Source organism: Shewanella sp. NFH-SH190041, assembly GCF_024363255.1.
GTDB lineage: Bacteria > Pseudomonadota > Gammaproteobacteria > Enterobacterales > Shewanellaceae > Shewanella.
On sequence record NZ_AP026070.1, the window covers coordinates 2,995,691 to 3,053,361 of the forward strand.

A 57,671-nucleotide genomic window follows, 5' to 3' on the forward strand; every position below is an offset into this window, starting at 1 on the left:
CGCGATGTGCCCAAAGCTGAAGTCCATCTGCTTGATGCCGGCCATTTTTCCGTAGAGGAAAAACCTGTGGCGATCGCCAAACTGATTATTGATTTTGTCAATCAGCTTCCCAATCATTCCCGTTAACTGACCTCGCTCTCCAGAGTGCGATGAGTCAAGCGTACAAACAATAATTCCATCAGCCATTGATGGGATTATTGTTTTGGTTACAAGGAAGGACTACCGGGGTTATCGCCACTATATTCATCACACGATTAGCGTATCTGGATGCAAAGGGACTTAATGTTATAAGGGGCTTAACGTTATAAGCTATTTAGTCCTATAAGCTATTAATCGTAAAGTTATGGCTTCTAGCGTAAGTTTATAACCTAGGTTTATAACTCGAGTTCATTGTGTGAGTTCAGCATATGAAGGAATAAAATAAGTTCACCGCAAAGACGGCAATTAATCACCTAGAAACAGGGTGGCTGGATAAATTTAAAGCAACTGAATATATAAAATTATTTTCCCCGCTTGTTGCTATCACCTTTTAACTAACAATTCTTTTTTTATTTATAGTGTTTATCTTGACTCATGTGACTGCTATCAATTTATAAATAACCCTTAAATAGCTTTATCATTATTGCCTGAATGGCGCGTGAGAAGGCGTTTTTAACGCCATAATGTCAAATACAAATTCCCACCAGCAATATAAGCAAATAATTAAATACAATTAACATTTAAGATAAACAACGAGAAAAATTAACAATTCAATGGCATTTTATTTTTGTCACATGAATTTTTTGTTAGCAACATGAATATTATCGCGGCTTGAAATACAGTTTATCTATGTCATTATGCTAAAGATTGTTTTAGCAAGTTGCAGAATACTTCTTGGATATTCATATCCTACGCAATGTCATCCTGTCATAAACTATTTTAGCCATTCAAAGATGAATTCATATGATAAAGAAGCTCTCACTCAAACAAAAAATAATATCTGCAGTTACTATCGCCCTTATCACAGTTATTACCTTGCTTTCTTGGCTCAGTTATAACAGCCAAAAAAATCAATTATTGCACAGTAGTTTTACCCAACTTCAGCGTCTTGGTACGCAACATGTTGACCAAATCAGTAATTGGTTAGCCGCTAAACGGGATATCATGAATTCCGTGGCGAAAAAAATTAATACCGCTCCCCTCAACAGCCTGCAACAAGCGAAAGCATCCGGCAAATTCCAACTTACTTATTTCGGCACAAATACGGGCCAAATGACAGATTCCAATCCAGGCATTGACCGCAGTGGTTATGATCCAAGAGCGCGTATCTGGTACAAGCAGGCAGAATCTGCGGCTAACCAAATCATGACTAAGCCCTATATTGATGCAGCCTACGGCACCATGGTCGCCACTATCGCGCAACCGGTTAAAAATGGGGTTATCGGGGCTGACCTATCCATTGCGAAAATCATTGATAACATCGTCAATATGAAACTGCCGGCAAAAGGCTACGCCATCCTAATCCATAAGGACGGTACCGTATTGGCATATAAAGATCCGGCGCGAACCCAGCACCCAGTCAGTGATATTGATGATAACCTCTCCACCGGACTGCCACAGTTAATCCGGCAGCGACAAGATTTACTCCACATCCATCTTGAGGAAGATAACAGTGAAAAATTAGTGTGGGCCGAGCAGGTGCCAGATAATGACTGGGAGCTGATTCTGATCCTCGATCAAAACGCTTTGGAAGCACCACTGCACCAAATGCTACTGAGCCAAATGCTGATTGCACTCATCACTATGCTTATCAGTATTCCTGCTATTTATCTGTTAATCAGCCGATTACTCAAGCCGTTAGATCATATCAGTAGCGCTTTGGCGAATATTGCTGATGGCAGTGGCGATCTCACCGCCAGGCTCACAGTCAATACAGATGATGAGGTGGGCAAACTGGCCGCAAGTTTTAACCGCTTTGTTGGCAGCCAACATCAACTTATCAGCCATATCCGCGTTCTATCGCAAGAACTGCAGCAAGATGCAGAGCTAAGCGTCAGCCGCAACCATGGCTCAGTGACGGATCTGCAGCGCCAGCAGCAGGAAGTCAATATGGTGGCCACGGCAGTCACAGAAATGGCATCCGCCACAGATGAAATCGCCCGTAATGCAGAGCAAGCGGCGGCGGCAGCGGTTCAATCGGCCAGTAGCAGTCAGCATGGCAAATCTTTGGTCGTACAAAGCAGTACCTCTACCAAAGGGCTTGCCAAACAGGTCGAGCAGGCAACCCAAGTAATAGGTGAGCTCAGTTGTCATGCCCAAGCCATCAGTGGTGTATTGTCCACCATTCAGGGCATTGCCGAACAAACCAACCTGCTGGCACTGAATGCTGCCATTGAAGCGGCTCGAGCTGGCGAGCAAGGACGAGGATTTGCCGTGGTCGCCGATGAAGTGCGGGTGTTGTCCTATCGCACCCAAGAATCCACCAAAGAAATTCAAACTACCATAGAAACCCTGCAGACAACGTCCAATCAAGCAGTCACCCTGATGCAGTCAAGCCAACACCTAGCTGATAACAGTGTCCGGGATGCCGATGCCGCCACCGCCGCGCTGGAGGAGATCACTGCCGCGATTGGGGTTATTTCCGATATGGCAGCCCACATCGCTACCGCAGCAGAGCAGCAAAGTCAGGTAACCGCTGAAATTACGAAAAACACAGTCGCAATTAAGGATGTCACCAATGAAATAACCGACACGGCCACCGCCGGGTTGGCACAGGGAGATGCCTTAAAACAGCGCGCCAACCAACTGACTGATAATGTTGCCGCGTTTATCCTGTAACCACCGCCAACATTCATGAGATGAAAGGCCCGGATTCGTATTCCGGGCCTTTCCGCTATATACTGCCGCCATTATTCGACATTATCACGCAAGCATACCAATATGACTCAGGCCAATAACCCGCTACATGGTATAAAACTGGAAACACTGCTCACCGAGCTGGTTGATGCCATGGGCTGGGAAGCGTTAGGCAGTCGCATCAATATTCTCTGCTTTACCCATGATCCCAGCATCAAATCCAGTCTGAAGTTTCTGCGTAAACAACAATGGGCCAGAGATAAAGTGGAACAACTTTATCTACGCCACAAAGGCGTTAAACAGCCTCGCCCGCCCAGACGCGACAATGACCATCATGCCACGTCTTCCCAAACGCCACGTCGCCCTCAAGCGAGCAAGACTCCGCAGCGCACGGCATCGGATCCAACTAAGCAGATCAATGCGCAAGTGTGGGGAACACGCTAACCCCACGGCAGAGACAAAAAAGCACTCAAATGAGTGCTTTTTTATGCTTATCAAGCCGTTTTAGGCAAGATTACTCGTTATCAGTAAAGTGATACTCAGACATCAAATGCCCCAATTGGGTAGATTTTGTCTTCAAATAGCCTTCGTTATAACGGTTTTTACCCACCTGCAACGGTACCCGCTCAACCACTTCAATGCCCAGTTCTTTCATGGCATTGACCTTACGAGGGTTATTGGTCATCAGACGCACCCGGTTGATACCAAGGAATGACAGCATAGGCTGGATCATGTCATAACGGCGCATATCTGGGGCAAACCCCAGTCGCTCGTTTGCTTCTACGGTATTTGCGCCATCGTCTTGCAACGCATAGGCCCGGATCTTATTTAATAGACCAATTCCTCGGCCTTCCTGACGCAGATACAAAATAAAACCCTGACCGGCTTCGGCGACATTCTGCATGGCTGTCTGTAGCTGGAAGCCACAGTCACAGCGTAGGCTGAACAGGGCGTCACCAGTCAGACATTCAGAATGGATCCGGCCCAGCATAGGCTCATCAGCATTGAGCTCACCAAATGTCAGCGCGACATGCTCTTTACCGGTTTCGGTATCTTCAAAGCCGTGCATAGCAAAGATACCCCATGGGGTAGGCAGCTTTGAAGTAGCGATATGTTTTATCGACATGAATAAACCTTTTCGACTGCTCTCAGTTCCCTGAGACTGACAATCATCCATGAATTATTAATACGTTAATACCTGTGCCTCAACCAGTGGGAGCCAGTCGGGACACTTTTGCAGCGACCAAGCCCGGTATTCTATGTGTTTTTTAATCCGACCGGAATAGTCTGAATTAAATGCCTTGGGATCAAGGTGTGTCTATCACAAAACCACAGGACGGATAAACCCAATTGTATCGATTGCTAACGAGATCAAAAAAGGGGCCGAAGCCCCTTTGAACTGACGCTGCAAATTGCAGGCAGAAATACAAACTAATGATTACTATTCAATCAATTAAAATGCTTTTGGTGCAAAACCGGTGACTTTTTCTAGCCCCATTTGACGGCCCTGTTTGGTCATTGGGTGTACCACAACTAAACCCTTAACAGTTTTTTTCAGCTGGCCCATATCCGCTTGTTCAGCTTTGGTCAGTTCACGTTTGAACATGCTGGACAATTGGTAGCCTTCTTTATCGAGCAAACGGGTTTGCTGCCCTTTAATACTGTCAATCCGCTTGGTAATCGCGGCAATTTCGCGTTTGAACTGCATCATAATAGCAGCATCACCACGCTGCTCCGCACCCGCTAATTTGCGGCGATACTTATCCAGCTTGTCATGCAGCTGCTGCAGTTCCTGTTTTAAATTCATTAATAAACCTCTTTATGCCTGACGGCGAATCGCGCCATTATATCAGCATATGCCGATTACTGCCCGCTATCCTCAGTCAGGGTTTTCAGCTCAATAATGCGCTGATTACTGCTGCCTCGGAAATACAGGGAAGGGTCGTGCAATGATTGCTCAAATTTGCCATCCACTAGCACATCCACTAATGCAATCACTTGCTGCTGAGCAGGCGTCAAATTTTCTAATGTGTAGCCAGTCCACATCCAGACATCTTTGCCAGGACATTCGGCCCGCACTCGCGTAAGCAGTGCCAAGATCGCATCTAGATTACCGTGAAACAGAGGATCACCGCCGGACAAAGACAGTCCCCGGCGCTTAACCCGGGTATCGTTGAGATCACGGATAATAATATCCGCCATCGCCTCATCAAACAGATGACCTGAGCGGGGATCCCAAGTGCTCTGGTTATAACAGCCACGGCACTGGTGTTCACAGCCGGACACAAATAGAGTTGCCCGGGTACCCGGCCCATTGACCACGTCAATGGGATAATACTGATGGTAATTCATGTTATTTTCCTCTCCGGCAAAAAAGGCGCCCTAGGCGCCTTTTTGTCTCCACAGCCAGTGATTACAGGTGCTTAACCCGGCGCTTCACTTCTTCCTGCTTGCCGTGGTTGAACGGACGAGCATCAGGGCTGCCCAGATAACCACACACACGGCGGGTCACAGAGACTCGGCTTGGCTCATGGTTACCACACTTAGGGCAAGTAAAGCCTTTGCTGGTACAGCTGAATTCACCGGTGAAACCACAGTCATAACACTCATCAATTGGGGTGTTAGTCCCGTAGTAAGGTACGCGGCTATAGCTGTAATCCCACACATCTTCCAATGCTTCAACATTGTGCTGCATGTTAGGGTATTCGCCGTAACAGATAAAACCGCCATTGGCCAGCTCAGGATAAGGCTGTTCAAAGTCCAGCTTATCATAAGGGTTCACCTGCTTTTCCACATCCAGGTGGAAACTGTTGGTGTAGTAACCTTTATCTGTCACGCCATCAACCAGACCAAATTCTTTGGCATCCAGCTTAGCAAAACGGCTACACAGACTCTCACTTGGGGTGCTGTACAAGCTAAAGCCATAGCCGGTCTCTTCTTTCCATGCGTCAGTCGCTGCTTTCAGGCGGGCAACAATGGCAACCGCTTTTTCACGCAGTACATCACTGTCAAATACATGGGTCTCAGTGCCATACAAGGCATTGATGGTTTCATGCAGACCGATATAACCCAGGCTGATAGAGGCACGGCCATTTTTGAAGATCTCAGACACTTCATCATCTGGCTGTAGACGTACACCACAGGCGCCTTCCATATACAAAATTGGCGCGACGCGAGCTTTAACGCCTTTCAGACGCTCAATACGGGTATCCAACGCTTTGCGAGCCATGGCCAGACGCTCATCCAGAATACGGAAGAACTCTGCTTCATCATGTTTGGCTTCCAGCGCAATACGTGGCAGGTTCAAGCTCACCACACCAAGGTTGTTACGGCCTTCATGGATCAGCTCACCATTTTCCTCGTAAGTACCCAAGAAACTGCGGCAACCCATTGGGGTTTTGAATGACCCGGTTACGCGCTCAACCTGCTCATAGTTCAGGATATCCGGGTACATACGCATGGTGGCACATTCAAGCGCCAACTGCTTGATATCATAGTTGCAGTCACCTTGCTTATGGTTGATGCCATCTCGAATGGCAAATACCAGTTTCGGGAATACTGCGGTTTTACGATTCTTACCCAGACCGCCAATACGCACTTTCATCATAGATTGCTGGATCAGACGAGATTCCCAGCTGGTCCCCAGGCCAAAGCCGAAGGTCACAAAAGGCGTCTGGCCATTGGCGGTATGCAGCGTATTGACTTCATATTCCAGTGACTGGAACGCGTCATAACACTCTTTTTCTGTCTGTGCTTTAGCAAAAGCCTGCGCATCTGCAATCTGCCATTCCTGACCAATTTTCAGATGCTTGTCGTAGCTTTTCTTCACAAAAGGTGCCAGCACTTCATCAATACGGTTGATGGTCGTGCCGCCATAAATATGGCTGGCAACCTGAGCAATAATTTGCGCGGTTACTGCGGTGGCAGTCGAGATGGATTTTGGCGTTTCAATCTCTGCGTTGCCCATCTTAAAACCCTGAGTCAACATGCCGCCAAGATCAATCAGCATACAGTTGAACATCGGGAAGAAAGGTGAGTAATCCAGATCATGATAATGGATTTCACCCCGTTCATGGGCATGTACCACATCTTTTGGCAGAATGTGGCACTTGGCATAATGCTTGGCAACAATACCGGCTAACAGATCACGCTGAGTCGGGATCACTTTGGAATCTTTGTTGGCGTTTTCATTGAGGATAGAGGCATCGCTCTGCTCAACCAAACCACGGATTTCCAAGTTCAGACGGCTACTTGCTTCACGACGGACATCCCGATCGTGACGATATTCGATATAGTGTCGAGCCACCTGCTTATAGGGGCCTTCCATCAGCTGGTTTTCCACCAGATCCTGCAGATTGTGGATCTCAACTTCATCACGCTGTGTTACAGCCTGACTTACGTTGTCAGCCACCATTTGTGCATACTCAACGTCTTCGATCCCTGCTGATTTTGCGGCAGCAATTACCGCGTCCCGAATCCTGGTACCGTCAAATGGGGTACGGAAACCGTCCCGCTTAATCACAACTGGCATGGTGTAAATTTTCTCCAACCTATGGTCAGAACATCACACTATATATAGTGCTTAAATTCCAACCTGACACAAGATGTTGCGTATTAGGCGACAACCGTCACAGAAATACTTTGATCTGGATCAAGTTTTTTTCGGGACAGAACAAAGCATGAGTGATTAGTGTCTACCGTTCCATAAATTGAAAACAAGCCCCTTGACCAAGGCCATTTTCGGCGCTAGTCCAGCAGGAAATGCTAAGGTAATTCAAAAGTAAAACCGGCAAATTTCTGCCAATTTATGCGGTAAAAAACTTGACACTGAATGGGACTGAGATCACAAGTGAGTCAGCACTTAGTTGCACCCAGTTACTGGCATAAAATACGTCGTTTTGCGTAACCGGGTGTTGTGGTCAGGAGAAGATTGTTAGCACACTGACGCGATGTTAACGATTGAGTACAGCTTCAATTTGGTGTCTTGCCTGCAATACGGCTTGAGCGCCAGCATCAATTGCTTCGGCGGCGCGATGAAATTCCATCATACCGATATCCCCGACTTGAGGCACAATACACACATCCGGTGGATCCCCCATCAACCGAGCCCGTTTATGGCGTTGCTCTAAAATATCCATGGATTGGGACATCACGGCTAACATGCCGGGATCATGGCGCGAACGACTGCCAAAAATATCGCTTAGCCCAGTAATATATTCCCGCCCCCGGGCAAGCAAATCCATAAATCCCGTTGCTTTATGGGCATCGGCCTCCACCTGCTCAGACATGGACGGTGACTCACTGACTAATTGCACTGGAACGGCTTGAATGCGTCGGCGCCGATCGCCACTTAAATCCACCGCAATTACCACATCAACCCCCATGGCTTTAGCCACCGATACCGGAACAGGATTAACCACCGCCCCATCCACTAACCAGCGGTCACCTTGCTGTACTGGTGACAGTATTCCCGGAATAGAGCACGATGCCCGCACCGCGTGGCGTAATTCCCCTTTAGTCAGCCAGATTTCCTGGCCGGAGTAGAGATCCGTTGCCACGGCGGTAAATGGCCGGTTCATTTGCTCGATTTTTAAATCCCCGATATAGCTTTCCAATGCATTAAATACTCGCTCACCACCAATCAAACCACTGCGGCGCCAGCTCAAATCCATTAACCCCAGCACATCCCAATGGGAAAAACCTGTCACCCACTGTTCTAACTCCGCTAGATGACCATTGGCATAAGCCGCCCCCACCAAGGCGCCAATTGAGCACCCCGCCACTTTATCTGGGTAAATATCCAATTGGGCCAAACCGTTAAGCACACCAATATGAGCCCAGCCTTTAGCAGCACCACTGCCTAATGCCACACCTATGGTTAACTTCTGCTCTGTGCCCACTGTTTGTCTCCCGTTTTGCTATCAGACGTCCATGTATACCACAGCCTTGGCAGAAGGACTATGCCGCTTGCCGAAGCGGTAAATTTAGCCCAGTCCAGCCATAGCCCAGCGGGGAAAACGCGCTATAATAGCGGGTCAATTTTTTCAGGAGTACACCTTTGCAATTTACCGATTTCTCCCTGGACAAGCGTCTGCAGGCCAGCCTTAACCATATGGGTATTAGCACCCCAACCCCAATCCAGGAGCAGGCGATTCCGGTAGCCCTGAGCGGCCGAGACTTGATGGCATCGTCCAAAACCGGGTCCGGCAAAACCTTGGCATTTCTGCTGCCAGCTATGCAAAGAGTGATTTCCACCAAAGCCTTATCGAAAAAAGATCCCCGGGTATTGATCCTGCTGCCAACCCGAGAACTGGCACATCAGGTCTACAGCCAGCTGCGATTACTGATCGCGAACACCCAGTACCGCGCGGTGTCCATTCTTGGCGGAGAAAACTTCAATGATCAGGCCAAAGCCTTAGCCAAAGACCCACACTTTATTGTCGGTACGCCAGGGCGTATTACCGATCATCTGTTTCAACATCACCTGTATCTGAACGGACTGGAACTGCTGATCCTTGATGAAGCTGACCGCATGTTAGATTTGGGCTTTGCCCCTCAGCTTAAAGCCATCCATGAAGCGGCTGATCATCGTCGCCGCCAGACATTGATGTTCTCAGCCACCTTGGATCATGATGAAGTCAATGATATTGCGGCACAATTGCTGAAGCAGCCGGAACACATTGCTATCGGAGCCAGTCATACTGAGCACGCTGATATTACCCAACGTATTTTCCTGTGCGATAACCTGACTCATAAAGAGGCGATACTGCAGCAATTGCTGCAAACCGAGCAACATAAACAGGTCATTATTTTCACCGCAACCCGTGGTGATACCGACCGGCTGGCGACATTATTGGCCGAACAAGGGTTCAGCACCGCAGCGTTAAGCGGCGAGCTGAAACAAAGCGCCCGTAACCAAATCATGGATAGCTTCAGCCGTGGTCAGCAGCAAATTCTGGTCACCACAGATGTGGCAAGTCGAGGACTGGATCTGGTTAACGTCTCTTTGGTCGTCAACTTTGATATGCCCAAGTATGCTGAAGAATATGTTCACCGTATCGGCCGTACCGGCCGCGCAGGCGCGAAAGGTGATGCCATATCCTTGGTAGGACCAAAAGACTGGGTGAACTTTAAAAAAGTGCAGGTGTTTTTACGTAAAACATTTGAATTCAGTGCATTAGAAGGATTAGCGCCCAAATTTAGCGGCCTGAAAGATGCGCCGAAGAAAAAGAGCCCGGTTAAGCACAGCAATAAAGCCGCTCCACAACAACGCCAAGGCAAACGCCCTACCGCCAAGCCTGCGGCAAAACGAGACAAACGCTTTATTACCGGTGTCGATGTCGGTGATGCGCCAATGCGTAAAAAGCCTAAGCCAGCTGTCGATTTTATGGATGATGATGAGTAACCATCCAGCCTAAATACAAAATCCCCACTTGTTGGGGATTTCGTTATCTCTAAAGTCTTATTGTTATGCTGACATTACTGCTCACTGTACTGGCGCTTGCCACCTTTATGCTGGGGCTGCTTTATCCCCTGACACCTTCATATGGCCAACCCGCCATTATCGATATAATACAGTTCAGTCTCCTGCCAATATTCATTTTACTCTGGCAGGCTATCAAAGTCTCTGGCTGGCCGCGTATCAGCCTGATGCTGCTGGCCTGTAGTATTGGTGCCATCAGTTGGGAAGTGGTGATATAAAGATACAATAGTGTCTCACCAGATAAATAACTCCTGCGCCAAATACAGAACGCCTTTCCTGTGATTATTTTTTACCGTTAACTGGGTTGACGTGACTTGTGATAAACAAGCAATTGACGCGAAAATTCGCCTTATTATCAGCATGACCCAAAACTGTGGTCAAATAATGTTACGCCACATGAAAATACCTGTCAGACACAGAGATTAATCACATTGTAATAGGATATTAATTCTACATCGATTAACTCACGGTGCGCTGTAAGTAAGTGTGACCCAGAAATTTGAGCTCCATCGACCTTCACATGTTGGAAGGGAAATTAGCTTCTACTGTGGATGCTAAATTATGTCTAAATTTACGAACGTCTTCATATGCTAGCAATGAATATTCATGTCTAAAATCCAATATCAGATTTGCAAGCTTCTTAATTTCATCCAAATTAGAGTTCCTCATTTCTTCAATGACCTCACAGTATTCATATATTTTTTCCGCCTGTGATAATGCTTGATTTTTGAAGTCTTTTGCAGAAATTAAACCGCCTCTACGACTAAAATGCCATGGTAATGAACCATGACTGTAATAAATCCAGCACAACTTCTCTACCAATAATTTTGCAAAATAGCTCCTTTTGGTTGATTGTCTATTCGACGCAAATATCAACAGTTGTCTGATATCACAAATTTGCCACATCTTCTGTTCAAACCCATCAGGATCATCATCTTCAATTTCCTCGAACTCATTATCCAATAGATCTGACTCAGCCCATATTTTTACTTTATCTAAGTCAATGATCATAAATTTTTTCCTTTCATCGTTTATTACTAAGATTCCTCATTCAATTTCAAGTAAATACAGCGTGCTATGGTATCGAAATTTAATTTATTTGATACAGGATATAGGGCTTGATACAAATGTTGAGAGGGGTCATCACAGAAATGCTACTGATATAAAAAAGGGTTGCCGAAGCAACCCTTTTATTAAATCAAATTGATTAGCCACGCTGGCGACTTGGCTTCTGACGAGGCTTACCAGAAGTGCTCTTGTGTTTACGTACGGCGCGCTTAATCTTAGCACTACGCACTTTAGCACGGGCAACACTGTGTTTATCCGCCGCCAATACGGTACGGGTTTCTTCATCCAGCCCGCCCAACTGACGCAGGTAATTAACCTGATCCAGCGACAGCTCCATCCAACCACCGCGGGGCAGATTGGTTGGTAATTCGATCATGCCATAACGCACACGGATCAGACGGCTAACCTGCACTTCCTGTGATTCCCACAGACGACGCACTTCACGGTTACGACCTTCACGCAGACCAACATGCCACCATTGGTTCATGCCTTCACCACCGGCTGGTTTGATGTAATCAAACTGGGCGGGGCCATCTTCCAGCATGACGCCATTGCGCAGGCGCTGCACTGTGGCGTCATTGACTTCGCCAAAAGTCCGCACGGCGTATTCACGCTCGACTTCATTAGATGGGTGCATCAGGCGATTAGCCAGTTCACCGTCAGAGGTAAACAGCAACAGACCTGAGGTATTGATGTCCAGACGACCTACGGCCACCCAGCGGGCATCACGCACCCGTGGCAGACGGTCAAATACGGTTGGTCGGCCATCAGGATCTTTACGGGAACAGATCTCACCTTCCGGCTTGTGGTAAGCCAGCACACGACAGATGATGTCATCGGCAGATTTCAGCGATACCACGCGGCCATCAATCCGCACTTTGGCATCGGCTTCAATACGGTCGCCCAGACTGGCGATCTCTCCGTCAACACTAACTCGTCCTGCAGCAATCCATGCCTCCATCTCACGACGGGAGCCATGGCCTGCTCGGGCCAAGACTTTCTGCAATTTTTCACTCATTAGTAGACTCTTCTAACTGCTGTGGCGCCTGTTCCCGATTGGAAAACAGTGCAGCCAATGACTCAGGATCTGTCAATGGCGGTAAGTCCGCCAGTGTATCCAGGCCAAAATAGGATAAAAATTCCACCGTGGTAGCATACAGGGCTGGCCTGCCAGGCACCTCTTTGTGCCCCACCACACGGATCCAATTACGTTCACTCAGGACTTTAATGGTATGGCTACCAACCGCTACCCCCCTGACTTGCTCAATATCCCCTCGGGTCACCGGCTGCCGATAGGCAATTACCGCCAGTGTTTCCAACGTGGCCCGGGAATATTTGGGCGCTTTTTCCTGCCACAGGGTCTGCAGATACGGGCTTAATTCTTCCCGACTCTGAAAACGGTATCCACCGGCAACCTGAACCAGCTGGATGCCCCGCGGCAAATAGTCCTGCTGCAACGCTTCGACTGTGGCGCGGATCTGATCCCGCGACACATTGAACGGCGACAGTACTGTGTCTTTCAGCTCCTTGACTGATACGGGCTTGGCCTGAACAAACAGGCTAGCTTCAATCAGCTGTTTTAGCTGCTCAACATTGATTTGCATGCTTTAATCCGAAAAAGTACGCCGATATCAACGCGCTTTGACATAAATCATGGCCAGAGGCTCTCGCTGATACAGTTCCACCAGCAGCTCCTTGACCAGCTCCATCAGTGCCAAAAATGTTACCACTGCACCAGGTCGCCCCTCTTCTACCGTAAACAAAGCGGTAAAAGGAATAAAGTTTTCCCGGTCCAACATGGCCAGAATCTGACTCATCCGCTCCCGGGTGGACAACACTTCCCGCTTCACCTCATGGTTGGCGGTGGCATCAATGCGTTTGAGTACCCCGGCAAAAGCCCGGGCCAAATCAGCCAGCGACACATCCGGTGGCAATACCTTAGGCTTTACCCCAGGTGCCACCATGGCGCTGGCCTGAAAATAATCCCGCTCCAGCCGTGGCAACTCATCCAGCGACTCAGAGGCGTATTTAATCACCTCGTAGGCCTTCAACTGCTGGATCAGCATGGCTCTAGGATCAAGCTCTTCCTCATCGTCTGTAACCAGCTTAGGTAACAGCAGACGGGATTTAATTTCAGCCAAGGTAGCCGCCATCACCAGATAGTCTGCTGCCAGTTCTACCCGGGCGTCGGTTAACATCGCAATATATTCGAGGTACTGGGCCGCAATCTGCTGCAAGGGTAAGTCCACCACATCCAGCTTTTGTTTGCGGATAAGATACAGCAGTAAATCTAGTGGCCCTTCAAAGGCCTCCAGAAACACTTCCAGCGCCTCAGGGGGAATAAAAAGATCTGAAGGAAGCTCAGATATCGGCTCGCCGCGTACCACAGCCAAAGGTAAAAGCTGCTGTCCACCCTGCATCTGCGCCCCCATTAACACTCTGGCAGTAACCGGCACCAAGGCAGATCACCGCAAAACGCGCGATTATACCTGTAATCAGGGCCAGAAACCAAGCAGATTAGTTACTGAAAAGGGGTAATATCCCCAGCGCCTTCGCGCACAATCACAACATCACCGTCGGACATATCCACCACAGTTGTCGGTTTTTCACCCAGATAACCGCCGTGCAAAATCGCATCGACCTGATGCTCCAACATATCGCGGATCGCCTCAGGATCTGATTCAGTAAAATCATGGCCAGGCATAATCAGACTGGTAGACAGCAGCGGCTCACCCAGCGCATCGAGCAGATCCCGGGCGATCACATTATCCGTCACCCGAATACCAATGGTTTTACGCTTGTCATTCAACAAACGACGTGGGACTTCTTTGGTGCCTTTAAACACAAAAGTGTAAGGACCTGGGGTGCAGTATTTCAGCAAGCGGAAAGCCTGGTTATCAACCCGAGCATAATTGGCTAGCTCAGACAGATCCCGGCACATCAAGGTAAAATTATGGTCATGGCCGATATGACGAATACGCGCAATGCGCTCCATGGCTTCTTTGTTACCTATCATGCAGCCCAAGGCATAACCAGAGTCGGTTGGATAGACGATAACACCGCCTTCTTTAAGAATATTTACCGCCTGACTTATCAGACGGACCTGAGGATTAACCTCATGTACATAGAAAAATTGACTCATGTTCTCTTCACCCATTGTTCTGATTCCCAGACCCAGGTCAATCCCTGGGGCCGGTGTAAATTGCGTCCCAGCTCAACCCAGCGGCCGGGGAAATGAAAATCGCTGCCAACAGATGCCATTAATCCTTTTTGTAGGCTCAAAGCGCCAAGATTTGCCCTGTCATCGGGAGACTGCTGCCCCATCACCACTTCCATGGCATCCCCTCCGGCTTCTTTAAATTGCCGCAGTAATCGTTTCAGCCATTTAGCCGACAGCTTATAAGCACTGGGGTGCGCCATCACCGCCAAACCACCAGCTTGATGGATTATATCGATGGCGTTAGGAATATCGCCCCAGTTATTAGGCACATAACCGGTTTTTCCGCGGGCTAAAAAACGCTTAAATACTGCGGCATTATCAGCAGCATGCCCCTGTTCAACCAAAAAGCGGGCAAAATGCCCCCGGCTAATTGCTGCGCCATTGGCCAGCGCGCTAGCGCCTTCATAGGCGCCCTCAATGCCGGCTTTAGCGAGCCGAACACCAATTTCCACCGCGCGCAGCTCACGCAGTTCACGCTGATGAGCTAAAAATGTCAGCAGGCCGGGATGGGTAATATCCAGATTTAGCCCCACCACATGGATATCAAAACTGTTCCAACGGGTAGAAATTTCCACCCCATTGATCAGTGTCAAAGGCTTAGGTTGAGTAAGGTTGAAAGCATGAGCATCGGTCAGCCCAGCCACCGTATCGTGATCGGTAATCGCCAGCATATCAACGCCGGCAGAGATAGCCCGGGCAACCAGTTCAGCGGGGCTGAGCTGGCCATCTGAGGCCGTTGTGTGGCTATGTAAATCAGCCTGTAAGGTATCTGTTATCATGGCGCTCATTGTAAAGGATCTGCGCTTAAAAAGCGTCAATTTAGCAGCCTATTAGCGCAAATCAATACCTGAGGCACAGGTGGATAAAGCCCAAGCTGCAGTTGGCCATGGCAGTCATACTGCCTATTGAAAAGTTATGCATCTATGATGCTTAGCTGTTATAGCCGTCACCATAGTTTACTTATCTATCTTTAGCCTTTAGCCTCTAGCCTCCATTCTGGTAGCTAATCTGGCACCGTCACTCTTCAACCCTATCCCTTAGTTGGCTTTACGATTAATCAAGCAAAAAGCTCTTCAACGAAGTATCAAATGCTGATAATCGCCTAGAAATTCCTAACTACCGTAAGCTACCCCTATCATTCTCCCAACCGTGATTTATGCATATTTATGCCAACATCGGTTCTAAGTTGCCACGAGTGGCCAATATTTCAGGTAACCCATAAGCAGAAAAAAACAACAAACAGTGTTGACTTTTTCAACGTAATTGGTTTCTCTATAATCCGAATGAGCAAAATTTAATGTCATTAAATTGAACGCTCAAAAAGCATTTAACGCCCAAGTGGCCAGTAATTTAACGGTCATTTGGATGTAACAGAGACAATAGGCAAAGTAAGCATGTTCAACGCAGCATACACAATGATGAACAATTGGTGGTGGCACTATCCGACTGGCGGGTAGTGTGCAATGCTGCGTTGATGTAACTCACGGCAAAGTCACCAAAAAGGCCCGCAATCTGCGGGCCTTTTTGCTATCTATCGCGGTCAAAAATAAGAGAGCAAACAAGGTTTCACGCAGGAGCAGGTTAACCATAACAGTGTCCGGCATATGCTGGGCCCAAAATAGCAAGGATACTGACTGATGAACCAATACACCGGGGAGCTGACTGTATGACGGCCTCCTTTCCCCCGCTGCAAAGCAAGTGTTACGCCATGGCCTACCACAGCGATCCATTGGCCTTGTATCACACCCTGTGTGCTGATGCGCCCCATACGGTATTGCTGGAATCGGCAGAGATCAGCACCAAAGATCATCTCCAAAGCCTGATCATGACAGATGCCGCATTGATGATCCGCGCAGATGATTATCAGCTCAGTTTTACGGCCCTAAGCCATCATGGTGCCGCCCTACTGCCGGCCATCACACATTATTTCAGCGCTGCGCCCTTTTTAGCTCAATGCCACACAGCGTGCCCAACGCCAATCAATCACGCCAACCAAACACATCCGCAAACCAATAATTCAGCGCTGGCCAGATTGACCGTCACATTAAGCCGCCCCCAAGGCATTATGGATGAAGACGCCAGATTACAGGGTATCTCGCCTTTAGATGGTCTGCGGATGCTAATGCAGGCATTGCCCTGCACCGCCTTGGACGATAATGCCGCCGCACCGGCTTTTCTGGCAGGCGTACTTGCCTATGATCTGATCGCTAGCGCCGAGCAATTACCTCAGGTCAAACATGGCGTCAATCACTGCCCGGATTACCTGTTTTATCTGGCTCAAAATGTGATCAAAATTGATCATCAGCGCCGCAGTGCGACCCTCATCAGCCAACTCTGTGACTCAACACCTGAGGCGCAGCAAAAACAACAGCAGCGCTGTCAGGCATTACTGCAACAGGCCGCCAGCCAATTACGCCCTCTGGCCACCACTCAGGTCCATGCCGATGTCAGCGTCGATATTAGTGATATCGAATACTGTCACCAAGTTAGCGCGTTAAAGCAGCATATTGTGGCAGGTGATATTTTTCAGGTGGTACCATCGCGCTGTTTCAATCTGCCCTGTCCTAATCCATTGGGAGCCTATCAGGCACTCAAACGCAGCAACCCCAGCCCCTATATGTTTTATTTTCGCGGCCCGGACTTCACCCTGTTTGGCGCCTCACCGGAAAGTGCCCTGAAATATGACGCGACCACAAATCAAGTGGAAGTTTATCCCATCGCGGGCACCCGCCCCCGGGGTAAAAATAGTGCCGGTGATATCGATGCAGATTTGGATGCGCGATTTGAACTGGCCCTACGAATGGATACCAAAGAGCTGTCAGAGCATTTGATGCTGGTTGATTTGGCCCGTAATGATATTGCCCGCATCGCCACCACTGGCAGTCGCAATGTGGCAGAACTGCTCAAAGTAGACAGATATTCCCATGTGATGCACCTGGTCAGCCGGGTAACGGGTCAACTGCGGCCTGAACTTGATGCGCTGCACGCCTACCAAGCTTGTATGAATATGGGCACCTTAGTCGGGGCGCCCAAGGTGCGGGCCGCAACCTTGGTACGGGAATATGAACAGCAGCGCCGTGGCAGTTATGGTGGCGCCGTGGGGTATCTGAATAGTCATGGCGATATGGATACCTGCATTGTCATCCGCAGTGCTTTTGTCAGCCAAGGAACCGCCCATATTCAGGCTGGTGCCGGCGTGGTGGCTGACTCCGTACCCCAGCTAGAAGCCGATGAGACACGGCAAAAAGCCCAAGCGGTGATCAGTGCCATCCAACAAGGAGGTGGCCAATGAAGCTATATCTGTTAGATAACTTTGACTCTTTCACTTACAACCTGGTGGATCAATTTCGCAGTCTGGACTGTGAAGTGGTGATTTACCGCAATGATATTGCCGCGCCTTATCTGGCTGAAAAAATGCTGGCAGAAACCCAACCTACCGCGCTGGTGCTATCCCCAGGTCCCGGCGCGCCGACACAAGCTGGCAGTATGATGGCACTGCTGGCGCTACTGGGCGGCCAATTACCTATCTTGGGGATCTGCCTTGGTCACCAAGCATTAGTTGAACACTATGGCGGCACAGTTAGCCGCGCCCCGGCAGTGGTCCACGGTAAAGCCAGTATGCTTAAGCACCAGGGGCACACCCTGTTTTCCGGCTTACCCTCTCCGCTACCCGTGGCCCGGTATCACAGCCTGATCGCCACGAGCATGCCGGACTGTCTCGAGGTCATAGCCAGAGTGGATAACCTCCCCATGGCCATTTGCCACCGCCGGGAACCGGCTATTGGCTTTCAGTTTCATCCCGAGTCCATCTTAACAACCAGCGGCAGCCAACTGTTGCAACAGACCCTGACATACTTACAACAATACCCGACACCAACAGGAGGCCTGTGATGGCACGAACCCAGCAAGCATTACTCGAGCAGCTCTATCAAGGCCATAGCCTGTCACGCCAGGACTCCCAAGCATTGTTCAGTGCGCTGATCCGCGGAGAAGTGAGCCAAAGCAATATTGCCGCCATGCTGATCGCGCTGAAAATGCGTGGCGAAACCATCGATGAGATCGCCGGTGCCGCCAGTGCCCTGCGCGAAGCGGCTAAACCCTTTCCCCATACACCTCATCCCAGCGGCGTGACGGACATTGTTGGCACTGGGGGGGATGGCCACCATACCATTAATATTTCGACCACAGCGGCTATCGTTGCTGCCGCGGCAGGCGCAAAGGTCGCCAAACATGGTAATCGTAGTGTATCGAGTAAATCAGGCTCGTCTGATGTGCTGGCGCAATTTGGTATTGACCTGACCATGAGCCCGGAAACCGCGGCCGAGTGTCTTGATACCCTGGGATTGTGTTTTTTGTTTGCCCCCCATTACCATGCGGGCGTGAAACATGCCGTCCCTGTACGACAAGAGCTGAAAACCCGCACCCTGTTTAATATTCTTGGGCCACTAATTAACCCTGCTAGGCCGGAAAATATGCTACTGGGGGTTTACAGTCCTGACTTGCTGCAACCTATCGCCCGTACGCTACAAGCCCTCGGCGTGACTCGAGCCATGGTGGTCCATGGCAGTGGACTGGATGAGGTCGCGCTACACGGCCCCACCGATGTGATTGAACTCAGTGGGGGCGAATTAACTCGTTACCAATTAGGGCCGGAGGACTTTGGTGTCCCAGCGGCGGCCATCAAGGCACTGACAGGCGGTACCCCAGCTGAAAATGCCGCCATTACCAAAGCGGTATTGTCCGGCAAAGGGGAAGCGGCCCACACAGATGCCGTTGCCATTAATGCCGGTGCCGCCTTGTATTTAAGCCAAGTTACAGGCGATATCAAAACCGGCACTGCACTGGCACGAGAAACTATCGCAAGCGGTCAAGGCTGGCAGTTACTCAACCGTTTAGCCAGTGTCTCAGCAGCGCAATCAACGTCAGAGCTAACAACACCAGAGTTAACCCAGCGACGAGGGGGGCAGGCATGATGACAGCATCACAGAGTTCCCCAGCGCAAAACGCAACGCCACAAGCCAATGTTCTTAAGCGCATTGTCGCCAGTAAAGCGGCCCATATTGCGGCGCTCAAGCAGCGCTTTGGCGAGCAGCCGACTCCGCAAGTGTCACAGCGCAGCCTGTATGATGCCCTGAATAAAGCAGATTGCAGTTTTATTCTGGAATGTAAAAAAGCCAGCCCATCCAAAGGACTGTTACGGCCTGATTTTGATATCGCTGCCATTGCTGCTGTCTATCGCCGCCATGCCGATGCCATTTCAGTGCTGACCGATGAGCAGTATTTTCAAGGCGATATGGCTTATATCAGCCAGATCCGCGAACAGGTCAGTCAGCCAATCCTGTGTAAAGATTTTTTTATCTCACCCTATCAGGTGCAACTGGCCGCCAGCCAAGGCGCTGATGCGATTTTACTCATGCTGTCAGTATTAACCGATGTGCAATACCGGGAACTCGCCACTGAAGCACAGCGTTATCAGTTAGATATTTTGACTGAAGTCAGTAATCCCGCCGAGCTGCAACGCGCTTTGGCATTACAGGCGCGGATCATCGGCATCAATAACCGTAATCTGCGGGATCTCAGTACTGATCTGGCCACTACAGAGCAACTGGCACCCACCATTCCCCCGGGCACTGTGATTGTCAGTGAGTCCGGCATTTACCGACATGAAGATGTGCGCCGCCTCAGCCCTTATGTCAGTGGTTTTTTAGTTGGCAGCTCTCTGATGGGCTGTCGCGATTTAGATTTGGCCTGTCGTCGCCTGATTTATGGTAACCACAAAGTCTGTGGCCTAACCCGAGCGGATGATTTACTGACCGCGGCGCAGGCGGGCGCTGTCTATGGCGGGCTGATTTTTGCGCCGGCTTCTCCTCGGGCTGTCACCCAAGCGCAGGCGGCTATGTTGGCTCAAGCTAACACTCAGGCACAGCAGCAACTGCAATTAGTCGGGGTATTTGTCAAACAGGCGCCAACACTTATTGCCGCAATTGCGAAGGAATTAAAACTCAGCGCGGTGCAGCTTCATGGCAAAGAGTCAGAGGCGGATATCGCCACCCTTCGCCAATTACTGAGCGCTGACACTGAAATTTGGCAGGCCGTGGCGATTAAAGCACAAACGGATACCAAGCCGTTAATGGATAAAGCAGATGACGCGATGGCTGAACCTGCCCAAGATGGCAATCAACTCTTATCTCAGCCAGGCACAGTGACCCGACGGGTCTATGACAGCCAACATGCAGGGCATTTTGGTGGCACGGGCAAACCCTTTAACTGGCAGCAACCCTTAGCACAGAAACATCTGGCCATGCTGGCCGGAGGGCTAACACCGGAGACAGTGGCACAAGCCGCTCAGGCCGGATTTGCCGGATTAGATATGAACTCCGGCTTGGAAACCGCCCCGGGACAAAAAGATCCCCGGCTGATTTATGCCGCATTTGCCAATCTGCGCCACTACTGACAATGCAAGTTAATAAGCGGCACGCCGAAGACAGTACTAGGGGTAGTTGACCCCAGAACAGATAAAACAAACACATGATCGATGACCCGACAGGAAACACTATGAGCCCATTTAAATTACCCGCTTATTTTGGCGATTTCGGCGGGGCCTTTGTCCCGCAAATCTTAATGCCAGCCCTAGTTCAGCTGGAGCAGGCCTTTATCGACGCCCGGGAAGACAGCAGCTTTCAAGCTGAGTTACTGGATTTACTGAAAAACTATGCTGGCCGTCCGACAGCTCTGACTCTGACCCGTAATCTCAGCCCCAATCCGCTGGCCAAGATTTATCTTAAACGGGAAGATCTCTTGCACGGTGGAGCCCATAAAACTAATCAGGTACTCGGCCAGGCTCTGCTAGCCAAACGCATGGGTAAAAACGAAATTATTGCCGAAACCGGCGCAGGACAACACGGCGTGGCCACCGCACTGGCCTGCGCCCTGTTAGGGCTTAAATGTCGGGTGTATATGGGAGCAAAAGATGCCGAGCGACAATCACCCAATGTGTTTCGTATGAAGCTGATGGGAGCGGAGGTGATCCCGGTTCACTCTGGCTCTGCCACCTTAAAAGATGCCTGTAATGAGGCGCTGCGAGACTGGTCCGCCAATTACGAAACCGCCCATTATCTGCTGGGGACGGCAGCGGGCCCTCATCCCTTCCCCACCATAGTGCGGGAGTTTCAAAAGATGATTGGCGAAGAAACCAAACAACAATTATGGGAAAAAGAAGGACGGTTACCCGATGCCGTTATTGCCTGTGTTGGCGGAGGCTCTAATGCCATTGGTATGTTTGCTGATTTTATTGATGAGCCCCAAGTCGCGCTTATCGGGGTTGAACCAGCGGGAAAAGGGTTGGATACTCAACAGCACGGCGCGCCACTGCACCATGGCCGCACTGGTATTTTCTTTGGTATGAAAGCTCCCCTGATGCAAACCGCCGAAGGCCAAATCGAAGAGTCCTATTCTGTTTCTGCCGGGTTAGATTTTCCATCCGTTGGGCCACAGCATGCCTATTTACAAGCCAGTGGGCGAGCGCAATATGAATCGGCTACCGATGATGAAGCCCTTACCGCCTTTGAACAACTGGCCCGTGCTGAAGGCATTATTCCGGCATTAGAGTCAGCCCACGCTTTAGCCTATGCGCTGAAACTGGCAGCGGCGGCAACCCAAGAAACCCTATTAGTGGTCAATCTCTCCGGCCGCGGAGATAAGGATATTTTTACCGTGTCAGATTTGCTGGCAGAAAAACACCGCCAAATAGCGTCACAGGGACAGGAGTAAATTATGAGCCGCTATCAAACCATGTTCACCCGTCTGCAACAAAGCGGGCGCGGCGCATTTGTTCCCTTTGTCACGCTGGGGGATCCGACCGCAGAGTTATCATTACGCATTATTGATACGCTGATAGCCAATGGCGCTGATGCACTAGAGCTGGGGCTACCATTTTCCGATCCCCTTGCCGATGGGCCGGTGATCCAAGAAGCTAATCTGCGGGCGCTAAATGCAGGTATTACCCCCACACGCTGCTTTAATCTGCTCAATCAAATCCGGGCAAAACATCCCCAAGTCCCCATTGGTTTACTGGTATATGCTAATTTGGTTTACGCCAATGGAATTGATGATTTTTATGCCAAGGCGCAAGCCGCAGGGGTTGATTCAGTCTTAATTGCCGATGTGCCAGTAGAGGAGTCCTCGCCATTTCGTGAAGCGGCCCTTGCTCATCAGATTGCGCCGATTTTTATCGCGCCGCCAAATGCCCAATCGCCATTATTAGCGCGCATCAGTCGTGCCGGGCAAGGTTACACTTATCTCTTATCCCGCGCCGGGGTGACAGGTAGCGACTGCCAAGCCAATATGCCGGTTGAACAGGTATTGACGGCATTGCAGCAGTTTAACGCGCCACCACCACTATTAGGGTTTGGCATTAGCACGCCTGAGCAAGTCAAAGCCGCCATAGCCGCCGGCGCCGCCGGAGCAATTTCTGGCTCTGCCGTGGTCGGGATCATCGGTCAGCATCTGACAAAACCAGATATGATGCTAACAACGTTAGGGCAATTTACGGCCCAAATGAAAGCGGCTACCTGAGCTCACAGCCCGGTATTGGAATTAACCGTGCCGGGCAATTAATATTCCTTAATAGCTCGATAAATGACCTCGTTATCATTATTTATTCACTTTCTAAAGCTCTTATAAAGCGTAATTAAATTGCCTATTATGAAATTTACACATTACTTTTACGATGAAATATTACATACATTTCAATCTGTTTCTTGTACTTGATTTTAATCACTACTTTATAAAATAACGCCATTTTTTTATCGACAGTAACATATTTTCCCAATAGCTTATTTTTAGGGTAGGAAAACCCTTAATTCTCCCAACAATAATTATTAAATGATTTTTCTTTCCAGGAAGATAAGAAAATATGCTTCGAAAACACTTTGAACTTATCGATAAACCCATTTTTTTTGGTGCATTAGCCATGCTGCTATCAGTGGTAATACCTCTTATGATTTTTCCTAAAGAGGGAGCTGAATGGATTGGGATTGCCAAAGTATTTATGACTGATAAATTAGGATTTGCCTATCTTGCTTTAGGTATTTCTGCATTTTTTTTCATGATCTATATTGTATTCTCCGATATTGGACAAATTAAATTAGGAGATGCTGATGAGAAACCTGAATTCGGTAATGCCTCTTGGATTGCCATGTTATTTTGTGGTGGCATTGGTGCCAGCATTCTATTTTGGGGAAGTATAGAATGGGCCTATTATTATCAAAACCCACCGTTTCAATTAAAACCAGGTAGTGAAGAAGCAATTCGTTGGTCAGCGACCTATGGCTTATTTCACTGGGGACCTATTGCCTGGGCAATTTATTTAATTCCAGCTATTCCTATTGCTTATTTTTTCTATGTTAGAAAGCAACCTGTACTGAAAATTTCTGCCGCCCTAATGCCGGTTATTGGTGAGGCTAGAAGTTTTGGTAAAACCGGCCGTATAGTAGATATTTTATTTATTTTTGGTATTTTGGGTGGTTCAGCGACATCACTAGGATTAGCAGCACCACTGATTAACGAAGGGATAAGCTACCTTTTTGGCATTCCATCAACCACAAGCTCACAAGTACTGGTATTATTAATTTGTACCGCTATTTTTGCCTATTCTTCTTATATGGGTATGGAAAAAGGTATTAAAGTGCTCAGCAATATTAATTTTTGGGCTGCATTAGCACTACTTGCCTTTGTCTTAATCTGTGGTCCAACAATTTTCATGTTAGAAACAGGGTTAGATTCCATCGGTAGAATGCTATCTAATTTCTTTGTTATGGCCACATGGGCAGAACCTTTTGGTGGTATGGGAACCTTTGCTGATACCCATTTCCCCCAAGACTGGACTATTTTTTACTGGGCATGGTGGTTAGTTTTTGCGCCCAGTATGGGACTCTTTCTCGCCCGTATCTCTCGGGGAAGAACAATTAAACAAATGGTTACAGGGTCAATTTTCTTCGGTTCGTTAGGCTGTGCTGTTTATTTTATGATTCTCGGGAATTATGGCCTTTCTTTACAATTATCAGGTCAACTTGATGTGATTAGTATTTTAAATAGCAAAGGCCCGACCTCTGCTATATTTGCTATCCTTTCTCAATTACCTTTCAGTACCTTTATTATTGGTATATTCACTCTTTTATGTATTATTTTCACAGCGACCAGCTTCGACTCAATTTCTTATATTTTATCCTCTGTCGTACAAAATAACGTCACCGAAGAGCCTATGCGGTGGAATCGATTGTTTTGGGCATTTGTACTGTCATTATTGCCATCGATCCTGATGTTTATGGGCGGTTTATCCACACTGCAAACAGCTGCAATTGTCGGTGGACTACCATTATTGGTGATCGGGTTTATGTTAATGATTGCAGGGTTTAAAGCTGCCACTTTGGATTTAAGCCACCAAGAAGGTTATGAAAACCCTGTTATCAATATTGAAGAATTACCAGAAGTTGATCCCTGGAGCAAAGAAGGGTCAGCTTTAGCTAAATTCGAAGATCGAAAAGATGCCGCAATGGATGCAGCTAATGCTGAACGCGAAGCACTCAATGCGATTTGGACACTGAAGAAAACATTACGTCGCGAAGCGCTTAACCGAGGAGAGTCCGGTTATGAGTTAGGTGATGCTCCGGATGAAATCATTCAAGAACTGCAACGGCTAACCGAAGTCGCCATGCTAGCTAAAGAGCGTAAACTCGCAGCATCGGAACAAGCTCAAGAGGCTCGTAAAGCTTTTAACGAACTGATTCGCCATAAAGCAGAGGAAGAAAAAGCACTCGCTGCTGCGGATACAAAAGCGGCGATTCAAGCTAGATTAAGCACTGATATATAATATTAATCATCATATCTTAAGATATTAAAATAAAGCGTTACCCACCTTGCTAAATTTCAGGCCGCAAGGTGGTAACGCTTCATCAAAAACGCCATACCGCCATAATGCTCATCCTCCCAGACACAGCCCATTTATTTTTCAAAAAACGACCAAATATCAAACCTTTTAGCCCAACTTTTTTAACTAATTAATTGCGCCAATTTTGACAATCCTCAGGCTTAAAGCTGTCTTTTAGTAAATGCAATTTTTTTGCGGTTTTCTTTAATATTTCTCAAGTGATACATAATGATACATGGTATTATCTCAACGAAGTATTCCAGCCCTACCTGGAAACCATATCCATTTCCCGCCTGCGGCTATTCTAAGTCATCCTCCGGTGTCGAAAGCCTGGATCAGCAGGCCTGTCAATTAGAGGAGAAACTATGACATCATACTTCCTGCAAGCCTTTATTTACCTATGTGCTGCCGTCATTGCCGTACCACTGGCTAAGCGCTTAGGGTTAGGCTCAGTGCTAGGTTATCTCGCTGCTGGTGTTGTTATTGGCCCCGTAATAGGCTTAGTCGGACAGGAAACCGCGACTATTCAGCATTTTGCTGAATTTGGTGTGGTTATGATGTTATTTCTAGTGGGGTTAGAACTTAATCCTAAAACCTTATGGGATATGCGTCGACGTTTGGTCGGATTGGGTGGTCTGCAGATGCTACTCACCACGGGTGGCGTTATGTGGGTTGCCATCCAAATGGGTCAACCCTGGACCATAGGATTAGCGATCGGCTTAATTTTTTCCCTATCGTCTACAGCGATCGTACTGCAAACCTTTAATGAAAAAGGCTTAACCCGTACCGAAGGCGGCAAAAATGCCTTTTCTGTATTGCTGTTCCAAGATATCGCTGTGATCCCTATTCTGGCATTGATGCCGCTGCTGGCGCTGCCTGAACTGGTCGAAAAAGCGCAATCTGTCGCGGCGCACGCAGCCAGCCATGCTGATGAGTGGAATATCGTTGCAGAAATGCCGGCTTGGGCTTATACCATCGTGATTGTGTTAGCGATTACGGCGCTGGTGATGGTGGGCCATTATCTTAGTCGCCCACTATTTCGCTATGTTGCAGAATCTGGACTACGGGAAATTTTCACTGCAACCGCACTAATGTTGGTCATTGGTATTGCGGCATTGATGAATTTAATCGGACTGTCTCCAGCATTAGGCACCTTTCTTGCGGGCCTAGTTCTAGCCAACAGTGAATTCCGTCATGAACTTGAGTCAAATATTGAACCATTTAAAGGGCTGCTACTGGGGCTATTTTTTATTACTGTCGGCGCTGGAATTGACTTCAGTATTCTCTGGCAACATCTGTTATTAATTGTGGCTCTGACACTGGGCGTTATCGTAGTTAAAGTGCTTGTGTTATTGATCCTCAGCTTTATTTTCCGCATTCGTAACAGTGATCGCTGGTTGTTTGCCCTATCATTGGCTCAGGCCGGTGAGTTCGGTTTTGTGCTGTTGAATTACTCAGCCCAGAATCATGTTCTTCCGGTAGAAATGACACAAATTTTGTCTATGGTGGTCACGTTCTCCATGTTCCTGACTCCAGGGCTATTTATCTTCTTTGATAAATTTATTCTGCCCAGATACCACCAACAGTCAGTGAAGCAAGAATCAGATACGATTGATGAACATGGCGCTGTGATTATTGCCGGCATCGGCCGATTTGGACAAATTGTGAACCGCCTGCTGACCGCCAACAATATTCCAACTGTGGTATTGGATCACCAGCCAAGCCAGATTGAGTTGATGCGTAAAATCAATGTCAAAAGCTACTTTGGTGATACCACCAGACCAGATCTGTTGCTAACCGCCGGCATAGAAGAAGCCAAACTGTTTATTGTTGCCATTGATGATAAAGATCGCGCGCTGGAAATGGTGCAGTATGTCAAAAGTCAATTTCCAAAAGTAAAAGTACTGGCGCGGGCATATGACCGAGGTCATCTGTATGCACTACAAATGGCGGGAGCTGATTATGTGATCAGTGAAACCTTCCTGTCTGCCTTGGCACTAGGAACTGAAGCACTGAAAGCCATGGGCATGCCAACACATAAAGCAGAAATGATGCGCGATGCCTTTGCCCGCAGTGAGCAACAAAGTAAAGAACTCTTGTATGAAAACTGGAAAGCCAGTGCGGCGGACAACAAATTTAATGCTTCATACAGGGAATTGTTCCTACAACTGGAAGCGGCAATGAAACAGACAATGGTAGAAGAAAAAGCCAACTATCATGCTTCTATGCCCGCACTAAAAAGTGCTGCAAATGATGATTCAGAGCTGTCTCATTAATCCTATATCAGATTTTATGTAATTAAAGTGTATGAAACCGCCGTCAAACGGCGGTTTCATATTTTCAGCTGCATAAAAATAGCGTTATCAGCCAATTTTGCCACTTACATCACTGAGAAACAGAAAAATACGCCATAAACCCGGCTTAATCTCCCAGTTTAATGTAAATATTCTTTAAGGGGTTGTAAGCGAAATGTTCATTTTATATACTGCGCGCAACTATATGACACGGCGGAAAAATTACCATGAATCCTGATATTTTTTCATACATTGTCGGTGGCTTTTTTTCAGTTATTATTCTGATGTGCCTGTGTATCGGCATTTATCTCGATAAAGAAAAAGAATCCAAATAAAACGGCTTCCTATTCCCGTAATTATGCCCGGCAGTATCGTCCTATTAGGCTAAAACCTGCCAATACAGAGCATAATGTCACTCCGGTAATACCTGACCGGTGGGCTCATCTTTTTTCATCGCTAACGACGCGATTTTCAACCTCTTCCGCCCCTCTCGATATCATACTTTTAACCTAGCAATACCCCGTTAGTTCAAATTAAAAAAAACTGTTTTTATTGCAAAAAATCTTCTTGGTAAATTAGAAAATCAGCCAGAAATGCACTAGATCATTTAACACTGGAAATTATCTTTCCCGCTCTTATTTGATTGATTTCTGTCTGGAGAATCTTACATGTTTGCTGCCCCGCATTCCCGTTCAGCAACAGCCCCACACATCGACCGCGTTACCGGTTTTACCCATAACATTATCTCGCATTCTAAGGGCATCCTACTGACTGTTTGTCTGAGCGCAGCAATCACCTTTGGGCTGGTGCCTCTTAGCCAGGCTTTTACCCTCTTGGCATCCAATAACCACCATCAGAGCGTGACCCGCAATGTCAGCTCACCATTACCCTCTCAACCAAGCGCTACGCAGATTAGTCAAACCCGTTATCAAAGCGCGATGAATATTTGGACTGAATGGCAAAAGCTTCAATATGCCACAGGACTGTTTGCCGCCACTTACCAGAGCGATTGGTTGACCCGAGCAATGCGGCAATTACAACAGATCCGTAAACGCTTGCAATTGCCACCTTGGCAATTAACCACTGGTCAACATAGTAACTTTCAACCCAGCAGCGGGCTAAGGCCCTATTTTGACAAAGCTTATGCTCAATTGGATCAATTGCTGGCACATGAAACCCGTCGCAGAGAAACTGCTTACAACCAATTGGCACAGCTAGAATTACGCCTGCAACAGGCACTGATGCAACTGGGGAATCAAGCTAGAGCCCGTAATGATATTGTCGCCTTGTTTTATACCTTCCAAGTGCAAGAAAGCATTATGGATCTACTGCTAGCCAGCCAAAATTATCAAGCGGCTCATCAAACAGATACGCTCACCAGCGCCAAAGAAGCATTAGATAATGTCCGTCCCCCACTACTGCGACTCCTCGCGGCGCAAATCGATCCTGCTGACATTCAGCAAATCAGTAAATTACGGCTGGATTTAGATCAATACCGTAATATCCTCACCCAGTTAGCCGATATTATTGAGCCCAGAACACAAGCACTGTTATCCCAATTACTCAGCGATAATGCAGCCCTAACCGCCAGACTAAATACTTACCTGACCCTGCATCGGCCTCTGTCACAACAAACTAATGCCAATACCAATACCAATACCAATACCAATACCAATAATAATGCCAACAACTCGCGTGCCGAAAGCCAAAACACCATAGCCAATGAGGCTACAGGCCCGGCACAGCAAGCTTCTCAGACTAAAAATGATAGCCCATCCCCAGCAATAACCCATTCACCATCAGAGTCTGTGATTGCCAAGGATAATGCCCCGAATCAAGAGACTCACCTTGAAGCGGATACGAAACCTAAGGCAGAAAATACTGCCAATATAAGCTCAAGCATCAATGCGGCGGCTAAAACCACAATGCCCGGCAAGATAATATCAGCCCCCCTTCCCCCTAGCGGCACAGATACGGAAATGGAAACGAAAACAGCTACAACAGCCACTCCCGCGACAAATGCCATAACTGACCCATCAAGCAGTTTTGATGCCGCAGCACTAAAGGCTCGCGTTAGCGCCCGAGTCGATACTGCTATCTCTCAGTTGAGTAGCAAACTAAGCCAACAAGAAAATAACCCACAGCCAGCGTTACTCAAACAGGCTTCAAGTCCATCACAGCAGACAGCCTCAGCACTGATGGCGGGGATAGACAATCCCAATACAGTATCCGCAACTGAGACTTCAGCGAGTATCGGACTCATGCACTTTTGGCCCAGAGCCCTGCTAGCAGTAATCGTCGCTACTGCACTGGCTATTTTGTTATTGCGCTGGCAACTCCGTCGCCGACTCGGCGCCGATTTAAACAATATTATGCGATATTGCCAGGCACTGGAGCAGGGGCTACCAACCGCGGCAACACCATCCTCGGCTAACCGGCCGACGGGATTGTACGGGCAGTTATTCATCTTAGGGCAAACCCTTACCCGAGAGCGGGCTCAGTTAAAAGCGACACAGGAAGGCATAACGACACTGCACCAGGCACTGTTACCGCTGCAGCAACAGCAACAAAAACAGGCTGAGAAAATGACAGAATCCATGAGACACAGTTGCAGCCTGGCCAATGAAGCTTTCTCCAGTGGAGATGAACTGGGAGGGCAACTGCAACAAGCAAAAACCGCTGTGATAGCGGCGCAACAGCAAATTCATACCGGAGAGCAAGCTTTACAACAGCAAAATCAATCCATTGCTGAGTTAGTGGCCCATATTGATAGTGTCTGTCAAACGGTCGCTAAAGTTGAGCAAGATACTGACAACATAGGTCATATTCTGCGGGTGATTGATGAAATCGCGGAGCAAACCAACCTGTTAGCACTCAACGCAGCCATTGAAGCTGCACGGGCTGGAGAGCAAGGTCGGGGGTTTGCCGTCGTCGCCGATGAAGTAAGAGCCCTTGCCAGTCGAACCCAGCAAAGTACCGTGGAAGTACAAAATTTGATCACGCAACTGCAAAGTCATGCCAAGCAATCTGTCGAGTTGATGGCTCAAGCGGGCAAAGATGCCAAACAGACCCGCCAAGGCACGGATGATACCCACAAGGCACTGCAGACCGTCACCCAAGCCATTACCCAGGTAAAAAACTTAAATTTAGCCCTCGCAGAGTCCGGCACCCAACAACTCAGTGGTTTAACTTCATTACAGCAGCACCTTAGCGCAGTTGAACAGCAGCAACGTCAGGTCACCAAAACCGCGGTTAGTTTAAGCCGCAAGTTGGGTAATATTAACCAGGCCGGAATGCTCTCTTAACATGATGACTAGGGCGTGTTGACGTTTCGAGTTTGTTTTTGCAGCGATTTGAGGCTTCTTTATACCAGGCAGAGGCTTTGATAGGTAGTTGCGCTACCTGATAAGCCGATAACGCAGTAGAAAGGAGCCTCAAACGCTGCCCGCAGGGTTCGGCTAAAAGCGTTTTACGCTTTGTTGAGCGGTTCTTGCTTAGAATAACTAGGCGACAAACCTCTCGCCGCGATTAAAACGCTTTTATCTCGAACAAAATTTAATCACGAAACGTCAACACGCCCTAGAACCTTTCTTGTTATGCCATCAAGAACATAAAAAAACCTCCCACGCGGCGCCAGCTACGGGGAGGTCATGATTGACGGTTATTAACCGTTACAGGCGGATCCCGCCATCCACTTCCAATACCCGGCCATTGATATAATCATTTTCTACCGCAAACATCACTGTCTTGGCCACTTCATCCGGTTTTCCCAGACGGCCAACCGGCACCATATTTTCCAACCGCGCCAGCGCTTCGGGCTTCATTGCCGCTGTCATGTCGGTTTCTATTACACCGGGCGCTACTGCCACACTGCGAATACCGTAGCGAGCCAATTCTTTCGCCCAGCCAACTGACATGGCAGCAACACCGGCTTTAGAAGCAGCATAATTGCTCTGCCCCATATTACCGGCCCGAGCCAAACTGGAGATATTCACGATAATGCCCGGCTGCGCTGATGCAATCATGGCAGCTGCGGCTTCACGGCCACAAAGGAAACTTCCGGTCAAATTCACATTGATCACCGCTTGGAACTGAGCCAGTGACATCCGCTCAGTCACCTGCCCCTCTTTCGCTTTTAACAGCATGCCATCGAGTAAAATACCGGCGTTATTGACCAGCACATTGACTTGACCAAAATCTTCTAAAATGTACTGAAAACCTGCCACTACATCTTCTTCATCAGTGATATCAAACGCATATCCCTGCACTTCGGTCTGTGGCGCGCTGGCGCCCAGATCGGCACAGGCACGCTCTAATTTATCCTGATCCACATCAATCAGTGCCAAACGGGCTCCTGCAGCGGCAAATTCCTGGGCCATCGCCAGTCCCAATCCACCGGCACCACCGGTAATGACAACAACCTTATCTTTCAATTCCATCCGCTACTCCTCAATCTCTGTTGGTAAAACTAGGCTACTCATCATTGGCGGGGGTAATAAATTGCTCAAAAATACTGGAAAAATCTCGCCGACCATTGCCGCTTTGTGTCAGGCCGCCTTTAGCATGGCTGACATACAAGCTACGCGCCAAGGCCCCCATAGGTGTACTCGAGTGGCTACGCAGTGCTGTTTCCATGGCCAACCCCAGATCTTTAATCATCAAATCCACCATAAACCCCCCCTGATAGCCGTGAGAAGATGGTACAGCGTCCATCACCCCGGGGCAGGGATTATATTTATTCAGCGTCCAATTGCCACCACTGCTGACTTTCATAATGTCAGATAATACCTTGGGATCCAGTCCATTATCGATTCCCATCGCCAACGCTTCACTGGTGCCAACCATCAGCACCGACAGCAGCATATTATTGCAGATTTTGGCAATTTGACCGGCACCCGTGGCGCCGGCATGGAAAATATTCCCGCCCATCTGTTGCAGATATGGCTGTGCTCGCGCAAAGCCATCGTCAGTGCCACCACAGATAAAGGTCAATGTGCCAGCACTCGCCCCGGCAGTACCTCCGGATACCGGCGCATCGATAAAGGTCAGACCTCGTTCTTGCGCAGCTGCCGCAACCGTGCGAGCACTATCAGCATCTATGGTAGAGCAATCAATCAGCAAAGTATCTTGGCCCACCACCGCCAACAGACCTTGCTCACCCGCGGCATCATTGCCTAAATAAAGCTGGCGAACATGTTGCCCCGCAGGCAGCATGGTGATAACAACATCCGCACCTGCTGCAGCGCCACAAGCAGTCGTTGCCTGCAAACCACCAAGGTCAGTTAGTGTCTGTAATGCCATCGGATTCAGATCATAACCTGTCACCGTCATACCGGCTTTAACCAGATTAGCCGCCATTGGGCCACCCATATTCCCCAAACCAATAAATGCAACTGTCGCCATCCCGGAGCTCCTTAATCCATCTTCCATCTAATTAGTGCATTGGTGCGAGGCTTTGTTGCCCGCGCCAAAGGCAAACTCACGCTGTCACTCAAGGTGTTATTAGGGTCTGTTGACCTTTCAAGTTTGTTTTTGCAGCAATTTGAGGATGCTTTATACAAGGCAGCGACTTTGATAGGTAGTTGTGCTACCTGATAAACCGATAACGCAGTAAAAAGGAGCCTCAAACGCTGCCCGCAGGGTTCGGCTAAAAGCGTTTTACACTTTGTTGAGCGGTTCTTGCTTAGCATAACTAGGCGACAAACCACTCGCCGCGATTAAAACGCTTTTATCTCGAACAAAATTCAATCACGAAACGTCAACAGACCCTAGCGGTTTACAACCGACTAAAGCGCCTTTAGTGGATGGCTGGCTTCATCCCAAGGCGAGGTCATCAGTCTATCCAGTAAGGATTGAGGCACGCGTTGTCCGCTAGCCACCTGCCATTGCGGCTGCTTGTCTTTATCCAGTAACAAGGCCCGTACCCCTTCACAAAAATCACCATGGGCGCAGCAGTTAACGCTCCACCCCAGCTCCTGACGAAAGCACTCTGCCAGTGACATTTCTGTGCCTAATTGCATCTGAGCGTAAATAAGGTGCCAACTTAAAGGGCTGCCGGTAAGGAAAGTTTCTCTGGCTCGCCCCAGCCAGCTTGCCTCATGTTCGGCCAGGCAAGTCTCATCCAAGGACGACAGACGGGCATGAATGTCAGCCAAGGATCCTGCCATCAGCTCATCAATACGCCCCTGATGGGTCTTAAGGCGGCTATCGTTAGCAATCTTGCCATCATAAAAACCATTGAGCGCCTGACTGAGCAAATCATGGTTGCGATTGGCATCATCCTGCCAGCACACTGCGGCTAAGGCATCCCACAAGGGCTCTTTGTTCTCTCGGTCGATGGCAAAATTGGCCAAGTCCACATACAGGGCATCGGCACCATTCATGTTATAACCGGTTAGCCCAAGGAACAGCCCAGTTTTGCCCGGCATACGGTTAAGGAAAAAACTGCCGCCAACATCCGGATACAAGCCTATCGTCACCTCAGGCATGGCAATACGGGAGCGCTGAGTGACCACTCTGTGGCTCGCTGCCGCCATCAAACCTAAGCCGCCCCCCATCACAATACCATCGCCCCATACCAACACAGGTTTACCTAAGGTATGGATCAGGTAATCCAGCTGATATTCTTCAGTAAAAAAGGTTTGAGCTTCAGGAGCTATCTGACCCGGTTTATCTCGGGATGCCTGCGTAATTGCCCGCACATCGCCACCGGCACAAAACGCTTTATCACCTGCACCATCAAGTACGACACAGGCTATTTCATCCTGCGTACGCCAAGCATCCAGCTGCAGCGTTAACAGCCGCACCATATCCAAGTTCAATGCATTGAGTGCTTGCTCTACATTAAGGGTGGCAATACCGATTTGCTTACCGCCTTCACACCCCAAGGTTTGAAATACGACTTTATCCATGATACCCCCTTATGCGTTTTTCCACTCTGGCTGACGCTTTTCCAAAAACGCATTAACCCCTTCAGCTTGATCTTCGGTATCAAACAGGCCGATAAAGAGTTCACGCTCCAGGGGCAGTGCTTGAGTTCGCGGCATAGCGCGACCGGCTTGGATCAGCTGCTTACACACAGCCATGCTAGATGGGCTTTGATTGGCCACTTTAGCTGCCAATTCAATGGCTGTTTCCAACGCCTCACCGGTTTCAACCACCTCTTCCACCAACCCGATACTGTGGGCCTTATCAGCTTTGATGCGTTCACCACACAGGATCATCCGCTTGGCCCAGCCTTCGCCAACCAGAGCCGTTAAATTCTGAGTCCCACCAGCACAGGGCAGCAGACCAACAGTCGCCTCAGGCAAGGCCATCTGCGCCTGAGATTCTGCAATACGGATATCACAGGCTAGCGCCACCTCTAACCCGCCCCCCATGGCATAACCATTAATTGCGGCAATAGAGACGCCTCGAAATGCACTTAGGGTTTCAAATGCTTCACCAAAGGCCATAGCCATGGTGGCCGCATTGCCTTTGTCACCATCGGCAAACAGCTTCAAATCTGCCCCAGCTGAGAAAAACTTCTCACCTTCTCCTGTCAACACTAAGGCGTAGATCTCCGGGTCTGCATCCAGCTCCAGAATCTTATTGCGCAGATGATATAACCCTGCTTGCGTCCAGGTATTGGCTGGCGGGTTACTGATAGTCAAAATTGCGGTATTGCCTTCGATGCGTTCAATCAGTTGAGTCATTATTACTTCCCTTTGAATTCATGGCTTGGCTTATTTAATCTCGCCCACATGCTCATCCAGCAGACGACGAGCGATAATCAGGCGCATAATCTCATTAGTGCCCTCCAAGATCTGGTGAACACGGACATCGCGGAAATGTCGCTCTAACGGATATTCGCGGATATAGCCGTAGCCACCGTGCAATTGCAGTGCAGCATCACAAACCTGAAAGCCCACATCGGTCGCAAAACGTTTGGCCATAGCACAATAAGCAGTCGCCTCGACATCACCGGAATCGAGCTTAAATGCCGCCAGTCGCACCATCTGCCGTGCAGCTACCAGCTCAGTAGCCATATCGGCCAATTTAAATTGCAATGCTTGGAATGCCGCTAACGGCTTACCAAACTGCTTGCGCTCCTGCATATAGGCTGTAGCTCTGTCCAGTGCCGCTTGTGCTGTACCCACAGAGCAGGTCGCAATATTAATACGTCCGCCATCTAAGCCTTTCATGGCAAATGTAAACCCTTGGCCTTCTTCCCTTAAAAGATTAGCGACAGGCACGCGCACAGCATCAAAGGTTACCAATCTGGTTGGTTGGGCATTCCAACCCATTTTATCTTCCGCTTTACCGTAAATAATGCCGGCGGTATCTGCTGGCACAGCAATGGCTGAGATCCCCTTCGGGCCGTCTCCACCGGTGCGGCACATCACCACCAGCATTTCGGTATCTCCGGCGCCGGAGATAAACATCTTAGCGCCGGAAATCACATACTCATCGCCTTCACGCACGGCTTTTGTCTGCAATGAGGCGGCATCACTGCCGGCCCCCGGCTCAGTCAAACAGTAAGATGCCAGCTTCTGACCTGTGGTCAGAGGCTCGCTCCACCCACTGCGCAAGGTTTCACTGCCCCAAGAGGTGATCATCCAGGTGGCCATATTGTGAATGGTCAGCATGGCTGTGGTGGCGGTACATCCGGCGGACAGTTCTTCAAAAATAATGGCAGCATCTAAGCGACTCAGCCCCATGCCCCCCTCGCTTTGCGGCGAGTACAAAGCGCAAAAGCCCAGTTCACCGGCTTTTTGAATAACATCTTTCGGGAAATGATGCTCTTCATCCCAGCGCGCTGCATGGGGCGCGAGCTCTTCGGTGGCGAACTGACGGGCCAGTTCGGCAAACTGACGTTGATCTTCGTTGAGATTGAAATCCATCTAACAACTCCTGTCGCTGATCGGTATTGGCCCGACTATTAAACGCCATGTTTCGCGCTTTAATGGCAGCGGATAGCATTAATGCCGGGCTCTTATTGTTCGGTTTATGGATGATATTCTGCTGTTAGCATTTACCTTTGATCATTGGGCGATAAATGACTCTCAGCCTGACGGGCAGTAGGTGCATTATTTCAAGGCAATGGTCATATTGGGGCCGGATGGAATATCGTCTTCAAACCAGCGGGCAGTAATGGTTTTGGTTTCAGTAAAGAAGCGTACCGCTTGCTTGCCATAGGCGTGTTGGTCGCCGTAGAAGCTCCCCTTCCAACCGGTAAATGAGAAAAATGGCAGTGGTACCGGGATAGGCACATTCACCCCTACCTGCCCCACTTCCACTTCGTGCTGATATTTGCGCGCCGCAGCGCCACTGGCGGTAAAGATAGAAGTCCCATTACCGTATGGGCTGGCATTCACCAGTTCGATGGCATCTTCCAGCGAATCTGACTCAACACAGCAAAGCACTGGGCCAAAGATCTCTTCCTTGTAGATGGTCATCTCAGGCGTCACCTTGGTGAACATGGTTGGGCCAACCCAGTTACCCGACTCATAACCTGCCAGCGTAAATTCTGAGCCATCCAGCAGGCACTCTGCCCCCTCTTCCTTACCCTTAGCGATAAGACTTAGCACCCGCTCTTTAGCCTGAGGGCTAATGAGTGGGCCGTAACCGGCCTCGTCGTCATCCCACAATCCAGGCCGCACTTTGGCCAGGCGCGCTTTTAACTCAGGGATCCACGCTTTGGCTTCGCCGACAAAAACCGCGACCGAGATCGCCATACAGCGCTGACCGGCAGCCCCCACAGACGCTCCGACCAGGTTATTGAGCACCTGATCCTTATTGGCATCGGGCATAATGACACTGTGGTTTTTGGCTCCCGCAAAGGCCTGCACCCGTTTAAGATGGTCGGTTCCTGTCTTATACACGTATTGGCCGACACCCACAGAGCCAACAAAAGAAATGGCCTTGATATCTGCATGGGTCAACAAAATATCTACCGCACTCTTATCGCCATGAACCAGCTGTAATACGCCCTTGGGAGCTCCGGCTTGTTCAAACAGTTCTGCTAAACGCAGCGGCGTCATTGGATCTTGCTCTGAAGGCTTCAATACGAAGGTGTTCCCGCAGGCAATTGCTAGCGGAAACATCCATAGCGGGATCATCGCGGGGAAATTAAAAGGGGTAATACCGGCACAAACACCCAGGGGTTGGGTGTAGCTGTAGGTATCAATTTTATGGGCCACATTTTCAACGGTTTCACCCATCAATAAAGATGCAATATTGCAGGCATGTTCAGCCACTTCAATGCCCCGCCAAACATCACCTTTGGCGTCTTCAAAGGTCTTGCCGGTCTCTTTGGCCAGAATTGTGGCCAACTCATCATGGTGTTCTTTTAGCAAATGCTGGTAACGCAACATAACCCGAGCACGCTCAGAAACCGGTGTTTCTTTCCAAGTTTGAAATGCCGCCTTGGCGCTGGAAATGGCTTGGTATACTTCCGCATCTGTCGCACAGTTAATTTGCGCAATTGGCTGATTATTGGCGGGATTGGTCACGATGATTTGTCGCTGGCCGCCGCCCGGGGTAAATTCACCATCAATATAATGTTTTATCAAAGTGGTCATCTTCACATCCTGTTGCATTAACCCTGTGATACGCACTATCAAGATCTGTGTGCTCGCTTAGCTGTCCGATGAGACAGCCTGCCCGGCATGCAATTGCGCCGGGCATCATGTCAGTGTTTATTGCACTTCAATCGCAATGGCGGTAGCTTCCCCGCCACCAATACATAGACTGGCAATACCTCGTTTTAGTCCTCGCCGACGCAGCGCATGCAGTAGTGTTACCAAAATCCGTGCCCCAGAGCAGCCGATGGGATGCCCTAACGCGCAAGCGCCACCATTGATATTCACCCGCGCCATATCCAGTCCCAGCTCTGAGACTGCCAACATGGTCACCATGGCAAAGGCTTCATTAATCTCATACAAATCCACATCATCTTTATGCCAACCTGTCTGCTCCAGTAGTTTAGTGATGGCACCCACCGGGGCGGTGGTGAATGTAGCGGGTGCTTGAGCGTGACCGGTCTGCCCCCGGATCACCGCTAGTACAGGCAATCCCAGAGCCTCGGCTTGGGCGCGACTAGTAAGCATCAAAGCCGCCGCGCCATCCGAAATAGAAGAAGAGTTAGCCGCAGTAATGGTGCCGTCTTTTGCAAAGGCGGGGCGCAAAGTAGGGATTTTATCAGGGCGAGCATTACCCGGTTGCTCGTCAATATCGACGACAATGTCGCCTTTGCGCGAGGCGATGGTGACAGGCACAATTTCATCATCAAAGGCACCTGAGGTAATCGCAGCATTGGCTTTTTCCAGCGATGACAGGGCAAAGGCATCCATCTGCTCCCGGGTCAGCTGATAATCATCTGCGGTCTGCTGGGCAAAAGTGCCCATGGCTGCGCCGGTGTAAGCATCTTCCAGCCCATCAAAAAACATATGATCCAAGGCTTTGCCATGTCCCATCCGCATGCCGCTGCGGGCTTTATCCAGCAGGTAAGGAGCTTGGCTCATACTCTCCATTCCCCCGGCGATCACCACCTTGGCACTCCCCGCCTTAATCAAATCACTGGCCATCATCACGGTTTTCATGCCAGAGCCACAGACTTTGTTGACCGTAGTGGCGGCAACTGACTCAGCCAATCCAGCGCCCAAGGCCACCTGGCGAGCCGGTGCCTGTTTCAGCCCGGCGGGTAAGACGCAGCCCATCAGCAATTCGTCGACCTGATCTGCAGCCAGCCCCGTATCCGCCAATAAAGTACTTACCGCTTTAGCCCCTAATTCAGGAGCAGGGACACTGGACAGACTGCCCTGAAAGCCTCCCATCGGCGTGCGTTTAGCTGCAACAATGACAATATCCTTTTCCCTGTTCATAACCACTCCTGTCTTTTGACCTGAACCGCCGACAACAGCGGTGAAGCACAGATTGTACAAAATACTAGCACTCTGACGTTTACGCTAACGTAAAGCAAGTGTTAATCACTTTGGTGTCAAACAAACATAAAAACATAAACGTCATGTTGTATTTACAATCTCAACTAAACACTGGCTCTCGCCGCCTATAGAGGCTGGCTACATCAGCATTTGCCATGTCATCAATGTTGGACAGATAAAAAATGACATATTACAAGGAGGAAGGATGCCATCGATAAAAGAGATAAAACGCGAGAAATCGCTACTCACAATAGCGCAGAGATCCTCTAACCCGTTGCAAAAACAAACTTGCAAAAGCAACAGACCCTAAGCGTTATTTCTTTATTCTCAATTATTTTTCGATTTGATACTGTGGTGTTTTCGCACCATACAGGTATGCCATGGATACGGTCAGCTGGAAAAAATTCACCCTGTTACGTTTTTTTATACTCTTTCTCCCCGCCATCATAGTGCCCCAGAGCCGGGCTGAAATAACCTCTCATCCCAGCCAAAAGGAGCTATCTTCACGCTCTCTTACCCAGACATTTTACTGTATCGCAACGCAGGAGCTTAAGCGGCAAAATATTCCCGGAGCGGCCTATACCATAGTCCAAGGCAAACATATTCTGGCACTAGAAACCTATGGTCACCTTGATATTAACCGTACGAAAAAAGTCACCCCACACACTATTTTCCGGCTGGCTTCTGTTTCTAAACCCTTTGCTGCAACCCTCACCCTGATGCAAGCCAATGCCGGAAAACTTAGTCTCAGCGACCCTATTAGCCAATACTTACCTCACTTTGCCTTAGCGCCGCCACACGCGGCCAATAAGATCCAGCTTCATCATCTGCTTAGCCATTCCAGTGGACTAATGCCCAATGCCTATGACAACCTGCTCAGTGAAAATTGGGATATGACTAAAATTACCCGGCGCTTTGCTAAACTCAGTCCAATTTGTCCGCCTGGGCAGTGCTATGGCTACCAAAATGTGCTTTACAGCATGCTGCAACCCGTATTAGAGCAGGTGCAATCCAAGCCCTACGATGAGTTATTACAAACGCAAATTTTTACCCCGTTAGCGATGACAGACGCCTCGGTTGGTTTCAACGCTTTTCAGCAAACCACCAATGCCGCACAACCTCATATTTTGCGTATTATTAACCCCGCTACAGCAAAGGTTGGGCGCACACAGCCACATTATGACTGGCGACGGGTACCGGTCCGGCATGATTTTTATCGTGTCGCCCCCGCCGCAGGCATTAACGCCAGTATTTCTGATATGGCAAAGTGGCTGATCGCAAACCTTGGTTATGCCCCTGAGATTTTATCGCCAACATTATTGACCCAGTTAACTCAGCCCAGAATTAGTACGGCAAAAGATTTACGGCGCAAATACTGGCGCCAGCATCTAACCGCTGCCGACTATGGTTATGGCTGGCGATTGTATCAATTTGAAGGAATTAAACTGGTGTATCACTCAGGTTGGGTCGCAGGATTTCGGGCCGATATCGCTTATGCTCCCGAGCTGGATCTCGGCTTTGCCATGTTGATCAATGCCGAATCAAATATCATCAATAAACTGTCTGCCAGCTTTTGGCAATTGGCCATCAATGTCAGTCAATCTCAAGGCGACGATCCACTTATTTCGGCATGTAGAGGCAGCCTAAAGCAATAATCACCCATGCATTGAAGTACGAAAGATAACGAGAGGGATGAACAGCTAAGGTAGAAATAAGCCTTTGGTATATTCCGCTCTGAATACAATGTGAATTGTATTTCCGTTGGGTGCCTCAAAGGGAAAATTGGCCAAACAATCGCTTAATTATCGCTCCCAAGGGGTCATACCTGCCATATTATTGAGATCATAAGGGGTCAGCTGGTAAACATAGTAATTAAGCCAATTACTGAATAACAAACTGCCATGCCCCAACCAGCGAGCAAGCACAGGATTTTGCGGATCATCACCACAGAAATAGTGCTGCGGTACCCGTGGCGCAAGCCCCGCTGCCAGATCCCGTTGGTATTCATCCCGCAGCGTGTATTTATGGTATTCAGGATGGCCGGTGACAAATAGCTGCCGGTTATCATGGGAAAGCACCAGATACGCCCCGACATCATCAGCGTGTGCTAATACCTGTAGCTGCGGATGAGTTTGCAGTACCGGCAAGGGAATTTCAGCAAAGCGGGAATGGGGAGCATAAAACTCATCATCAAATCCCCGCAGCAACGGGTGGGGTTGTTGCGCCCGGCGATGGGCAAATACTCCTGAGCGTTTTTGCGGCAAAATATTCCGCTCAAGGCCATACAAATGATAAAGCCCGGCATGGGCTGCCCAACAAAGAAACAAAGTCGAAGTCACATGGGTACGGGACCAATCAATAATGGTGCAGAATCTGTCCCAGAAACTGACTGACTCATACTCTATCTGCCCCAGCGGCGCCCCGGTAACAATCAAGCCATCGTAGTTATTATCCGCAATCTCAGCAAAATCACGGTAAAAGGTATTCATATGATCTGATGGGGTATGACGGGAGGCCTGATCATGGATACGCAGCAGTTCTACATCCACCTGCAGTGGCGTATTCCCCAATAGCCGCAATAACTGGGTTTCGGTTTCTATCTTATTGGGCATCAGATTGAGGATAAGCACCTTCATCGGGCGAATATCCTGATGAGCAGCACGGGTTTCTGACATCACAAAAATATTTTCTGATACCAATATCCCGGCGGCGGGAAGGTTGTCTGGGATCCTAACCGGCATAATACTGCGCCTCTCCTTGGTTGGGACGGCGCAGTATCCGTGATGGTTAGTGGCCGACCTTATTCAACAGTACCGACATTGGCTGGTTATTATCCAAATCAATGCGATATGACTGAGTATTGATAAACAGCAATTGGCCATCGAGCGTAATTTTCGCCCCCACGGCATAGGTGTGACCGGGGGCAAATTGATCCCGGTTAATCACAAACGAAAAAGGCGCAGGCGTACTAACATCATTGCGCTCAACTTCAGCTAATACCTCGGCTTTTGCATCCGCCCGGGATACATCCTTCACCTGTACCGTCAGCACAGCTTCCGGTGGTAGAGCAATCCGCTCGCGGTACCATGCTTCACCGTGAATTTCCACCGCGGCATCCTGGGTCGCGCAACCACTGATGACACCCACAGCCAGCAGCGGGGCTGTTAACACCTTCAACCACTTATTCATACTCTCTCCTAATCATACATAAAGACTTCTGGATGTCTACACGCCCGAGCAATCACTTGTTCTCGTCAGCAGATCCCCCTATGATAAGCAACTCCTAGATTGCCTGAAACCCTTATGACACAAGCAACTGCGATAATAATTGGTGCCAGCTCACAATTGAGCCGTGAAGTTGCCCTGCAACTGTCCCGGCAGCAGGTGGAACTGGCGCTGCTCAGCCCCCAACCCGAGATGCTGGCGGAATTTGCTGCATCATTGCCGGGTAAAGTTACTGTTCATGCCTTGGATATTTATCAGCCGCAACAAGCTATTAGCCAACTGGAACAGGTATGGCAAAGCTTAGGTGGAGCCCACCTGATATTGGTCAATACCGGGGTTAATCACTATGATCCTGCGCTGCCATGGCAACATGAAGATGAGATGATTGCGGTGAATGTGCGCGGCTTTGCCGCTATGTGCAATACCGCTTTCAGGCTGTTGCGGGAGCAAGGATATGGTCAATTGGGAGCCATCAACTCCATTGCGGGTCTGCGCGGCGGCGCCAGTGTCGCTTACCATGCCTCCAAAGCCTTTGCAGCAAATTATCTGCAAGGGCTGTCTATGCATGCCCAGCGGCTAAAACTGCCTATTACCATTACCGATATTCAACTGGGTATGTTAGACAAGGCAGCCATGCAGGGTGCCCGTATGTGGCTGGTGCCACTGCCGGAAGTGGCGCGACAAATCTTAACCGCCTTAGCCAAAGGTAAACGCCGAGTCTGCGTACCGAAGCGCTGGCGATTAATGGCTTGGCTGACCCGTCTGCTGCCCGAGTATATTTACAATACTCGGCGCTGGAAAAAGAAACAGCCTAAGCCAGAAAAATCGAAATAAGCCGCGCATAAATCGACTCTGAGTTGACTCAATAAGGCCACTGGCACAATTGCTGGCGGCCTTACCTTACCGGCTAAAACTGATAGCCAACACTGAACATATATACCCAAGGGTCAATTTCTGTCGCGACATTCACAGCTTGCCCACCAAGATTAAAACGGACATCAGTACTGATATCGGCATACCAGATTGACGTATTCAGTAGCCAGTCATTATTCAGCCGATAATCCAACCCCACCTGAGCTGCCCAGCCCCATGAATTAGACAAGCTTAAATCTGTCAATCCCATCTCTTTCGCCGCCGGGGTGAAATCATTATCAAAAAAGTTAGTGTAATTTATTCCCAAACCAATATAAGGACGCAGTGTCGTCTCGGCCTGACCAAAGTAATACTGTGCAACCAGAGTCGGCGGTAGGTGTTTCGTCTGGGCAATTTTACCCAGCGAACCTAAGGCAATATCGTGGCTAAAGGGGGTTGCAGCCAATAGTTCTAACGCCCAGTTATCTGTCAGCATATACCCCAAATTCAGCCCCAGTTGCACATTGTTATCAACGGAAAAGCGTGCAATATCAGCAACAACTGGGCTTGATTCGTTGGGTGCAACAACAGCAGCACCAGCCCGAAAAATAACATCACCGGCTTGGTGGGCCAGCACCTGACCACTACCAAGCAAGGTTAAGGTCAATAAGGCCATACGGGATGGGCGTAAATTGGGGGCAAACATAGGCTTTCTCCTTCAGCGTGACACAGGTGTTACTGCATCTTTAATTTCCTGTGACTACCCTGCCAAAGTTGTGGCGCTATCAGTTTGATCTACATCAGTAAAGCGGCGATATTTTATGCTGTTTTGGGCTTTAATCAGGTCGATTGTCAACGACTGACTCATCTGACAGCGGCCTTCAATTGAATATGTGCAACGGGATGTATAAAGCGAAATGTAGCAAGTAATAGGTTATTACTCGGTATGAAGAAAACAGTGTGTAGAACAGCCTGACCCCAGAGGCGCTTACCCAGCTCTTGGGACAAAAACTCTGCGGCCATAACACCGATATCGTAGCCAATAAAAAGCCCCCGATGTCAGCGGGGGCCTAGTTGCGGGTGCTTACTGACTGCCGGGCATCACAGGTTTCATTAGCACTTCCGTGGTGGTAATGCCGTTATTGATTACCGGATATCTATGATACGTCTGGAACAAGACTTGTCCTTTATAGGTGATCATGGCTACCACACCATAGTTGATGCTCGATTTGATGGTGTCTGCAGGCAAAATAAACTTAAACGGCACAGGCACCCGGGCCACTTCAAAGGTTTTCTGGGCAATAATGGCGCCTGGGGTATCTAAATCAATAATCGCGATATTAATCACCGCCCCCGGAGGCAGCGCCAAGCGCTCAAGGTATCCGGCCGCCCCGTTAACAATGACAGGTTTGGGGGGAACAACAGTGACACAGGCTGAAAGCCCCGCCAGCATTAGCAGCATCAATCCGGTGCGGAATAGTTTTACCCACATATTATTTTCCTTGCATTAAGCGCATCAAGCCTTCCTGGGTAGAAGAGGCTACCAGTTCTCCGGCCTGATTGAAAAAATGTCCGCGAACAAATCCCCGACCGCCCATCGCCGTTGGGCTATCAATGCTGTACAGCAGCCATTCATTGAAGTTTACCGGCCGGTGGAACCACATCGCATGATCTATGGTTGCCATGCGCATACCCGGGGTTAAGAACGAAACGCCATGGGGCTGAGCCGCCGTCACCAGGAAATTAAAATCCGATGCATAGGCCAGCAGATATTCATGGACACAGGTGTCAGCCGGTAACGTACCATTGACCCGCATCCACACATTACGCACCGGCGCTGCCGCCTCTGGCGCAACGGGATTTAGTGGCTCCACTAAACGCATTTCAATCGGGGCATCGGCAATAAACGCCTGCAAAATCCGGGGTGGGACTTTATCCCTAAGGGTCATCGCCACTTCCTGCTGATTTAGCAGTCCATCCGGGCCCGGTACCTTAGGCATAGGGATTTGATGATCCAACCCCACTTCTGGCAGTTGAAATGAGCAGGTCATATAAAAAATCGGCTGACCTTTCTGAATCGCTTTGACTCGGCGGGCACTGAAGCTGCCACCGTCTCGCATAATTTCCACATCGTATACAATCGGCAATTTTTCATCACCGGCACGCAGAAAATACGCATGAAAAGAGTGAACTTTACGTTCTGCCGGCACTGTTTTACGGGCGGCACTTAGCGCCTGTCCCATTACCTGCCCACCAAAAACATGGCCCAGTCCAATATCCTGGCTCTGACCGCGGAAAAGCCCCTGCTCTATCTGTTCCAGTGACAGCAGGGAGACCAAATCATTTAATACCTGACTCATGGGGTTCCAAATGTGTTAGCGCAGCACAGCGCATCAATCAATCAATCACGCCTGCTCCGTCACACATTGAAGAAACAGGCTGCCGCAGTCAGTATAACCGCAAGCTTTACACTTGGAATGGTCAGCAAGATCAATTGCGCACTATTCAATCCGGATATGGTGATCTGACGCAGCCCGGCGAGCCCATGACAGGATCTGATCTTCGCCACTTTCATGGCGATAAACGGGATAGCACTCATGCATCTGCGCCCAGCGACTCACAAGGTGCTCTACCGTGCACTCTTCGGCGGGAAAATACATGGGTTGATACTCAAGGAAAGTGCCGTGGCTGATACTGCCGGCAGCCGCCAGTAAATGCTGTCCCGTCGGGGCTTGACGCCCCACGAGAAACATCATGGCTGCCACCACTGATTCGGCAGAAAACATAGGTTGTACTTGCGCGGCTAAATGACAAATATCCGCCCCTTCCTGAGCCAATGGGCACAAGGAATTAACGGCAATATTATCCGCAACCCCTTCAATACTCAGGCTGTTAACCATGCCCACTAACGCCATTTTAGCCGTACTGTTAGCGACTTGATAAATATCACCATATAGCCCGCCGGCACTGGTTTGCATCAGTACACGACCATAATTTCGCTGCTGCATATAGGGCCATACCGCCCGGGTAAGGTGAAATGCTGCCGTGACATCCACTTCCAACTGCTTCGCCCAATTTTGCTCGGAAATATTCGTTAAGGCAGCATCACAGCGAAAAGAAGACGCATGGATAAGAATATCGATTTGACCCATTAACTGAATGATGTTGCCCACCATCAAATCAATGGCATGCCGATCGCAAATATCCAATTGTCGGTACAGGCATTGGGAGCCCATGCGTTCTAGGGTTGCGACCAATTGGCTCACATCTTCATCAAAAGGGTCGAGGCAATCAAGCAAAACCAGTCGACCACCCCGTTGAGCCAGCGCGATGGCATAGGCTCTGCCCAACCCACCAGCACCACCGGAAATCACCGCGACCTGTGTTGCAAATTGCATATCCCTCTCCTTCATCCTGAACGAGCGTGTTTGACATTCAGACTTCAGTAAACTTGGCGGTTAGGAGACCATGACAGCAGGGTAAATTCTTTGAAGTGAATTACAAATATGGCATACGACCATGTTTTTCATCACATTTTTAAAACATATCTAAATTTGTGTGCCACGGTTACAAATGGCCAATTTGATCTCAGCTGGGAAATATTCTTTGCAGATAGTACAAATTGAATGGTAAAAAATGTAAAATCTGCCACCCTCTGCCCGGGGTGGTAACTCCTGTCCATCAAGCCGTTATAGCAGGCACAGATGCCAATGATAGGGTTCTGCATACCGCACACCGCCGGGGTACTAATGAACAAGCAACGACTGAGTAATATGAATCCCTGGATTTTAGCTATCAGACCCCGTACCCTGCCGGCGGCCATCGGTCCCCTATTGGTGGGTAATTTTCTGGCGCTGCATCTGCACCAGTTCAGTGTCACCATTGCCATCCTATCAACCCTGTGTGCAGTACTGCTACAAATTGCCGTTAACTTGGCCAATGACTATTTTGACTTTAAAAATGGTATCGATACCGAAGAGCGTCTCGGTCCGGTACGTGTCACCCAAAGTGGCATGCTGTCCCCTAATGCGGTGCGCAATGCCATGATCCTGTTTCTGCTGGCCGCAATTGTGGTCGGTATCGAACTTGTGGTTCATGGGGGCTGGATTATCGCCTTACTGGCAGTCTTTGCTGTGCTGGGCGCACTGAGCTACAGTGGCGGACCTTACCCATTGGCGTCCCATGGGTTGGGTGAAATCGCTGCATTTGTTTTTTTTGGGTTGGTTGCAGTGGTAGGCAGTTACTTTCTGCAAGCGGGCACCACCAGCTCCAGTGCTTGGTTGCTGGGCAGTGCTATCGGCTTTTTCAATGCTGCAATTATGCTGGTTAATAACACCCGGGATATCAGCACAGATACTAAAGCCAATAAACGCACTCTGGCAGTACGCATTGGTGAAAGCCAAGCTAAAAATCTTTATCAAGCCTTGGTATACCTGCCTTTTGCCTTGATTATTGCCGGTTATCTGCTCGGCATTTTACCTGGCTTGCCGGTACTTCTCGCCGGCCCCGCCCTGTTGATGGCCCGCCGACTAAGTAGCGCATTTATCAATACAACAGGCCCTGCCCTTAACCCTTTGCTGGGTAGCACAGCAAAACTAACCATGCTGTTTTCTGGCTTGTTCAGCGCGGGCTTAATCTTTACCTCATAATGCCACACCGGCGCTATTGTGCTGTGACATAGATAAAGTACTCGCTAAACCTATGAGCTCAATGAGCTAACGTAAAAGGCTTCTTCTGCAACGCAAAAGAAGCCTTTTTTGTACTACCACTTTTGGGTACGACTAAGAATGTTAATTCACCGCGTGCTGCTGGCGATCACCACTCCAGTTTAAGTGGAAATGCTGCCCGGCCGGGGCATCGTGGCGCTCAAAACTGTGGGCCCCAAAATAGTCCCTTTGCCCCTGTAATAAGTTAGCGGGCAATCTCGCACTGCGGTAGCTATCGTAGTAGCTCAGCGCACTGGTTAAACAAGGCATAGGTATGCCTTGCTGGATACCAAATACCAAGCTTTGACGCAGCCCGGTTATATGCTCTGTCAGCAGTCGATTAAATTCTGGCGCGGCAAACAAATGTGCCAAACTGGGTTCAGCTTCATATGCGGCAACAATGTGCTGTAAAAAGCCGGCGCGAATAATACAACCAGCGCGCCAAATCCGGGCAATATCAGCAAAATTAAGCTGCCAGCCCTGAGTCGCGGCATTATCGGCCATTAACTGAAACCCCTGCGCATAACCGGCAATTTTGCCACATAGCAAAGCGGACTCCAGCGCAGAAATGAGCGCTGTTTTATCTGTTTCAGAAACAGCCGCTCCAGATATGTCACATCTCCCCACAGGTAAAGTCTGACTCAGGCGCTGACGCAGTTCATGTCGGGCACTCAGGGCGCGGGCATACACAGCCTCTGCCAGTGTCGGCGCCGGTGTCCCCAACTCTAAGCTGCTAACCGCAGTCCACAGCCCAGTACCTTTTTGACCCGCCTTATCCAAAATCATATCCACCAGCGCGGCACCGGTGACGGGATCTTGTTGCCGCAATACCTCAGCACTGATGGCCATCAAATAGCTATTCAGCGGCCCCTTATCCCAAGAGTCAAACACTGCGGCTATCTCAACAGCCGTCATCCCCAATGCCGAGGACAACAGATGGTAAGCCTCACAGATCAATTGCATATCGGCATATTCAATGCCGTTGTGTACCATTTTGACATAATGGCCTGCACCAGCCGGGCCAATAAAGGCAGCGCATGGCTCCCCTTGCTGCAATGCTGGCGCCTTGGTCTGCCCTGCCGCTGTGCGGGACACCGGCAACCCCGTCTCGGGGTCGACTTTGGCTGCAATGGCGTGCCACAGTGGTGCTAACTGCTGCCACACTTGCATCTCACCGCTGGGCATCAAACTGGGGCCAAAACGTGCACCGACTTCACCACCGGACACGGCAGAGCTAAAAAAGTGAAACTTGCCTTGAAAGTGTTGCTCCCGAGCGATGGTATCTGTCCACAAACTGTTACCGGTATCAACAACAATATCCTCAGCATCAAGCCCAGCTTTAAGTAATGCATGACAGACACTGTCCACCGGCGCCCCCGCTGGGACTGACAAAATCACAATACGTGGTGAGGTTAACTGTGACAGTAATTGTTCCAGTGACTGGCACCCCTGCAGTGCGCTATTACAGCCAAACTCTTGTTCAGCTTGCGCGACTGCCCCAGCGACCCGCTGGGCATCAAGATCAAACACGGATACCGGGTAGCCGTTATCCACCATATTCAGGGCCAAGTTTTTCCCCATGACCCCCATACCAATCACACCAATCCGCTGTGCTGAAGTAACTACTGCTTTATCTGGCATAACGCTTCCTGATTGATAATCATTTTCATCGATTATGCGCTTATATAAATACGATAGCCATAGGAAGTTTTAATTTAACAAACAGATTAACCATGATTTATACAGGGGATTTACTGCCACTGAACAGCAATAGCCTGTGTTTAGCTGTCTCCCACACAATATGATGCGCTAACGGCAATACGAATTAATGCATCAAATAGCTATTGTCAGGTTTTTCTGTGAATTGAGCGAGTGCGCGATCTGCACCAGCCAGTGCAGGCTACCGACTGCCTTAGCAGATATCTCTTTCTGCCAGCCATTGGCGATCAGTGTCTTTTCAAACTGGCAGCTTGTGTTGACAGACTTGACACACCAAGATTTAACCTAATCTTTACCTTTACGTAAACTTCATATATCGTGCCTTAAAGTCGAGAAAACGGTGTTTTAATGAGCAAAAACCACCCATTACAAACAACCTACTCCATCAGTGATCTGGCCAAAGAGTTTGATATTACAACCCGCAGCATCCGCTTTTATGAGGATCAGGGACTCCTGAAACCCAAGCGTCGCGGACAAACTCGGATCTACAGCTTGAAAGACAGGGTGAGATTGAAACTTATCCTGCGGGGCAAGCGGCTGGGATTTTCTTTAGCAGAAACCCGGCGACTGTTTGAACTGTATGATGCCGATAAATCCAGCATCCAACAGCTTAATACCATGCTGGAGCTGATAGACGATAAAAAAGCCGTACTGCAACAACAGATGGATGACATCAAGGTGGTGTTGATGGAACTCAATTCTGCCGAGCAGCAGTGCCGGGCGGCACTTGAGCAGCGCAAAAATAACAGCTGATGCCGTAACAAACATAAGATAAACAAGACCCAAGGACACTCAACCATGAGCCTACGCTATACCAGCCTGAACTTCGGTTTAGGGGAAGATATTGACATGCTGCGGGATGCAGTCAGTCAGTTTGCCAGCCACGAAATTGCCCCACTGGCCGCACAAGTGGATCAGCAAAATGCATTTCCTAATGCGCTGTGGCCCAAGCTGGGAGAAATGGGGTTGCTGGGGATCACTGCCGATGAACACTATGGCGGTGCCAATATGGGTTACTTGGCCCATGTGGTGGCCATGGAAGAAGTCTCCCGCGCCTCAGCCGCCATAGGCCTCTCCTATGGCGCCCATTCTAATCTGTGCGTAAACCAGATTTCTCGCAATGGTAATGACGCGCAAAAAGCCCGTTATCTGCCCGGGCTGATCACAGGTGAGCAAATTGGCGCACTGGCCATGAGTGAGCCCAATGCCGGTTCAGATGTGGTGTCGATGAAACTCAGCGCACGCAAACACGGGGATCGCTACATTCTTAACGGTAATAAGATGTGGATCACCAACGGTCCTGATGCCCATACCTATGTTATTTATGCCAAAACCGATGCCGATAAAGGCCCCCATGGCATCACAGCTTTTATTATCGAACGCGATTTTGCCGGTTTCAGCCAAGCCCAGAAACTGGACAAACTGGGCATGCGCGGCTCCAACACCTGCGAACTGGTATTTCAGGACTGTGAAGTGCCGGAAGAAAACATCCTTGGCGGCCTCAATAATGGCGTTAAGGTACTGATGAGCGGCCTGGATTATGAACGTGTAGTACTGGCCGGCGGCCCGCTCGGCATTATGACCGCCTGTATGGATATTGTGGTGCCCTACATCCATGAGCGGGAGCAATTTGGCAAAGCCATCGGCCAATTCCAACTGGTACAAGGCAAGCTGGCTGATATGTATACCGGCATGAATGCTGCCAAAGCGTATGTCTATCAAGTCGCGAAAGCCTGTGACCGGGGAGAAACCACCCGTAAAGACGCGGCAGGAGCCATTTTATATGCCGCAGAATTTGCCACCAAAATGGCGCTGGATGCCATTCAGTTGCTGGGCGGCAATGGGTATATCAATGAATACGCCACCGGGCGATTGCTGCGCGATGCCAAGTTGTATGAAATCGGTGCTGGCACATCGGAAATTCGCCGCATGCTAATTGGCCGTGAGCTCTTTAGCGAATCCAGATAACCCCAACACACCAGTATCCGGGCATGACGCCCGGGCAGATAACAGGCCAGCCCGATTGCACGGCTGGCAACAGCAAGAAGGATAACGCTGTGGTGCAAATCAATTCAAAAATCAATCCCCGCAGTGAAACGTTCCAAAGTAAAGCTGCTGATATGCAGGCTTTAGTGGACGATCTGCAGCAAAAAGTACACACCATTATGCAAGGTGGTGGCCCCAAAGCCTGTGAGCGCCATATCGCCCGGGGCAAACTGCTACCACGGGAGCGGGTGGAACAACTGCTGGACACAGGTTCCCCATTTCTGGAGGTCGGGCAGTTTGCCGCCTACGGCGTTTATGATGAAGCCGTGCCCGCAGCCGGGGTGATAGCGGGGATCGGCCGCGTCAGCGGTGTGGAGTGCATGATTATTGCTAACGATGCCACGGTAAAGGGCGGCACTTACTATCCGCTGACAGTGAAAAAACACCTGAGAGCACAGGAGATTGCCGAGCGCTGTCACCTGACTTGTCTCTATTTGGTCGACTCAGGCGGCGCCAACCTGCCACGCCAAGATGAAGTATTCCCGGACCGGGATCATTTCGGCCGTATCTTTTTCAATCAGGCGCGGATGTCTGCTAAGGGCATTGCCCAAATTGCCGTGGTCATGGGTTTATGTACTGCCGGGGGCGCTTATGTCCCGGCCATGGCCGATGAATCTATTATTGTGAAAGAGCAAGGCACTATCTTCCTGGCAGGCCCGCCACTGGTGAAAGCCGCAACCGGAGAAGAAGTCAGCGCGGAAGAGCTCGGCGGCGGCGATGTCCATACCCGCATTTCCGGCGTTGCCGATCACTTAGCACTGAATGATGAGCATGCGCTGCAACTGGCGCGTCAGGCGGTTACCCGGCTTAACCATCAAAAACCCCTAACCATGGCCCTGAAACAGGCCAAAGCACCGAAATATGATATCCGCGAACTGTACGGCATTGTCGGTACCGATCTGAAAAAACCGTTCGACGCCAAAGAAGTCATTGCCAGATTAGTGGATGACTCAGACTTTGATGAGTTCAAGGCGAATTACGGCAATACCCTCGTGTGTGGCTTTGCCCATATCCACGGTTACCCGGTGGGCATTGTGGCCAACAATGGCATTTTGTTTTCAGAGTCCGCCCAGAAAGGCGCGCATTTTATTGAGCTGTGCTGTCAGCGCAAGATCCCGCTGCTGTTTTTACAAAATATCACCGGCTTTATGGTGGGGAAAAAGTACGAGCATGAAGGGATTGCGAAACACGGCGCCAAGATGGTCACTGCGGTCTCCTGTGCCAGTGTGCCCAAATTTACCGTGCTGATTGGCGGCTCCTATGGTGCCGGAAACTATGGCATGTGTGGCCGGGCCTATGATCCTACCATGATGTGGATGTGGCCCAATGCCCGGATTTCTGTGATGGGCGGGGAGCAAGCTGCAGGGGTGCTCGCGACGGTAAAACGCGATGGATTGGCTCGTCAGGGTATGGACTGGAGTGAAGCCGATGAAGCGGCATTCCGCCAACCGATTGTTGAGCAGTATGACAAAGAAGGCCACCCCTATCATGCCAGTGCCCGACTGTGGGATGACGGCATTATCGATCCGGCTCAGACCCGGGACGTGGTCGGGCTGGCACTGGCTGCCGCCCTCAATGCCCCCATCGCCGACACCAAGTTCGGCGTATTTAGGATGTAGGAGGCAGAGATGGAATATCAATATATCAATGTTATCCAGCAAAATGGCGTTGCTACGCTGACCCTCTGTCGGCAAGACAAACATAATGCTTTTGATGAGGTGATGATCGGCGAAATGATCGCCGCGCTTGATAGCTTGGCGCAAGCTCACTGCCACCTGTTAGTGATCAAAGCCGCAGGCAAACATTTCAGTGCCGGGGCAGATCTAAACTGGATGCGTAAACAAGCCGCGATGGATTTTGCCACCAACTTAGCGGATGCCGAGGCGCTGGCCAGTTTGATGCATAAACTCGACACCTTCCCCCACCCAACGCTGGCACTGGTCAACGGCGCTGCTTTTGGTGGCGCATTGGGGCTGATTTGTGCCTGTGATATTGCAATCGCCGCCCCCAATGCCCGTTTTTGCCTCAGCGAAGTCAAACTTGGTTTGATCCCGGCGGCCATTAGCCCCTACGTATTGAGAGCCATGGGGGAGCGCCAAGCACGGCGTTATATGCTCAGTGCCGAAACCTTTGATGCCCAAACCGCTGTGTCTTTGGGCATTGTTCACCAGCTTGCAGAAGATATCGGCGCGGCGGGTCAAGCTATGACGACGCAGCTACTGGGCAATAGCCCACAAGCGATGCAGTGGTGTAAAAATCTTATCCGACACCAGCAAGATGGCTGTATCACAGCAGAAACCCTTGCCTATACCAGTGAACAAATCGCCCGTATCCGGGTTTCTGAGCAGGGCCAGGAAGGCCTGAATGCTTTTTTTGATAAACGTCAGCCCAATTGGGTCAGGACATCAGCTGCAGGAGAAGGAACATGCTGAGCAAACTCCTCATTGCCAACCGCGGCGAAATCGCCTGCCGGGTTATCCGTACCGCCCACGCCATGGGGCTGAAAACCGTTGCCGTATATTCAGAGGCTGACCGCCATGCCCGTCATGTGCAGATGGCGGATGAAGCCTGTTATATCGGCCCTAGCGCGCCAGCTCAATCTTACCTCAAAGGCGATGAGATCTTAGCCATCGCTCAACGCTGTGGCGCTGATGCGATTCATCCGGGCTACGGCTTTTTATCAGAAAATGCCGACTTTGCCAGCGCCTGTGAACAGGCAGATATCCGCTTTGTCGGCCCCGGCAGCGCCGCCATTGATGCCATGGGCAGCAAAAGTGCCGCCAAAACCATTATGGCGGCTGCCGGTGTCCCCTTGGTGCCCGGTTATCATGGTGATGAGCAAAGTGACGCCGTGCTGTTGGCCGCCTCGAAGGAAATCGGCTATCCCCAGTTAATCAAAGCCGCCTTCGGTGGCGGCGGAAAGGGGATGCGGGTGGTTGAACAAGGAGATGATATTCAAGCGGCAATTGATTCGGCCCGCCGCGAAGCCAGCTTCGCATTTGGTAACGACAAACTACTGATTGAGCGCTATCTGCGTCGCCCTCGTCATGTGGAAGTGCAAGTGTTTGCCGATACCCATGGCAATTGTGTTTATTTGTCGGATAGGGATTGCTCCGTACAGCGTAGGCATCAGAAAGTCATTGAAGAAGCCCCGGCTCCCGGCCTGTCTGACACTCTGCGCCGCCGGATGGGCGAAGCGGCCGTCGCCGCGGCCAAGGCAATCAATTATGTTGGTGCCGGTACGGTGGAATTCTTGCTTGATACGCAAGCCGAAGATGAAGCGACGAGCTTTTTCTTTATGGAGATGAATACCCGCTTACAGGTAGAACATCCTGTCACTGAAAAGGTCACAGGTCAGGATCTGGTTAGCTGGCAGTTACAGGTTGCTGCTGGCTTGCCACTGCCACTGAGCCAGGCTGAGATCATTATTACAGGGCATGCATTTGAATCCCGTATTTACGCTGAAGATCCTGGCAATGATTTTCTGCCCGCCGCTGGTATGCTGGATTATCTGCATGAACCGGCACAGAGCGAATATGTGCGGATTGATTCCGGTGTCCGTCAGGGCGATGAAATCAGTAATTATTATGACCCCATGATCGCCAAGTTAATCACTTGGGATGTCAGCCGGGAGCAAGCTCTGTCGCGTATGGTAAATGCGCTGTCCGAGTACCGAATTACTGGTTTGAAGCACAATTTGGACTTCCTGCAACGTATTTGCCTACAGGCAGATTTTGCCCAAGCCAAACTGTGCACCGACTTTATCCCCCGTCACAGCGAGGCATTGCTTAGTGAGCCCGCTGTGGATATCAATGCTGCACTGCCAGTAGCGGCGCTATATCGCATGCTGCAATTGCGACCACAACAGCAGTGGCACCACGAAGCTGACTCACCTTGGCATACTGTTGCGGGGCTCAGGTTAGGCGCTCCCAACCGAGCGACCCTAATGCTGCTCGACGACAGCCATAAGGTACATAAATTACAGCTCAGCCAGAGAGATAACGGCTACCAACTCAGCCACGATGGGCAAACGTGGCTAATCAATGGAACGCTGGATAATAACCTGATGCGTTATTGCCTTAACGGCCACCAGCAGCAGGTTCAGGTCGCTGCCAAGGACGATGACTTTACCCTGTTTATGCCCCATGAACATAGCGTGCAGGCAATACATTTCCGCGCTGTCGCCACCCAGACAGATAACAGTGATACCGCTGAGCAAAATCCCCTCAATGCGCCAATGAACGGCACCATCGTGACCCATTTGGTCGAGTGTGGTGAGCCCGTCAGCCAAGGACAAGGGCTGATGGTAATGGAAGCGATGAAGATGGAATACACCATCAGTGCTCCCGCTGATGGCCGCGTTAATGCGTTTTTCTTTGCCCCGGGTGAACTGGTTGCTGACAGCGCCCTACTGCTCGACTTTATCGCTAATCAGCACGGGGATGAAGGCGCCGACAAAAAAGCCCATCACGACACGGCGAAAACTCAGGAGGTGGCCGATGCGTCCTGATCGTGTCAGCATTTTTGAGGTCGGCCCACGTGATGGGCTGCAAAATGAAGTGCAAGTATCCACTAAGGATAAAATTCGCCTGATTGATGATTTGACGCTGGCGGGAGTAACGCGTATTGAAACCGGTAGCTTTGTTTCCCCCAAATGGGTGCCGCAGATGGCGGACAGTGACGCGGTATTTGCAGGTATCAACCGTCAAGCACAGGTACGCTACAGTGCCTTAACACCGAATATGCAAGGACTTGATGCTGCCATTACTGCCGGCGCGGATGAGGTCGCGGTATTTGCCTCGGCATCTGAGGGCTTTAGCCAGCGCAATATTAACTGTTCGGTAGAAGAATCTATCGCCCGCTTTATTCCCTTGGTTGATAAAGCCAACACCTTGGGGCTGCCGGTCAGGGGCTATGTCTCCTGCACCTTGGGTTGCCCTTATGATGGAGACATCGCATTAACGGAAGTGGTACGGGTCTGCGATATCCTGTACCGGCTTGGGGTGTATGAAATTTCGCTGGGCGACACTATAGGCATAGGCACTGCCGATCAGGCTCGGCGAATGGTCGAGGCGGTGAGCAGCAAGGTGCCAATGGAACAACTGGCGCTGCATTTTCATGACACCCGAGGCCAGGCGCTGGCCAATATTCTCGCCTGTCTGGATTTGGGGATCGGCACTATCGACAGCTCTGTGGCAGGGCTTGGCGGCTGCCCTTATGCCAAAGGGGCATCTGGTAATCTGGCCACTGAAGATTTGGTGTATATGCTGCATGGACTGGGAATTGATACCGGCATTAATCTGCCCGCATTAGCCCGGGCAGGCGACACCATCAGCGCGGCCATTGGTAAGCCCTCCGGGGCTAAAACCGCA

General features: G+C 49.6%; 48 protein-coding genes (2 of these 48 running past the window's edge). 23 read left to right on the forward strand and 25 right to left on the reverse strand.

What is annotated here, in order from left to right; all coding sequences use genetic code 11:
* From NFHSH190041_RS13265 to NFHSH190041_RS13275, 3 genes are all read left to right on the forward strand, one after another.
* Window positions 1–126, forward strand: partial view of an alpha/beta fold hydrolase gene (locus NFHSH190041_RS13265; RefSeq protein ID WP_261922276.1) — the final stretch only. Its footprint begins 855 nt before the window's first position; the window shows 126 of its 981 coding nt (coding positions 856–981); its start codon lies beyond the left edge, outside the window; the stop codon is at window positions 124–126.
* A gap of 819 nt (window positions 127–945) precedes the next feature.
* Window positions 946–2,817 (forward strand): methyl-accepting chemotaxis protein, encoded by a 1,872-nt coding sequence (locus NFHSH190041_RS13270; RefSeq protein ID WP_261925124.1) that lies wholly within the window; start codon window positions 946–948, stop codon window positions 2,815–2,817.
* Between the two features lie 102 nt (window positions 2,818–2,919).
* Window positions 2,920–3,279, forward strand: coding sequence for a VF530 family protein (locus tag NFHSH190041_RS13275; RefSeq protein ID WP_261922277.1), 360 nt, complete (start codon window positions 2,920–2,922; stop codon window positions 3,277–3,279).
* Between the two features lie 70 nt (window positions 3,280–3,349).
* On the opposite strand, the gene ribA is transcribed toward NFHSH190041_RS13275, so the two are convergent.
* The 5 genes from ribA to rssA all read right to left on the reverse strand — a co-directional run bounded on the left by ribA (window position 3,350) and on the right by rssA (window position 8,735).
* Window positions 3,350–3,961, reverse strand: a complete 612-nt coding sequence (gene ribA / locus NFHSH190041_RS13280; protein WP_261922278.1) for a GTP cyclohydrolase II — start codon at window positions 3,959–3,961, stop codon at window positions 3,350–3,352.
* A 327-nt stretch (window positions 3,962–4,288) separates the two neighbouring features.
* A complete protein-coding gene (locus NFHSH190041_RS13285) occupies window positions 4,289–4,642 on the reverse strand; it encodes a YibL family ribosome-associated protein (RefSeq protein ID WP_261922279.1) in 354 nt (117 codons plus the stop codon).
* A 56-nt stretch (window positions 4,643–4,698) separates the two neighbouring features.
* Window positions 4,699–5,187 (reverse strand): anaerobic ribonucleoside-triphosphate reductase-activating protein, encoded by a 489-nt coding sequence (nrdG, locus tag NFHSH190041_RS13290; protein ID WP_261922280.1) that lies wholly within the window; start codon window positions 5,185–5,187, stop codon window positions 4,699–4,701.
* Window positions 5,188–5,248: 61 nt separating this feature from the next.
* A complete protein-coding gene (nrdD, locus tag NFHSH190041_RS13295; protein ID WP_261922281.1) occupies window positions 5,249–7,366 on the reverse strand; it encodes an anaerobic ribonucleoside-triphosphate reductase in 2,118 nt (705 codons plus the stop codon).
* Between the two features lie 421 nt (window positions 7,367–7,787).
* Complete coding sequence (gene rssA / locus NFHSH190041_RS13300) at window positions 7,788–8,735, reverse strand: patatin-like phospholipase RssA (protein ID WP_261922282.1); 948 nt, start codon at window positions 8,733–8,735, stop codon at window positions 7,788–7,790.
* Window positions 8,736–8,893: 158 nt separating this feature from the next.
* Between rssA and NFHSH190041_RS13305 the strand changes: the two genes are divergently transcribed.
* Both NFHSH190041_RS13305 and NFHSH190041_RS13310 read left to right on the forward strand, forming a co-directional pair.
* Window positions 8,894–10,240: a DEAD/DEAH box helicase gene (locus NFHSH190041_RS13305; protein WP_261922283.1), complete on the forward strand. Its 1,347-nt coding sequence runs from the start codon at window positions 8,894–8,896 to the stop codon at window positions 10,238–10,240.
* A 65-nt stretch (window positions 10,241–10,305) separates the two neighbouring features.
* On the forward strand, window positions 10,306–10,536 hold the full coding sequence (locus tag NFHSH190041_RS13310; protein ID WP_261922284.1) for a hypothetical protein: 231 nt from the start codon (window positions 10,306–10,308) through the stop codon (window positions 10,534–10,536).
* 298 nt (window positions 10,537–10,834) lie between these two features.
* Here NFHSH190041_RS13310 and NFHSH190041_RS13315 read toward each other — a convergent pair whose 3' ends face one another.
* From NFHSH190041_RS13315 to rnm, 6 genes are all read right to left on the reverse strand, one after another.
* Window positions 10,835–11,329, reverse strand: coding sequence for a hypothetical protein (locus NFHSH190041_RS13315; RefSeq protein ID WP_261922285.1), 495 nt, complete (start codon window positions 11,327–11,329; stop codon window positions 10,835–10,837).
* Window positions 11,330–11,525: 196 nt separating this feature from the next.
* Window positions 11,526–12,404 (reverse strand): 23S rRNA pseudouridine(2605) synthase RluB, encoded by an 879-nt coding sequence (gene rluB / locus NFHSH190041_RS13320; protein WP_261922286.1) that lies wholly within the window; start codon window positions 12,402–12,404, stop codon window positions 11,526–11,528.
* Window positions 12,397–12,990, reverse strand: coding sequence for an SMC-Scp complex subunit ScpB (scpB, locus tag NFHSH190041_RS13325; protein ID WP_261922287.1), 594 nt, complete (start codon window positions 12,988–12,990; stop codon window positions 12,397–12,399). Before scpB ends, rluB begins: the two co-directional genes overlap by 8 nt.
* Before the next feature lie 27 nt (window positions 12,991–13,017).
* Window positions 13,018–13,806, reverse strand: a complete 789-nt coding sequence (locus tag NFHSH190041_RS13330) for a segregation and condensation protein A (RefSeq protein WP_261925125.1) — start codon at window positions 13,804–13,806, stop codon at window positions 13,018–13,020.
* A gap of 101 nt (window positions 13,807–13,907) precedes the next feature.
* On the reverse strand, window positions 13,908–14,528 hold the full coding sequence (locus NFHSH190041_RS13335) for an L-threonylcarbamoyladenylate synthase (RefSeq protein WP_261922288.1): 621 nt from the start codon (window positions 14,526–14,528) through the stop codon (window positions 13,908–13,910).
* The gene (gene rnm, locus NFHSH190041_RS13340; RefSeq protein ID WP_315972942.1) at window positions 14,525–15,385 is read right to left on the reverse strand and encodes an RNase RNM; all 861 of its coding nucleotides are present in this window, start codon (window positions 15,383–15,385) and stop codon (window positions 14,525–14,527) included. Before rnm ends, NFHSH190041_RS13335 begins: the two co-directional genes overlap by 4 nt.
* Before the next feature lie 887 nt (window positions 15,386–16,272).
* On the opposite strand from rnm, the gene NFHSH190041_RS13345 reads away from it, so the two are divergent.
* The 9 genes from NFHSH190041_RS13345 to NFHSH190041_RS19675 all read left to right on the forward strand — a co-directional run bounded on the left by NFHSH190041_RS13345 (window position 16,273) and on the right by NFHSH190041_RS19675 (window position 31,132).
* A complete protein-coding gene (locus NFHSH190041_RS13345) occupies window positions 16,273–17,898 on the forward strand; it encodes an anthranilate synthase component 1 (protein ID WP_261922290.1) in 1,626 nt (541 codons plus the stop codon).
* Window positions 17,895–18,497: an aminodeoxychorismate/anthranilate synthase component II gene (locus NFHSH190041_RS13350; RefSeq protein ID WP_261922291.1), complete on the forward strand. Its 603-nt coding sequence runs from the start codon at window positions 17,895–17,897 to the stop codon at window positions 18,495–18,497. Before NFHSH190041_RS13345 ends, NFHSH190041_RS13350 begins: the two co-directional genes overlap by 4 nt.
* Window positions 18,497–19,579 (forward strand): anthranilate phosphoribosyltransferase, encoded by a 1,083-nt coding sequence (gene trpD / locus NFHSH190041_RS13355; RefSeq protein WP_261922292.1) that lies wholly within the window; start codon window positions 18,497–18,499, stop codon window positions 19,577–19,579. Before NFHSH190041_RS13350 ends, trpD begins: the two co-directional genes overlap by 1 nt.
* The gene (gene trpCF, locus NFHSH190041_RS13360) at window positions 19,576–21,060 is read left to right on the forward strand and encodes a bifunctional indole-3-glycerol-phosphate synthase TrpC/phosphoribosylanthranilate isomerase TrpF (RefSeq protein ID WP_261922293.1); all 1,485 of its coding nucleotides are present in this window, start codon (window positions 19,576–19,578) and stop codon (window positions 21,058–21,060) included. The genes trpD and trpCF overlap by 4 nt, the downstream gene beginning before the upstream one ends.
* Before the next feature lie 101 nt (window positions 21,061–21,161).
* Complete coding sequence (gene trpB / locus NFHSH190041_RS13365; RefSeq protein ID WP_261922294.1) at window positions 21,162–22,376, forward strand: tryptophan synthase subunit beta; 1,215 nt, start codon at window positions 21,162–21,164, stop codon at window positions 22,374–22,376.
* A 3-nt stretch (window positions 22,377–22,379) separates the two neighbouring features.
* Window positions 22,380–23,180: a tryptophan synthase subunit alpha gene (trpA, locus tag NFHSH190041_RS13370; protein ID WP_261922295.1), complete on the forward strand. Its 801-nt coding sequence runs from the start codon at window positions 22,380–22,382 to the stop codon at window positions 23,178–23,180.
* 340 nt (window positions 23,181–23,520) lie between these two features.
* Window positions 23,521–25,476 carry a BCCT family transporter gene (locus NFHSH190041_RS13375; protein ID WP_261922296.1) on the forward strand — a complete coding sequence of 652 codons (1,956 nt, stop codon included), beginning with the start codon at window positions 23,521–23,523 and terminating at the stop codon, window positions 25,474–25,476.
* Window positions 25,477–25,898: 422 nt separating this feature from the next.
* Window positions 25,899–27,809: a monovalent cation:proton antiporter-2 (CPA2) family protein gene (locus NFHSH190041_RS13380; RefSeq protein WP_261922297.1), complete on the forward strand. Its 1,911-nt coding sequence runs from the start codon at window positions 25,899–25,901 to the stop codon at window positions 27,807–27,809.
* 686 nt (window positions 27,810–28,495) lie between these two features.
* Complete coding sequence (locus tag NFHSH190041_RS19675; protein ID WP_315972943.1) at window positions 28,496–31,132, forward strand: methyl-accepting chemotaxis protein; 2,637 nt, start codon at window positions 28,496–28,498, stop codon at window positions 31,130–31,132.
* A gap of 366 nt (window positions 31,133–31,498) precedes the next feature.
* On the opposite strand, the gene NFHSH190041_RS13395 is transcribed toward NFHSH190041_RS19675, so the two are convergent.
* The 7 genes from NFHSH190041_RS13395 to NFHSH190041_RS13430 all read right to left on the reverse strand — a co-directional run bounded on the left by NFHSH190041_RS13395 (window position 31,499) and on the right by NFHSH190041_RS13430 (window position 39,691).
* Window positions 31,499–32,266, reverse strand: a complete 768-nt coding sequence (locus NFHSH190041_RS13395; RefSeq protein ID WP_261922298.1) for an SDR family oxidoreductase — start codon at window positions 32,264–32,266, stop codon at window positions 31,499–31,501.
* A 34-nt stretch (window positions 32,267–32,300) separates the two neighbouring features.
* Window positions 32,301–33,230 (reverse strand): 3-hydroxyisobutyrate dehydrogenase, encoded by a 930-nt coding sequence (mmsB, locus tag NFHSH190041_RS13400; RefSeq protein WP_261922299.1) that lies wholly within the window; start codon window positions 33,228–33,230, stop codon window positions 32,301–32,303.
* A gap of 383 nt (window positions 33,231–33,613) precedes the next feature.
* The gene (locus tag NFHSH190041_RS13410; RefSeq protein ID WP_261922300.1) at window positions 33,614–34,738 is read right to left on the reverse strand and encodes an enoyl-CoA hydratase/isomerase family protein; all 1,125 of its coding nucleotides are present in this window, start codon (window positions 34,736–34,738) and stop codon (window positions 33,614–33,616) included.
* Between the two features lie 9 nt (window positions 34,739–34,747).
* Window positions 34,748–35,521, reverse strand: coding sequence for an enoyl-CoA hydratase (locus tag NFHSH190041_RS13415; protein WP_261922301.1), 774 nt, complete (start codon window positions 35,519–35,521; stop codon window positions 34,748–34,750).
* A 30-nt stretch (window positions 35,522–35,551) separates the two neighbouring features.
* Window positions 35,552–36,709 (reverse strand): acyl-CoA dehydrogenase family protein, encoded by a 1,158-nt coding sequence (locus NFHSH190041_RS13420; RefSeq protein ID WP_261922302.1) that lies wholly within the window; start codon window positions 36,707–36,709, stop codon window positions 35,552–35,554.
* Between the two features lie 186 nt (window positions 36,710–36,895).
* Entirely contained in the window at window positions 36,896–38,389 is a 1,494-nt protein-coding gene (locus NFHSH190041_RS13425) for a CoA-acylating methylmalonate-semialdehyde dehydrogenase (protein WP_261922303.1), read from the reverse strand.
* 117 nt (window positions 38,390–38,506) lie between these two features.
* Window positions 38,507–39,691, reverse strand: a complete 1,185-nt coding sequence (locus NFHSH190041_RS13430; protein WP_261922304.1) for a thiolase family protein — start codon at window positions 39,689–39,691, stop codon at window positions 38,507–38,509.
* 440 nt (window positions 39,692–40,131) lie between these two features.
* Between NFHSH190041_RS13430 and NFHSH190041_RS13435 the strand changes: the two genes are divergently transcribed.
* Window positions 40,132–41,406, forward strand: coding sequence for a serine hydrolase domain-containing protein (locus tag NFHSH190041_RS13435; RefSeq protein WP_261922305.1), 1,275 nt, complete (start codon window positions 40,132–40,134; stop codon window positions 41,404–41,406).
* A 147-nt stretch (window positions 41,407–41,553) separates the two neighbouring features.
* Here NFHSH190041_RS13435 and metA read toward each other — a convergent pair whose 3' ends face one another.
* Both metA and NFHSH190041_RS13445 read right to left on the reverse strand, forming a co-directional pair.
* Entirely contained in the window at window positions 41,554–42,492 is a 939-nt protein-coding gene (metA, locus tag NFHSH190041_RS13440; protein WP_261922306.1) for a homoserine O-succinyltransferase, read from the reverse strand.
* Between the two features lie 46 nt (window positions 42,493–42,538).
* The gene (locus NFHSH190041_RS13445) at window positions 42,539–42,940 is read right to left on the reverse strand and encodes a YbaY family lipoprotein (RefSeq protein WP_261922307.1); all 402 of its coding nucleotides are present in this window, start codon (window positions 42,938–42,940) and stop codon (window positions 42,539–42,541) included.
* Window positions 42,941–43,054: 114 nt separating this feature from the next.
* On the opposite strand from NFHSH190041_RS13445, the gene NFHSH190041_RS13450 reads away from it, so the two are divergent.
* Entirely contained in the window at window positions 43,055–43,810 is a 756-nt protein-coding gene (locus NFHSH190041_RS13450) for an SDR family NAD(P)-dependent oxidoreductase (RefSeq protein WP_261922308.1), read from the forward strand.
* Window positions 43,811–43,883: 73 nt separating this feature from the next.
* On the opposite strand, the gene ompW is transcribed toward NFHSH190041_RS13450, so the two are convergent.
* The 4 genes from ompW to NFHSH190041_RS13470 all read right to left on the reverse strand — a co-directional run bounded on the left by ompW (window position 43,884) and on the right by NFHSH190041_RS13470 (window position 47,226).
* A complete protein-coding gene (gene ompW, locus NFHSH190041_RS13455) occupies window positions 43,884–44,534 on the reverse strand; it encodes an outer membrane protein OmpW (RefSeq protein WP_410010832.1) in 651 nt (216 codons plus the stop codon).
* A 378-nt stretch (window positions 44,535–44,912) separates the two neighbouring features.
* Window positions 44,913–45,320 carry a YbaY family lipoprotein gene (locus NFHSH190041_RS13460; RefSeq protein ID WP_261922309.1) on the reverse strand — a complete coding sequence of 136 codons (408 nt, stop codon included), beginning with the start codon at window positions 45,318–45,320 and terminating at the stop codon, window positions 44,913–44,915.
* Window position 45,321: 1 nt separating this feature from the next.
* Complete coding sequence (tesB, locus tag NFHSH190041_RS13465; protein ID WP_261922310.1) at window positions 45,322–46,188, reverse strand: acyl-CoA thioesterase II; 867 nt, start codon at window positions 46,186–46,188, stop codon at window positions 45,322–45,324.
* A gap of 141 nt (window positions 46,189–46,329) precedes the next feature.
* Window positions 46,330–47,226, reverse strand: a complete 897-nt coding sequence (locus NFHSH190041_RS13470) for an SDR family NAD(P)-dependent oxidoreductase (protein WP_261922311.1) — start codon at window positions 47,224–47,226, stop codon at window positions 46,330–46,332.
* Between the two features lie 351 nt (window positions 47,227–47,577).
* On the opposite strand from NFHSH190041_RS13470, the gene NFHSH190041_RS13475 reads away from it, so the two are divergent.
* Complete coding sequence (locus tag NFHSH190041_RS13475) at window positions 47,578–48,477, forward strand: 1,4-dihydroxy-2-naphthoate polyprenyltransferase (RefSeq protein WP_261922312.1); 900 nt, start codon at window positions 47,578–47,580, stop codon at window positions 48,475–48,477.
* Window positions 48,478–48,618: 141 nt separating this feature from the next.
* On the opposite strand, the gene gndA is transcribed toward NFHSH190041_RS13475, so the two are convergent.
* Entirely contained in the window at window positions 48,619–50,175 is a 1,557-nt protein-coding gene (gene gndA, locus NFHSH190041_RS13480; RefSeq protein ID WP_261922313.1) for an NADP-dependent phosphogluconate dehydrogenase, read from the reverse strand.
* A gap of 426 nt (window positions 50,176–50,601) precedes the next feature.
* Between gndA and NFHSH190041_RS13485 the strand changes: the two genes are divergently transcribed.
* From NFHSH190041_RS13485 to NFHSH190041_RS13510, 6 genes are all read left to right on the forward strand, one after another.
* Window positions 50,602–51,006 carry a MerR family transcriptional regulator gene (locus tag NFHSH190041_RS13485; protein WP_261922314.1) on the forward strand — a complete coding sequence of 135 codons (405 nt, stop codon included), beginning with the start codon at window positions 50,602–50,604 and terminating at the stop codon, window positions 51,004–51,006.
* Window positions 51,007–51,051: 45 nt separating this feature from the next.
* A complete protein-coding gene (locus NFHSH190041_RS13490; protein WP_261922315.1) occupies window positions 51,052–52,221 on the forward strand; it encodes an isovaleryl-CoA dehydrogenase in 1,170 nt (389 codons plus the stop codon).
* An 89-nt stretch (window positions 52,222–52,310) separates the two neighbouring features.
* Window positions 52,311–53,918: a carboxyl transferase domain-containing protein gene (locus tag NFHSH190041_RS13495; protein WP_261922316.1), complete on the forward strand. Its 1,608-nt coding sequence runs from the start codon at window positions 52,311–52,313 to the stop codon at window positions 53,916–53,918.
* Between the two features lie 9 nt (window positions 53,919–53,927).
* Entirely contained in the window at window positions 53,928–54,731 is an 804-nt protein-coding gene (locus NFHSH190041_RS13500) for an enoyl-CoA hydratase-related protein (protein ID WP_261922317.1), read from the forward strand.
* Window positions 54,725–56,809 carry an acetyl/propionyl/methylcrotonyl-CoA carboxylase subunit alpha gene (locus NFHSH190041_RS13505; RefSeq protein ID WP_261922318.1) on the forward strand — a complete coding sequence of 695 codons (2,085 nt, stop codon included), beginning with the start codon at window positions 54,725–54,727 and terminating at the stop codon, window positions 56,807–56,809. Before NFHSH190041_RS13500 ends, NFHSH190041_RS13505 begins: the two co-directional genes overlap by 7 nt.
* Window positions 56,799–57,671, forward strand: the 5' portion of a protein-coding gene (locus tag NFHSH190041_RS13510; protein WP_261922319.1) for a hydroxymethylglutaryl-CoA lyase. It continues 18 nt past the right edge of the window; the window shows 873 of its 891 coding nt (coding positions 1–873); its start codon is at window positions 56,799–56,801; the stop codon falls past the right edge of the window. The genes NFHSH190041_RS13505 and NFHSH190041_RS13510 overlap by 11 nt, the downstream gene beginning before the upstream one ends.

Bases quoted from the DNA above. Each gene is read 5' to 3' on its own strand.
- tesB (WP_261922310.1), bottom strand. From the start codon at position 46,188: ATGAGTCAGGTATTAAATGATTTGGTCTCCCTGCTGTCACTGGAACAG.
- NFHSH190041_RS13275 (WP_261922277.1), top strand. From the start codon at position 2,920: ATGACTCAGGCCAATAACCCGCTACATGGTATAAAACTGGAAACACTG.
- rluB (WP_261922286.1), bottom strand. From the start codon at position 12,404: ATGAGTGAAAAATTGCAGAAAGTCTTGGCCCGAGCAGGCCATGGCTCC.
- NFHSH190041_RS13435 (WP_261922305.1), top strand. From the start codon at position 40,132: ATGGATACGGTCAGCTGGAAAAAATTCACCCTGTTACGTTTTTTTATA.
- NFHSH190041_RS13345 (WP_261922290.1), top strand. From the start codon at position 16,273: ATGACGGCCTCCTTTCCCCCGCTGCAAAGCAAGTGTTACGCCATGGCC.
- NFHSH190041_RS13330 (WP_261925125.1), bottom strand. From the start codon at position 13,806: ATGCAGGGTGGACAGCAGCTTTTACCTTTGGCTGTGGTACGCGGCGAG.
- NFHSH190041_RS13350 (WP_261922291.1), top strand. From the start codon at position 17,895: ATGAAGCTATATCTGTTAGATAACTTTGACTCTTTCACTTACAACCTG.
- metA (WP_261922306.1), bottom strand. From the start codon at position 42,492: ATGCCGGTTAGGATCCCAGACAACCTTCCCGCCGCCGGGATATTGGTA.
- mmsB (WP_261922299.1), bottom strand. From the start codon at position 33,230: ATGGCGACAGTTGCATTTATTGGTTTGGGGAATATGGGTGGCCCAATG.
- NFHSH190041_RS13285 (WP_261922279.1), bottom strand. From the start codon at position 4,642: ATGAATTTAAAACAGGAACTGCAGCAGCTGCATGACAAGCTGGATAAG.
- NFHSH190041_RS13505 (WP_261922318.1), top strand. From the start codon at position 54,725: ATGCTGAGCAAACTCCTCATTGCCAACCGCGGCGAAATCGCCTGCCGG.
- trpB (WP_261922294.1), top strand. From the start codon at position 21,162: ATGAGCCCATTTAAATTACCCGCTTATTTTGGCGATTTCGGCGGGGCC.
- NFHSH190041_RS13420 (WP_261922302.1), bottom strand. From the start codon at position 36,709: ATGGATTTCAATCTCAACGAAGATCAACGTCAGTTTGCCGAACTGGCC.
- scpB (WP_261922287.1), bottom strand. From the start codon at position 12,990: ATGCAAATCAATGTTGAGCAGCTAAAACAGCTGATTGAAGCTAGCCTG.
- NFHSH190041_RS13380 (WP_261922297.1), top strand. From the start codon at position 25,899: ATGACATCATACTTCCTGCAAGCCTTTATTTACCTATGTGCTGCCGTC.
- NFHSH190041_RS13475 (WP_261922312.1), top strand. From the start codon at position 47,578: ATGAACAAGCAACGACTGAGTAATATGAATCCCTGGATTTTAGCTATC.
- gndA (WP_261922313.1), bottom strand. From the start codon at position 50,175: ATGCCAGATAAAGCAGTAGTTACTTCAGCACAGCGGATTGGTGTGATT.
- NFHSH190041_RS13450 (WP_261922308.1), top strand. From the start codon at position 43,055: ATGACACAAGCAACTGCGATAATAATTGGTGCCAGCTCACAATTGAGC.
- NFHSH190041_RS13490 (WP_261922315.1), top strand. From the start codon at position 51,052: ATGAGCCTACGCTATACCAGCCTGAACTTCGGTTTAGGGGAAGATATT.
- NFHSH190041_RS13375 (WP_261922296.1), top strand. From the start codon at position 23,521: ATGCTTCGAAAACACTTTGAACTTATCGATAAACCCATTTTTTTTGGT.
- NFHSH190041_RS13310 (WP_261922284.1), top strand. From the start codon at position 10,306: ATGCTGACATTACTGCTCACTGTACTGGCGCTTGCCACCTTTATGCTG.
- ribA (WP_261922278.1), bottom strand. From the start codon at position 3,961: ATGTCGATAAAACATATCGCTACTTCAAAGCTGCCTACCCCATGGGGT.
- NFHSH190041_RS13415 (WP_261922301.1), bottom strand. From the start codon at position 35,521: ATGACTCAACTGATTGAACGCATCGAAGGCAATACCGCAATTTTGACT.
- NFHSH190041_RS13485 (WP_261922314.1), top strand. From the start codon at position 50,602: ATGAGCAAAAACCACCCATTACAAACAACCTACTCCATCAGTGATCTG.
- NFHSH190041_RS19675 (WP_315972943.1), top strand. From the start codon at position 28,496: ATGTTTGCTGCCCCGCATTCCCGTTCAGCAACAGCCCCACACATCGAC.
- NFHSH190041_RS13445 (WP_261922307.1), bottom strand. From the start codon at position 42,940: ATGAATAAGTGGTTGAAGGTGTTAACAGCCCCGCTGCTGGCTGTGGGT.
- NFHSH190041_RS13430 (WP_261922304.1), bottom strand. From the start codon at position 39,691: ATGAACAGGGAAAAGGATATTGTCATTGTTGCAGCTAAACGCACGCCG.
- trpA (WP_261922295.1), top strand. From the start codon at position 22,380: ATGAGCCGCTATCAAACCATGTTCACCCGTCTGCAACAAAGCGGGCGC.
- trpCF (WP_261922293.1), top strand. From the start codon at position 19,576: ATGATGACAGCATCACAGAGTTCCCCAGCGCAAAACGCAACGCCACAA.
- NFHSH190041_RS13335 (WP_261922288.1), bottom strand. From the start codon at position 14,528: ATGAGTCAATTTTTCTATGTACATGAGGTTAATCCTCAGGTCCGTCTG.
- NFHSH190041_RS13460 (WP_261922309.1), bottom strand. From the start codon at position 45,320: ATGTGGGTAAAACTATTCCGCACCGGATTGATGCTGCTAATGCTGGCG.
- trpD (WP_261922292.1), top strand. From the start codon at position 18,497: ATGGCACGAACCCAGCAAGCATTACTCGAGCAGCTCTATCAAGGCCAT.
- NFHSH190041_RS13500 (WP_261922317.1), top strand. From the start codon at position 53,928: ATGGAATATCAATATATCAATGTTATCCAGCAAAATGGCGTTGCTACG.
- NFHSH190041_RS13470 (WP_261922311.1), bottom strand. From the start codon at position 47,226: ATGCAATTTGCAACACAGGTCGCGGTGATTTCCGGTGGTGCTGGTGGG.
- rnm (WP_315972942.1), bottom strand. From the start codon at position 15,385: ATGATAACAGATACCTTACAGGCTGATTTACATAGCCACACAACGGCC.
- NFHSH190041_RS13410 (WP_261922300.1), bottom strand. From the start codon at position 34,738: ATGGATAAAGTCGTATTTCAAACCTTGGGGTGTGAAGGCGGTAAGCAA.
- NFHSH190041_RS13395 (WP_261922298.1), bottom strand. From the start codon at position 32,266: ATGGAATTGAAAGATAAGGTTGTTGTCATTACCGGTGGTGCCGGTGGA.
- nrdD (WP_261922281.1), bottom strand. From the start codon at position 7,366: ATGCCAGTTGTGATTAAGCGGGACGGTTTCCGTACCCCATTTGACGGT.
- NFHSH190041_RS13425 (WP_261922303.1), bottom strand. From the start codon at position 38,389: ATGACCACTTTGATAAAACATTATATTGATGGTGAATTTACCCCGGGC.
- nrdG (WP_261922280.1), bottom strand. From the start codon at position 5,187: ATGAATTACCATCAGTATTATCCCATTGACGTGGTCAATGGGCCGGGT.
- NFHSH190041_RS13315 (WP_261922285.1), bottom strand. From the start codon at position 11,329: ATGATCATTGACTTAGATAAAGTAAAAATATGGGCTGAGTCAGATCTA.
- ompW (WP_410010832.1), bottom strand. From the start codon at position 44,534: ATGTTTGCCCCCAATTTACGCCCATCCCGTATGGCCTTATTGACCTTA.